We start from the raw sequence: 57,671 nt of genomic DNA, 5'->3' as shown, positions 1-57,671 counted from the left end.
AGCCATTGCCCTGGCGCGATCTTGTCCATTAATGGCATATGACGCCCAGGAGCATCGCTGATTGAGAGGCCGTCAAATGGGGGGGAGCGCGTACCTATTTTCTTTATGACAATTTCGCTTCGTACGGTGCTGCTCACCGCCAGGGTAAGCCACAGGCTAAAACTATTGAGTCCAACACCTTGAGCAACGATCGGAATTTCTGCTGACAAGAAGACTTCTATGCCAACTCATGAAAAGAGTATGGATGCTTCCTCATGAAACCCTTTGTAATGCAATAACCATTGCGATGCGGCGATCATGGACAGCGCCCTGAAAAGCTCTGCCACGCCTCAAGTGCTCGATAATCATCCGAGGCAGTGCGGTGTAGGCGTGCGCAATCAGCTCCGCAGAATGCCCGGTGACAACATCAAGGATAACAGTCAATCTATACGCCACTACGTCACATTACCCCGGACCGCTTTTTGCAACCAATGAACACTAAAACGATAGGAGGCATCGGACGCTGTCATCAGCCGGTGCTACGCCGACATAAGGTGTGCGCCACTCTACGGCGTTGAGGACGTATTCGGATATCGCATGGCGCACTAGCTAAGCTTGCCGGAAAAAATAAGGTGCAGCACAGCCTTGGGGCTGAATAGTTTTGAGGACAGTGGTAGTCAAACAGGACAAGTAAATGAGCAAAGCAGGGATTCAGTCTAATCGAGGAGATGGCTACCAAACGCTGGTTGCTTTTGAATGGGCTTTGAGCGTCCTTTCGGACCCTGATTACCAGTGGCTTGAGGTAGATTCAGTAAGCTGCTCAGTGGACGATTTGGTCATCGGAAAAGTAAATGGCATCAAAATCTACTGCCAATGCAAAAAAAACCAAGCGCTCCATAAGTCCTGGTCTACCGCCGACCTCGCCGATGAGTTGCGCAAAGCAATTAGCTTGTTGGCGAACGATCCGACAGCGGAAATTCGCTTCTATTCTCGCAGCGCATTTGGTGATCTCTCAAGACTGCGAGAATACAGTACCAACTATGCCGACGAAACAACCTACCAAAGCAATCTGGGCAAGGCGCTCCTAGAGTCAGATACCGAACTAGGAAGTTTACTTGTCGAACAGGCGTCAAATCTTTCAACCTACCAATTCCTACGACGCACGACGTTTGAAATTAGCCCAGAACTGGACCGCATGGAGGCGTTTCTACGCGAGCGTTTGTGTCGGTTAGTAAGCAATGGGGCAGCGGCTTACAACACCCTATGGACACGCCTTGACTACCTCGGTATGCGTATTATCGGACATGGCGAAAGCAGCGCGACGCAACATCGACTGTCAAAAGATAACCTCAAAGTCTTGCTGGACGACGCAGGCTCGATGCTGACCCCTCCCATGGACATGGTAAAGGTTCGTACTGCATTCAAGAGCACTTCTGCCATTGGCCGGTCATGGCGCAGGGATATTGGCAGTGAAAGCCTTTCGAATCCATCCGTCAACGAACTCATCGAAGCCATTGAAGCCAAACATGGCTCCATCTTGCTCACCGGTTTGCCTGGATCTGGCAAGACCTGCGTGATGCTTGCCGTGCAAGAAGCACTGGAGCAACGCGCCCAAACCCGCGTTGACCTACTGCCGCTGTTCATTCAATCGCGCGAGTTCGCCGACATTGTCACTGCGCAAGACCGTCAGGCCCTAGGCCTACCTGAACATTGGGTAGAAGGCGCGGCACGTATGGCGGAAGATGCCCACGTGGTCGTAATTATTGACTCGCTAGATGTACTTTCTATTGCACGTGAACACAGTGTACTTGCGTACTTCCTTGCCCAAATTGATCGTTTGCTGCTGGTTCCCAATATTACCGTTGTCACTGCCTGTCGCGACTTTGACTGTCATTACGATCGGCGTATCGCTCAGCGAAGCTGGGGTACAAAAATCACCTGCCGGCCATTGCAATGGGATACCGAGATAGCGCCGCCGCTCGTAAAACTAGGCATTGAAGCATCGGCCATCGATACGACCACGCGTGAATTGATTTGTAATCCACGTGAATTGGCATTGTTTGTTGAATTAGCGCAGCAAGGAGGCATCTTCAATGTAGTGACCAGCCAAGCGCTGGCACAGCGCTACCTTGCTACGACCGTGCAGGCCAATAGCGCACTGGGCGATGCCGCCATGCAAGCCATCGAGGCCATCGCGACTGAAATGCTAACGTTGCGTAGTCTTGCGGTGCCACGTCAGCGATTCACCGCCTCACAAGATATTCAACGTGCACTTCTAAGTAATAATGTGCTGCATGAGACGCAGGATGGGCAACTGACATTCGGGCACCAGACGCTGCTCGACGTGTTGGTGATCAGCGGCGCGGTACGCCAAGCTGTTACTTTGAACGCATTCATACAACGGTTACCGCCCGTGCCTTTTGTGCGCCCCAGCATTCGCAGCTTTGTCACGCAATTGACAACCGGAGATCGGCGCGAATTCCGAAAGCAGCTGCGTACTGTTTTGACAGGCAACAATGCCTTTCATATTCGCCGTCTTGTGGCGGAAACTTTTACAGAACAGCCCCCACACGATGACGACTGGCTTCTAATACTCGACCTGCGCAACCAGCATCGTGATGTGTTTCAGGTGATCTACACCCAGGCAGCTCGGGTGGAATGGCATCACTTCTGGATGAGGCATCTAGTACCGTTTTTGAAAGATACCCGCGATGTTGACGGGTTAACGATGCATGTGCACCGTGTATCTCAATGGAAAAATGACGATGCCGTAGGGGTGTTCGCATTTTGGAGCGAGGTACTGACACTTGACGGGGTGGATAATGCTCAGCTGACAAATTCTATTGCACATGCGGTCACCCAAGTCCATGCAGACCATTCGGCGGTGCTTGTGCCTTTGCTTGTCGAATTGCTTAAGTTACCGAGGCAAGAACATACCTTTCTCGGGCATGCACTCGCGCGTTGCGTAAAAGATGGTGGTATGGATGATACGGTTCTGTGGCGTTATGTCGCTGGCGAAGTCACCGATGAAGATGTGCTTGCCCATAGCTTTGACAAAAAGCTGCACTGTCAACCGCATGAGTTTGGGACAAGCAATAACAGTTTTCTCGCAGATCGAATGCGAAAGTCCACGGCATTGCTTGACCTTGCTATAGCATCGATTGAGCGATGGAGCCAGGTCAAGAACTCACGTTATGGCGAGGCTCCGAAAAGTCTTTGGAGCGGCTTCTTGCACCAAACGTCATACAACGACGCACATACCCAGACCGAACACTGGCACCTTGATAGTGAACGCATACTGCTGGATGCCGTTGAAACTGCCATCGTGCATCACGCAAGCGCGCAATCGAGTTGGTGGAAAAGCAACAGCGAACGTCTGTGCTTCAGCACCGAAGGCGCATTGAGCTATTTCGCCATCCTCGCGTGCATGGCAGCACCAGCCACTAACCTGGATGTGATTGGCCGCATGCTTTGCAACAAAAAGCTGCTCGACTCAGCTTTGTCATATGAACTCGGCACGCTTATACATATCACTTTTCTGCACCTTGATGCGGCTACGCAAGACGCAATACATTCGACTGTTTTAACCCTCCACCGGGAAACTACATCAGACCCGAAGCATCATGCATGGATACTGCGAGATCAAGCGCAACTTATCCTTACCATCCCCTGCCATTTACGTTCAGCCGACGCACAGGGTGTATTGGACGAATGCGAAAAAGAAATATGGCCTCTGATTCGTCAGCCAGACATTCACATGCGTGGAGGAATGGTTAGCGCACCGTTTTCTTTCGAGGTGTTTCTTGGCGCAAGCGATGACTCCGTGCTGGGCCTGCTGGATCATTACAAAGCGTATGCCAGGAGCTCTTTTGATGACTTTCTGATGGGGGGAGAGCGGGAGGTTGGCTCACAGTTGTGTGAGGCGGCTTCGCGCCACCCCACACGCTTTATGGAGCTCTTATCAGCCAACTGGGAACGTATCCCTGACCGCTTTCGAGACTATCTCATGGAGGGCATTGCGACCTACTTGGCTTACCGCTACGGTAACTTGCAGGTAAATGGTACTTGGTTACCCGAAGATGAGCCCAGTGCGACAGCGTTGGCGCAGCACATCCTGAATGAGCTCGAAACGCATCCGAGTCATTGGCACCACAACCGCGTCGCGTCTAAAGCAATCGAGAGCTGCGCACACGTAGTTGAGCTTCCACAGGACGCTACTCGGCTAGTGTCTTTGGCAGCGGATTTTTCGACACTACTGGAAGAGAGCTCTATCTCAGGGGATTCCGTTGATTTGGTGACAGCTGGCATCAATATGGTCAAGGGTAGAGCAGCGGAAGCCTTAATGATCTTAGCCAATCAACTTGAAAAGAACGGTGTACCGTGGCCCCAGTTCCTGCCGAACGCGTTGCGCCTATTTGCCGCAGACCCGCACCCTGCTATTCGCGCCCTACTGCTGAGGCGAATGTCCTATTTGCAAAGCCATCACCCCGAACTTGGCTGGGAGCTATTTGGCCTTACCATGCAAGAAAAATGCCCCGGACTTTGGCCAATAGCCGAATCTAGTCTGTATTACGCTTACTTCCAAAAATTTGAAATTGTCGCTTTGTGGCTAGCACGCATTTATCACGACGGCAGCAATAAGGATTTTGAGACTTGGGGGCGCATATCCGCACTGGCTGCTCTTTCGAAACGATTGGACTTTTCTTCTCTTCTCGTGAAAATCAGTGCAGGGGAAACCGTCGAAGCGTGGTGTGGTGCGGCAAGCGTTTGGACTCACAGCGACAACATTCAGCAGCACCGGGAACAGTGCCTGGCCGGTCTTAAGGCAGGGTTGAATGCAGAGAATCATTATGCTGTTGCAGTTGCCCGTAAATTCTGCAACCTCTTCCAAGGGACAGCGCCGCTGGTTGCTGTACCCATTAAACTAATTCGGCGCTGCTTGTTCTTGCTAGCAACAGAAGCTGATTCTGCACGAAACGACATCTATGGCTTCAATGCATGGCTTAACGCTATGTCACTTCGCGATCCAATGTACGCATTAGAAGCGACCGAGATTTACCTTGATTTTGTTCGACAGGCAACCCCATATCTATACGACCATGAGAGCAACTTTACACAACTGCTAACCCGCCTTTTCGCGCAGGCTGAAGAACAGGAGGAGTCAGACGGTGGTGCGATGCTGCAGCGAGTGATAGCGACGCAGGATTTGCTGCTGACTCTGGGTGTTGACGGCATAAATGACTGGCTTAAAGCCGCGGAGCGTCGATGACCAAAAATTGCGAAATAGGCGCTTAACGAAGGTGTCGCCATAAAGCTCATGAGATTCATGCGCAGCGCCAACCACTAAAATCTTCTGACACCAAAGGGTAATGAAAGACAAAATTAGCCATCATAGCGATACAGCTGTAACCCTCCGGAGAACTGCCTGCGGCTCGACACTTGGTTGATACGGGTGCCCCCCGAATAGTCAGAGCAAGGTCGCCGCAGTCGAAGTAAGCTAATCTCCCGGACTTCTCAATGAGGGCGTTTCTCGAGTCTGCGCTGAAAGAACTGGCGCAGCCAGTCATAAACATCGAAGTGTTCCCGGTCTTCGTCCCGTGCCAAGGACTTGACGTGGTTACGCAGAACCAAAACACCCCACCAGGTCCCGCTCCACAACAGCACGGTAAACGGTAGCGCGATGGTCGGATATATCGACGACCAAGGGAGATTGTCGGTCCAGTCCCCGAACCAGCCACTGACCACCATAAATCGCGAAATCGATGATGTTATCAGTGCCGTCGTGTAGGATCCGGTAATGATCTTGATAAGCAACGCGCAGGCAATTGTGGTCGAGGTGTTTCGTTTCAGGATGGCCCATAAAATAGTAAGACCAACTAACACCAGCATTAGGCTTAGCCGGAATATTATAATCTGCTCTGCAATTTTTGCGAAAAATTTACCTATGTCAAAGAGAGGTGTGTTACTGAACCACACCATAAAAATAGTGAGCAAGCTGAGCGCTAGTGAGAACAGTAAGGCGGTTGCCGTATATCGGACAGTGCTACGCCAAGGGTGTTCTAGACCAGAAAGTAGCTTGTAACAATGTTTCATTATGAATATATGCATGGGTTTCCTATATTTCCAATTTTATGGATTTTAGTTCTCTTGATTTGGCCATACTCTGCCTCCATAGCCCCCGTCATTGATATTGCTCGACCAGCTGAAGCCTTTGAGGCCGAAAATTCATCCGAAGTAATGATGGTTCCAATCTCAACAAGGAAAGATATTGGTGATGCACTATTGATACTGCACCAAGCCAGAGCGCCTCGCTTGCTTGAGATCAAGCTTCCTTTTCTATCCCAGCTGGATTTGACCTGTTGGCGAGCGAAATGTGAGTATGATAGCAAATTGAGGTCGTTGTGTTGTTGGGCGCGCTAGGGCGAAAGTTTGGGGCTGATTTTCTTCTGTTGAGAGGAGCAGAAAACGACCTGTATCCGCCTAAGTCGCAGAAGGTAGTCAACGGATCAATCATGCGTTCCTTGCTGCGGCTCACATGCAACTCGTCCGCTCTGGGTTCACAGCCTCAGGGGAGGTTAAAATTCAGCCTTGTTAGGCGGTTGATCGACTACCTTGGACGTCACAGTGGGCACAGGCTAAGGTCACGAGCAAAGTAGTAATCGTAACTGGTCGTCACGGCCTCCCGATTGATATCAGCAACGTCACACCGGTTTAGTCGGCCTGAAGGTGTTGTAGGATGGGCGTAAAGACAGCGGGTAGGTGATAGTGGTAACGCCAGCAGGTTAAAAAAATTGTCTGGAACGATAAACTCTCCATCGTCAGCCTTCAGCAGCCTCCATGTTATATCGCGCATCTTCATCCTCTCGGTAGAGTTGGACAGTTGTAGCTGAATGGACGGCGCGGCGAGGAAGCGACTGGAAACGGTGAAGTCGGGACGAATGTACCCAATACCCGCCGCTTCAAGCTGCTCTTGCTCATCCTTGGTGTAGTTTCGCCTTAGACCGATTACTTCCGGGGTGCCTACTGAGGGGTCGGCTGTATGGCCAATTTTTTTTCGTTGAGCTCGGATATTCCACAGACAATAGAACTCGTTGATTATAGAGAAGTGCTGTGGTCCCATTTGAAAAGCTGGATCATCTAGCATCGAGGCGAGCGTTTGGAAGGTGTCCTCGATGTCCTTCATAAATCCAGCTTCCGCCCTTTGATCCCAGATGCGCTGAGCGCCAAAGGTCTGATCAGAGGGCTTGGCGTAAAACATTCGCTGGGACGACTTGTGGAATACCTGAACGGCCCCCTCTTTGTTTGCGTAGCGGGCAATACTGGCGCTAGGGAACGTGTGTTGGTTGACCGTCAGCTTGTGTGGATTGGTTTTCTGGGGTGGTTCGAAGGTCATGACGCAGGCTCGTGTGCGAGTGGCAGAAACGGTTGATGCTGCCGGGAGGGCTCGCCGACCAGCCGCCGGTGCATTTAAACGTACTCTAAGGCCGCATCGTCCAAGCCGCGACAGTTTTAATTCTCAAGCGGTTTGCTTTCACAGGGGGTTATAGATCGCTGCGACAGTTTTGTGTTTTCTCATCGCGGGTCTGAAAGCAGCGAAAACTGGGACCTAGGTGCGACAGTTTTAATTCTCAAACTTCAACTTTGGGTTTAGAGAATTAAAGCTGTCGCAGGGGCCAGTGAGATTGTTCATCTTGGCTCCCGCTAGGCGTTTTGGATCTATAAGCCTACCGAGGGAATCCCCTGCAAGCTTCATGGAGCCGCCAAGTGTCAGAAAGAAGGTCCTTCAACATTATGCACGTCTTGAAAACGGCTACTGAAAAACTCACCGGTCTACCTTGGTAGAGAAAATGCGGCCAATCCAGGACGCCGCGCGCCTGGAGCGAAGTTCTTCTACATTTACGAATGTGTATTCTTGATGCTCCCGCGCTTCCTGATCCTTCAACCTACGCAGGGATGAAATACTGGTGCGATGGTAAAACAACATAAAAAGGGCAATCACCATAAATAGAAAGACGAGCAGCAACGCTGGCGATCTATAAGCGTGGAAAACTGGATAAGTCAGTATTCCCAGGCCGCCCCCAACAGCGCCGAGTGCCCACCGATTCTCCTGATGAGGCTCCACGACTTCGACGCGCTGCGAACGCACGACCAGAGACCTTCCAGGGCTCCGCCATACACATAATAAAGAATACACAATTGCGCAGACAACGAGCGGCATACAACTGATCAGTACCGACATGCCAAGCCCTAACTTAAACTGCTTGTAAGTGACGACCAGCGCCATTAAAAATGCGAACCCAGGGGCAACACCCAAATTCGTAAACAGCCTAAGACTGGCGTACTTACTAAACTGTTCAGTCCGGTACGCGCAATCAACGCACCAGTAAGTTATCCACATCACAAATACAGCGGCAGGGATCGTTAACGCACTCGGTACAACACCTGCCGAAAACACGGCCAGCAGGGCGAACAAAAACCAAGCTCCCCCTATGCTGGTTAAATATCGATGCGGTTCAATATTGAACATTACTGCTCTGTTCCCGTCAGCAAATTACCGAAAGACGTACCCAATCGGTGACATCGTCGCTCATGGCAATCTGTATTGCGAGGCCCACCCCTCATCCAATCGCAATTATTAATACAGCCGGCGCACTCACGGTCGCATCAATCACTACCACTTGGCCTTCGCCTCAGAACCTACAGCCTACTCAGTTGGCCATGAAGTGCCCATGCCTAACCCCGCCTCATCATAAAAATAAAAAACACCCCGCCCAGCAGCGCCGTCGCAATACCTATCGGCAGATCCTCGGGCGCGATCAGTGTGCGTGAGATGACATCCACCCAGATCATCAACAACGCCCCGAGCAGTGTGGCGACGGGCAGCAGGCGTCGATGCTCCGAGCCCACCAGGCGTCTGGCCATGTGCGGCACCATCAGGCCGACAAAACCTATCGAGCCGCACAGGGCGACCAGCACGCCGGTCATCAGTGAGGCGATCAGGAAAACCAGCAGGCGCACGTTGCGCACTTGCAGACCAAGGCTGATGGCGGTTTGATCGCCGCCCATCAAGGCGTTCAGGGAACGCCCCAAACCCTGCAACAGAACCCAGCCGGACAGCACCGTGATCAGTGGCACGGTCAGCAGTTCCCAGCGTGCGAGGCCCAGCCCGCCGAGCATCCAGAACAGTACTGATGAGCTGGCGCGATGGTCGCCCAGAAACAACGATAAGTTGGCAATCGCCATCATCACGAAAGACACGGCAACTCCGCCGAGGAGCAGACGATGGCTGTCCAGGCGACCTTTATGGCTGGCCAGCCACAGCACCAGACACAGGCTGACCAGCGAGCCGGCAAATGCGGCCAGTGGCAATGTCAGCATGCCAAGCACTTCCCCCACATGCATGACCACGATAACCGCGCCAAGTGTCGCGCCCGAGGTCGCTCCCAACAGGTGGGGGTCTGCCAGAGGGTTGCGGGTTGCTGCTTGCAGCACGCTGCCAATCAGCGCCAGCCCCGCACCTGCCAGAACGCCGAGTAATACGCGTGGCGTGCGTATCAGCCAGACGATGGTTTCCTGTCCCGCTGTCCAGAGCGGTGGGTTTTCACTGGCCCCGAACAGCTTGAACATCAGGATATCCATCACCCGGCTCAACGGCACAGGGGCCGCGCCGAAGGTGATGCACATCAGGCATGACATCAGCAGCACGAGCGTCAGGGTGATCAAAAGACCGGTGTAACGGCTTCGCCGCTCGGTCAGCCACTGCGCCAGCGTCATTGCTTCACGTCATGAAATGCCGCTGCGAGCGTTTCGATGGCCGTGACGTTATCGATGCCAGGCGTTACCGCCACGTAAGGCAGGACGACATAGCGCCGGTTGCGGATCGCGTCGATGGATTGCAGCGCCGGGTTGCTTTCAAGGAAGTGCTGTTTCTGCACTGCGCTGACTTCGCCGTAGTCGACGATCACGATAACCTCGGGGTTGCTCTGCACAACCGACTCCCAGTTGACGTGGGTCCAGCTGGCCGCCACGTCCCCCATGACATTCTGACCGCCAGCCGCGCTGATCAGTGCCTGAGGGATAGCCAGGCGTCCGGCGGTCATGGGCCGGTCTTCGCCGCTGTCGTAGAGAAAAACCCTGGGCGACGGTTGGCCTGCCACGCTTGCCTGCACGTGGCTCACGGTGCGGCGCATCTGCGCAACCAGTGTTTCTGCCCGGGTCTGCACGTCGAATATCCGACCCAGATTAAGCAGATCGTTGTAGACATCCTCCAGCGTCGCTTCGGCGCGAGGCATGATCTGCGCACAGGACTCGGTCAATTCGTAAGCCTGTATGCCCAGCGGCGCGAGGCTTTGCGGCGTGACATCGCCGCCCACCCGCATGCCGTAGTTCCAGCCGGCAAAATAGAAGTCAGCGTTGGCATTGAGCAGCGTCTCCAAAGACGGGTATTTACTGGCCAGCTCCGGCAAATTGCCAAGATCATGCAGCAGGCCCTGATCAGGTTTGTTCCAGCCAGTGATGCCGCTGTAGCCCACCATGTGCGATTGCAAACCCAACGCAACCATCATTTTGGTGAGGTTCACGTCATTGCTGACGGCGCGCTTCGGTGCCGCAGTGAATGTTACCGAGCGATCGCAGCTTTGCACGGTGACGGGGTAGGCGGTGGATTGCGCATGCACCGTCGGGCTGCACAGCAAGGTGATCAAAGCCAGACGGGTGAGCAGGGCGTTCATCTAAGGTATCCAGGTAATGCGCGGGTAATCACGCAGTGGGTGACTGTCGACCAGCGCTTTGGCGCCGAACACGTGGAGCAGCATTTCAGGGGTCAGTACTTCTCGAGGCGAGCCTTGGGCAATGAGCCGACCGTGATGAATGACACACAGGCGATCACAGAACGCCGCCGCCAGGTTCAGGTCATGAATACTGGCCAGCGTCGCCACGCCGAGTTGTTTGACCAGGCCCAGCAGTTCCAGCTGATGGCGTGGGTCCAGGTGATTGGTCGGCTCGTCCAGCACCATCAACCGGGGCTCTTGCACCAGTGCCCGCGCCAGCAGGCAGCGCTGCTTCTCTCCGCCGGACAGCGTGTCGAAACGGTGCTGCTCATATCCCGCCAGCCCGACGGCTTTGAGGGCGCTCTGCACAATGGCGCGGTCGTGATCACTGTCTGCGGCGAAAAACCCCTGATGAGGTGCGCGGCCCATGCTTGTCACGTCCAGCAGCGTCAGACCGAATGCGTCGGGAAACTCCTGGGCAACCACCGCGACGTGTCGGGCGCACCAGCGGGGGCTGCGGGACCAGATGTCGTGATCGCGGATGACGACCTTGCCGCTGTGCGGACGGCTGTAGCGGAACGCGCAACGCAGCAGGCTGGTCTTGCCGCTGCCATTGGGGCCGATCAGACCGACGAACTCGCCAGCGGCGATCTGCAGGTCGATGTCTTTCAGGGCGAAGTGTTCGTGCGCGCAGACCGACGCCTGTTCCGGTGCCCACGCGAGACGCTCTAGCGCAAGCATCAGAAACTCAGGTCCGCAGTCACGTACAACGAGCGGGGTTCGCCAAGAATCCATTGCTGACCACCGTTGTACTGACTCGCTGCGTATTGGCGATCAAACAGGTTGCGCGCCTGCAAGCCGAGCGTGGTATTGCGCAGTGCTTTCCACGACAGGCTGGCATCGGCCACGGTGTAGGCGGGCAGTCTGCTGGTGTTGGCACTATCGGCGTATCGGCTGTCGACATAGCGCAACCCGCCGCCGATCTGCACAGAACTGCCCAGCTGTTTGTCGAGCCACAGGTTAGCCGTGCGCTTTGGCACATCGACGGGTGTATTGCCGTCACGCGAGACGGCCACGCCCGATACGCTCTGATCAAACTGGTCATAGCGCGCGCGGACGATGGCCGCGTTGGCGGTCAGTGCCCAGTCCTGCGGCAGTTGCAACTTCATGCTGGCTTCAAGCCCGTCTGAAGACTGCTGCCCCACTTGTTGGGTGAGGTCAGGATTGCCGGCATCGGTGGTGAGCAGCTTTTTCTTGACGATATGGTAGGCCGCCAGCGTCCACTCGAGGCGTTGGTCCCATAGGGCCTGTTTGAAGCCCACTTCCGATTGTCTGGCCGTGGCGAGGTCGAATTGTTGCTGCGTGGGATTGAGTGACACGAGGCTGCCAATGCCATCGGTGCTGGTCGAGTATTGAGCGTAGGCAGAACTGTCCGGCGTCAGCGCGTAAACCAGTCCGACCTTCCAGTTGTTGCCGATCAGGTCTTTTTCCGTGCGGCTGTCGTCACGCATGGCATTGCGTTCGATATCCACATAATCACGCCGCACACCTGTGATCACCGAAAGCTGATCGTTCAGCTGGGTGCGGTTCTCCCCGAAGACCGACAGTTGTCGGGTCGTGCTGTTGAACAGTTCCAAATAGGGTGACGCACTCTGAAAACGGCCCGCTGCGGGGTGCTTGAAGTCAATGGGGTCTCCCGCAGGGTTCACATCGTTATAGGGCGAATTGTTGGTCAGCTTGAAGCGGATGCGGTTGACGTCCATTCCCAGCACACTCTGGCTGTCCAGCCCGGCCAGGCTGTGTTTGAAGGTGAACGTCTGGCGATCTCCCACCTGCTCCTGATCGTGCTTGATGCTGAAATACCCACTGCGCGAAAGTTGCTGAGTGGCAACGTCCCAGTTGTAGTTTTCGGCGTTCTGCCAGCGTCGGTGCGAGGTCAGGTAGTAAAGCGTGTTGGATGAGGTCACCTGATCGGAGATCTGCCAGTCGGTGGTCAGCCGTGTCCATTGATCGTCGTAATGCTGTCTGTCGTTCTCGATGTTGTAGTTCTTGTTTCGCAAGCCCTCGTGGTAGCGGCCGTTGATCAGCGGTACGCCAAAGTAATTCATGGGGCGCTGGTTGCCGCCGTCGTGGGCGAGGGTGAACGACAAGTCTTCGCTGGCCTGCCAGTGCAACGCACCGCTGAAGAACGTGCTTTGCGAGTCGCCGTTATCGATCCAGCCGTTACTGCGCAATTGATTAAGGTTCAGGCGATAGCTCAACTGGTCGGACAACGAGCCGCCACTGTCGAGCGCTGTCTGCTGGCTATCGTACGAACCGTAGCCAAGCCGCAGGTGGTTCTCGATATCGCCTTCGAAGGGCTTCTTGGGGATGACATTGATCACGGCGCCGGTGGCACCTTCCCCGTAAAGCACGGAGGCCGGACCGCGCAGTACTTCAATGCGGTCGATTGCCCAAGTGTCGACCGGCATGGTGACGGTGCCCATGGCGCTGTACATGCGGCTGCCGTCATACAACTGCATCACCGATCCCTGACCGGTGAACCCCCTCGCGGACAACGCCGTACCCCCATCGCCGGGCGTACCGATAGCCGTGATGCCAGGGCTGCGGGCCACGGCCTGCTGCACATTGGCATCACCGCGACTGCGCACTTCGTCGCCATCGAGAGAACTGGTGCTCGCCGGGGTCTGCAAGGCCGTTAGCGGCAGGCGAGAACCGGCGCTGTTGATGGAATCGAGGTGTTCTGCATTTTGCGACTGGGCCATAGCCTTGATCGTGGACGGAGCAAGCTCGACCTGTTCAGAGGCGTTTACGTAACCCGCGCTGCAGGCCAGCAGGCAGAGCGTTGTGGCGACACGTCGGGAAGGGCAAAGAGGGATGGTCATGGAGTGGAGGATCGCTTCGGCAGGCTGCGTTTAATGTTCTCCAAGTGTTATAACATAACATTTAGAGGTCGGCATATACGCTGCTGGGTCTGCAGATACGAGCAAGGCTCGCTATTCAATGACCGGTTTTTTAATCTGAAGCGACAGAAAGGCTGCGTTCTCCGGCAAACCACCACAGGGCGGCGGCAAGTTGCAGTCGGCAATCAGCGGGCTGCAATATGGGTCAGTAGCTAGCCCGGAACGCGGCCAGTGTCAGGCTCATCACAAGTCTTACCGAGAGGCTGCTGGCTGACCAATGCCCGGTTCTTATACGCGCTGTATCAGCGAGCTATTGTCAGCAATAACGCCAGCCTCACGCTCGGCGGGTCACGACCAGCTCCACCGCTGCAATACGGTCCACGTCCTCATACCCGTCTTCCAGCAATTCTTCGCCAAACACATCCGGGTCCAGTTCGCGATAGGTCCAGGCCAACGCCGCATGATTGATATCACCACGTACTGCTTCAAGGAACGGATCATGCTCGCCGACCATCGCTACCCCGGTGTACAGCACCAGCGAACCACCGGGTGTAAGGCGATCCAGCGATTCGCGCAGGATACGGACAGACAGGTCTGCGCCCAGTGCGTCACCGCCGTGGCGATAGGCTCGGCGTTTGGCGTCTTTCATGTACGGCGGGTTGGCGACGATCAGGTCAAAAGTGCCGGTTACGCCCGAGAGGATATCGCTCTGGCAGCACTCCACGTTTTCCAGCCCGGCCACCGCCGCGTTGGTCTGCGCGAAGTGCAGTGCCTTGGGGTTGATGTCGACGGCATAAACCTGAGCCTCAGGACGCGCCACCGCGATCAGCAAAGCGCCCGCGCCGGTACCACAGCCGATGTCCACGGCGCGGTTGATGGAGTGCGGCGTGTCGTGAATGTGGCGATTGATGGACTGTGCAAAGCGATAGGTATCAGGCCCGAAGAAGACCGAGTCTTCATCCGAGGTCGGAAACGCAGAATGCATCAGCAGCAAATCGTTCAGGCTTGAAAACCTGATCCGGCTCTTCAAGCCGTCGTCGTTACGCTCCAGAACACCGGCTTCGAGCAAACCTTGAGCCTCTGCCACAGGCAGCATGGACTCCGGTATCAGGCGGCTCCAGCCGAAAACATCTCGCAGCGAAGCGGCAATACGATTTTCCGGACGCTGATTGACGCGCTCGTGAGTGAGCGGCGTGGGTGTGATGAAGCGATAGCCGCTGGCTTTGAGGCGTTGCGCCAAGGCAATCAAGGCGGCGCGGTCAGGTAATGAAGCACTCATGCATGCACTCCTGTCATTCGCTCGGCCATGCTGCTGACAAACAGGCGAGTCGCGTGCAGTCCTGCGGCCGTTGCGTGCCTGGCCGGAGACATACTCTCGATGAGCGTGGACATCTTTTCGGACGCCGCCGCGGCCTCGAGTTTCATGTGCAATTCGCGTACGTCCGGATCAATGTCCGAGGCAGGACGGGTAAGCGCTGGTGCTGGCTGAGCACCGGTTTGAACGTTGCGAAAGCGTGAACGAAACGCCTCTGGCAGGCGTTTGCCAGTGGCTGGCTGGGCGCTGCCGTCCGACAGCCAGTCGCCCGCAATCCAGTCATGCACGAGTTGTTTTTCGTAGCCGTTGAATACCCCGAACATCGGAGCACCTGCGCCTTCGAACAGCTTCCAGAAGCGACTGTGGATGGGGTCTTCGTGGCGCTTGATCCAGCCACGGTTTTCCAGCACGGCCAGAAACTCCGGAATCTGATCGGGCGCTGCGAGCCATTCATTGACGGTCTTGCCGTCCAGACGGCAATAGTCCGAGTGCATGTGCTGACCGAAGGTCCGCTTGCGCTCGAGCATGGACACGACTTCCTGCTCCAGGTCGAACGACTGGATCACGGCGGTGGAGCCCATTCCCAGTTCATTCAGCCGGTAACCGTTGGCGACACGACGATAAAACTCGTCGCGTTCCTGTCCAACGGGCAGCAGTTCGATAACGCTCTGTGCGGCCTTGCGGGCATGACCGGTGCTGGCGTTATCGATGGTGACGTGCAACGTGAAGTAATAAGGGTCGATCCCCAACTCATTCAGTTCAAACGACGTGATCAACAAGTGCAGGGGCAATTGTTCGTAGCCCAGGTTGTAGCCAATGACCTCCGGCAGGTACTGCGCGCTCAGTTGCCCCAGCGACAGCTGGACGGCGCCTTGCAGATAGGCTTCATCGGGCAATGGGGCGCTGGTGTCGCAATCCAGGTCGGCGAGCAGTTTGCGATACAGCGATACGTGATTCTGCGCCTGTTCACCATCGCCCAGCTCTTCCAGATACGTGCGGATCAGGCCATGAAAACGGTAGTCCGCCCAATGTGGCAACAGCCCGTATAGCCATGCGCCGTCGACCAGTTTTGCTGGCGCGACATGCTGGATGAAATACATGGCCTGAGCCTTGTTCTTGAAAAAACGCCTCGGTTGACCTGTCCGACGTTGTTCCAGGTACTGCGCATATTGATCGGCGACGACCGTCACGTTCTGCTCCATCCATTGTTCAAGCGCCTCCGGCTGAGCCGGAAGGTCGCAGTTTTCCCGCTCTGCTCGAGCCAGGCAATGGTTCAGAAACGTGACCGCGTCATGTTGATGTTCTGGAGCTCGCTCGTTCATCCATGATTGATAGATGATTTTTGAACGGACTTCTTCAACGACGGTATTGACGACGGCAGTGCCGTTCATCACTTGAAGAGACGTCATGAAAATCGTACCTCAGCAGTTGAAATCGCGATGGACGCGGTCACGAATAACGTTCTGTTTTTTATAAAGCGCAGGGAAGTGAGTGCTGCGCCCCCCAGAAAATTCAGCGTATTTTGCAGAGGGCCGATAGATGGCGATTGTGCTCATTACAGAAAGGCGAACACAGGAGGCGGAAGGCAGCGTTCTGTTTTTATAGGCGCAGGCGCTGCCCCATGCTGATGGACAAAGGCAAGGCCATGATTCTGGAAATGCGCGGGGAGTCCTTCGACCAGGCGTTTGCAAAAGCGACCTTGCCAACACTTGGAAGAACATTTGGCGCATGCCAAGAAGCTGGCAGCTGCGCACGGTGGCGATGCCGCAAAAAAAGTGACCTGACCGCACTCACGTGACGTGAAGATGCCGCATGACCCAAAACGCTCTTATGAGGGATTGGGCCATGCGATTTTTATGTGCCTGTATATTGATTACTTTTTGGAAGTGGCTGCCTGCGCGCCGCCTTGTTTGGCGATGGCTGTCAGTTTCTCATCAGCGCCTTTTTCTTCTGCCAGTGTTTCACTCAACAACTTCACAGCCTCTTTCATATTCAGATGTGTGGCCATGGCGATGAGTGTGCCGTAAGCGGCGATCTCGTAGTGTTCGACTTTCTGGCAAGCACCGATCAACCCGGCGTCCAGAACTTCGCCTTTCTCGATCTCATCCAGCAACTCTTTGCTTTCTTCAATCAGGCCTTCCATCGCTACACACTTCATGCGCTTGAGTTTCAGGCCCTCAGCTTCTACCAACTGATCAATTCGCTCGATCTGCCCATTGGTTTCTTCCAAGTGTTTCTCGAACGCTTGAGCAAGCAGGGGATTCGTCGAGGCGCGCGCCAGCTTCGGCAGCGCTTTGGTAATTTGCTTCTCGGCGCTGTAAACATCCGACAGTTCGTGGATGAACAGGTCTTCTATCGTTGTACGAGCCATGCAGATAATCCTTTTTCGCAGATGAAGTTATCCACAGGCGAGGCTGAAGTTCAGCCCCGCTTGCAGGTGTTCAAAGGGCGTAACAGTGCAACTGGAGGCGTTGTAATCAGCGCTTGGGCAAATTGTTATCGAGCAGCGTTCCAACGCCGAAGACCTGGATGGCCATGACCACCTGAAAGCCTCTGCGCGCCAGGAGCGCTTGTGCTTCGAAAGCACGAAGCCCGTTGACGAATACTTTGTCTGTCAGTGCATGCTTGAACTCGCCATCAGGCGAGAGGTGCTTGCTGGAACGTGTTTGCTTCATGATCCTTTCTCCTGATCGCGATGTCAGAGTGCTTCTTGAAGGACGGCCCTTAGAAGGGCAATCCCTACAGATAAAAGCAGTTAAATATCTTTGCCCTGAACAAAACCGGAGCCAAGGTCAGCACCGGTAATGGGATTGGACTTCGGATCCGACTTGGTCCGTTCTGCCAACATTTGCAGAGCCTTTTCATCGTCGGCACTCAGCGTCACAGACGCAGAACCATCACCGCCATCGACTGCCGGCTTTGGCGACTCAACGAATTCCCACTCTTCGCCCTCGTTCCACGGGCCACGTATAGTTGGCTCACTTGGTTCACCGTGGGACATGTTGTAAAACTTGTTGGTGAACTCCGGCATGCCGGGCTGTTTTCCCTGCGGGAAGTTGGGCTGAATGGCGTGCAGGGCTTTTTCGAAGGACAACTGGTGAGCGATCTCGCGCGTCATCAGGAAGCCCAGCGCTTCTTTCACGCCCGGATCATCCGTGACGTTCATCAAGCGTTCGTAAACGATCTTGGCCCGTGCCTCGGCCGCGATGTTAGAGCGGAAGTCAGCCGTTGGCTCACCAATAGTGTCGATATAGCACGCGGTCCACGGCACACCGGCCGAATTGGTCAGCGGCGCGCCGGCACCGTAAAGCAGGCTGGTGATGTGTGAGTCGTTGCCGTTGCCATTGATGGCGCGGTACAGATCACCTTCTTTTTCGGTGCCTTCAGCCAACTGGCCTTTGGCACCCTTGTTGAGCATGACGATAATCGAGCCTACGATTTCGAGGTGGCTGAGTTCCTCGGTGGCGATGCTCATCAGCAAATCTTTACGGCCTGGATCATCTTCGCTCAGGCCTTGCGTGAAGTAACGTCCGGCGGCAGCCAGCTCACCTTGCGCGCCACCGAATTGTTCCAGCAGCAGATTGGCAAGCCCTGGATTGGGGCGAGCTACACGAACGGTATATTGAAGGCGTTTGTTATGAATGAACATGTCGTTTCCTCAGGCTTTGTCTCTTGGGAAGCGTTAACCCATATGAATGGGCTTGATTCAACGCAGTCACTGGGTAGGAGAGGGGAAGCCTGTGAACGTTGCTCATAACTTTTATTTAATGGGATGAGCGGTGCGAAAGACTGAGTTCAATAGAATTTCCACATTCGTGTAAAACCACTGTGTTTATAATTTATAACGCAATCGCCCGGAGACAGGCCTTCACAGCCTGTACGGACGCTGATGATAAAAAACTCGAAAAAAGTCGTTATAAACAAAGTCTATTAGTTAGTGTGGATGCTGATCCATCCATTTGAATATGCGTGCAAGGTGGCTACATGCTATCACTTAAATGATGGTGTTAATATTTTGAATTTTTTGAAAACGCTGCGATCTGTTTTTCGAGTCGACAAAGCAGGAGCAGCACAATGGCTGATGAAAAGCACTACCGTATCGATTACCTGCTGCATGGCAGTTACAAAACGTTCTATATAAGAGCGGGTGTCATGGACAATAAAGAGGCCTGGCACTGGGCATCGGTGGATGCGGGATTCGGTGCGATTCCCAAATACCGTTCTGATCCGGTACCCAAGCTGAGCAAACCCCAGGCTGAAAAGCTCGGGCTTTCGAACGTGGAATGGACCAGGGCGTGAAGCGTCCCCGGTTCACCGCGCTGTGACTCTCACCGTCGTGCGTTACGATGTCGCATGACGGTGAATGTAACCGATGCCTGCGGTTAATCGGCAAGCGACAACGCTTCCTCTTGCAGGCTCGCCGATCTGAAAACACTCGTTTGAATCAGCGCTGACGCCCGCGCGGCAACCCGCCTGCCCCCCATTCTGTCCCCCCTCCTTTTTTGCTTTGCTCACGTTTTATAGGGCTTTGCCGATAGCCCCGTTATGGAATGATGAGCTTCATTGAACTTCCCGAAAAGGCTTGGCTCTGAAGTGATGTCACATTGCCTCCATCTGAACGGGTGTGCCTGTTCGGCTTGGTAAAAACGACCCGGCACCTGTCGCGATGCGAAGAAAGGAGTTCTTTTTACCGTACCAGGCTCCCCTATCAAAAAGAGAACAGCATGAACATTCTTTCGCCTGGTATTTACCTCACCAATCGCCTGCGCTTCCCTGCCAAATTCGCTGTCCTGGCGATCATCATTGCCATACCGCTAATCGTTCTCGGGCTGCGAGTCTTCAATAGCCTGAACGCAAGCATCGATTCCATCTCGCAGGAACGCGTTGGCCGTGAGTACCTTCAGAGTGTGACGCCTGTTCTGCGGTTCTCCATGCTGCAGCGCGCGCTCACCAACCGCCTGCTCTCCGGCGACGCCTCTGCCGCTCAAGACCTGGCCAACAACCGTACGCAACTTGACGCTGCTTTTAATAGCCTGGCTGATATGGATGCTCGCCAAGGCGCCGCGCTGGAAACGGAAAGTCGCGTACAGCGCCTCCGCGAAAGCGCCCGTTCACTGATGGACAGCATCAAACCAGGCGGTTCAGCGGACGACGCGTTCATTCAATGGAATGACCAGTTAGCCCAGACGCTCAATTTTATTTACTACGTCTCGGCCACCTCGGGCCTGGTGCTGGACGAAGACTACGCATCGTTGTTCCTGATCGATCTGAGCACCATTCGCATGCCCAGAGAAATCAACGTCTCTGGCCAGATTCGCGGGATTACGGCTGGCCTGAGTACCGGTCAGGGCCTCAGCGCAACCATGCGCGGCTCACTGGAAGGGCTGCTGAAGATCGAACTGCAATTTCGTAGCGAGCTGGAGCAAAGCATTCGTCTGCTGAAGCGCCGCGCTCCTGAGCTCGCGGGCCATATTGGTGAGTCTATCGGCACTGCCACCACGGCAATGGACGGTTTTCGCAGCGACCTGCAAGCCTACGTCAAGGGCACCAACTTCTCAGCGGAGCAAGGCCAGGCATTGAGCGCTCGAGGTAACGCAGTGGTATCAGGCCTTTATAAAGCTCAGGACGATATCCAGACTGCACTGCAAAATGAATTGAATGCTCGCTATGACGCACTGTTGATACAGCGCGAAGTGGTGATAGGCATGTGTGTGATCATGGGGCTGTTGCTGCTGTACGCGTTCTTCAGCATCTACCGCGCTTTGCGCATGGCCATCGACAGCCTGCTGGGTGTCACTCGCCGTCTGGCTGAAGGTGATCTGGGCGCTCGCGTGCAAGTAATCAGCAAGGACGAAATAGCCGATATCGGTAACGGTCTGAACCTGATGGCGGAGGCTTTTGCCAGTTCCATCTCGCACATGGACCGTACATCCTACGAACTGTCCGACGTGGCGGCACGATTGGGGACGTCCATCGGTCTGGCCAAACAGTCGATGAACGCCCAGCAGGCCGAAACCGAGCAAGTGGCCACGGCCATCAACGAGATGACCGCCAGCGTCGCCGACGTGGCGCAAAACACCGAAGGTGCTGCATCGGCTGCGGATGAGGCGAATACGGCCTCGCGTAATGGCCTGCGCATCATGCATCAGGCGCACTCGACGATTCAGGCACTGGCCGAAGAAGTTGAAGTCAGTGCTCAGAAGGTTCAGGCGCTGGCCTTGCACAGCCAGTCGATTGGTGGCGTTATCCAGGTGATCAGCACCATTGCCGACCAGACCAACCTGTTGGCGCTCAACGCAGCCATTGAAGCCGCGCGCGCCGGTGAACAGGGCCGCGGCTTCGCGGTGGTGGCTGATGAGGTTCGCACGCTGGCTTCGCGTACTCAGGCGTCTACCGAAGAAATCCGCACCATCATTCAACAGTTGCAAAGTGCAACCGACGCTGCCGTTCAACAGATGCAAGCCGGGCAGCACAAGGCTCAAGCCTGTATCAGTGCCGCCAGCGAGGCATCGGGCAGCCTGTCGAGCATCAGTCAGGGCGTGGAGCGCATCGTTGAAATGAACACTCAGATCGCCAGCGCCGCGGTGCAGCAGCACGCAGTCTCCGAGGACATCAACCGTAACGTGATGGAGATCCGCAACAGTTCCGGAACCTTGATGCTGGGTATCGATAACAACGCAGTGACCGCCGAAGAACTGGCGCGGGTCGCGAACGACATGCGCAACGTCGTGGCGCGTTTCAAGTTGACTGCCTGACATGATCGGGGGCTCATGGCCCCCGATTTTCCACCCGGATCAGCGGCCGAATGTTGATTCGCATTTTTTGATCAAGTTTTGCTCATCCCCTGCCGATAGCTCTAGCGCGCGGGTTTGCTGTCCATAAAAACAAATCTTCAGCTCCTACAGTGCGCATAAAAAAGCATATTCAGGAGATTTTATGAACAGCAGTTTTGCGAATATCAGCGTCAACATGAAGTTGACACTGGGCTTTGGGACCGTTCTTTTCTTTACTGCCATCCTTGCCTTTGTTGGCTGGACGAGCCTCGACAAACTCATCAACCGTACCGACAGAATCGGCGATATCGCCCAACTCAGCAGCAACCTGACCAACCTGCGGGTCGCACGCTTGCAGTACATGCTCACCGATGGCGATGAAACCGCTGCGCAAACCATGCAGAGCAAACTGGACGTCTTCAAGGCACATCAGCAGTCGTTGCTGAGCCGCTTCACCAACCCGGTCAACCTGAAACCGATGAGTGATCTGGGTGAAGTGACCCAAGACTACGAAGCATCGCTGAACAGCATGCGTGCGGTTTACCGGGACAGCATCAAGGCACGTGCCGGGGTCACTTCCAGTGCTGCCGCTGCGACTCAGGCGGTTGATGCGCTGAGCGAGTCTGTCACGCGCATGGACCCTTCGGACCCGACCCGTTTCGATCTCGCGCAGTTGGTCAATACGGCCCGGCAGAACGTGTTGCTCGTGGGCAATGAAGTTCGAGGCTATACCAACACGCCTGATGAGAAGAGCGAGAAAGCCGCGTTCCAGCAACTGGACGCTGCCCTGAGCCAGCTCGACATGCTCAAATCCGCTTTGGGTGCCAGCAATGGCGCGCAGGTTGCCCAGCTTGAAACGGCACTTCGCAGCTACCGTACTTCCCTCGACGCTTTCAAGGCAACGGCACAGACAGCGGGCGATGTTCGCAAGGACCTGACCAGTCAGGGCGCGACCATCGTCAAGCTGGGAGAGCGGCTTTACGGGCTGCAGATGCAACTGGCCAAGGCTGATACCGACAGGGCACGTGAGCTGCAGATGGGCTGCGTGGTGTTGGTCATGCTGCTGGGCATCCTTGCTGCTGTCGTCATCACCCGTCAGATCACCCGTCCGTTGCGTGACACGATGGCAATCGTCGAGCGCATTGCTTCCGGTGACCTGACGCACACCGACGCCATCACCCGACGTGACGAGCTGGGCGTGTTGCAGCAAGGTATCCAGCGAATGGGCACCACCTTGCGCGAGCTGATTTCCGGTATTCGCGACGGCGTCACGCAGATCGCCAGCGCGGCTGAAGAGCTGTCGGCGGTCACCGAACAGACCAGCGCCGGGGTCAACAGCCAGAAAGTCGAGACCGATCAGGTCGCCACGGCGATGCAGGAAATGTCCGCCACTGTTCATGAAGTGGCGCGCAATGCCGAACAGGCATCCGTTGCGGCCTCCGATGCCGACCAGCAGGCTCGCGATGGCGACAAGGTCGTAGGCGAAGCCATTGATCAGATCGAAAAACTGGCGGCCGAAGTGGTTCGTTCGTCCGATGCGATGAGTGTACTGGAGCAGGAAAGCGACAAGATCGGCAAAGTCATGGACGTGATCAAAGCGGTTGCCGAACAGACCAACCTGCTTGCGCTCAACGCCGCCATTGAAGCGGCGCGAGCCGGAGAGGCGGGACGCGGTTTTGCCGTGGTCGCCGACGAAGTTCGTGGTCTGGCTCAACGTACCCAGCAGTCCACTGAAGAAATCGAAGGCCTGGTCGCTGCGTTGCAGAACGGTACTCGTCAGGTGTCGGGCATCATGCTGGGCAGCCGTGCGTTGACCGACAACAGTGTCGAGCTGACCCGCAAGGCCGGCACCTCACTGGAAAACATCACCAAGACCGTGTCGAACATTCAGGCGATGAACCAGCAGATCGCCGCAGCCGCCGAGCAACAAAGCTCGGTCGCGGATGAAATCAGCCGCAGTATCGTCAACGTTCGCGACGTGTCCGAGCAAACAGCAGAAGCCAGCGAAGAAACCGCAGCGTCCAGCGTCGAACTGGCCCGCCTGGGTGGCCAGCTGCAAATGATGGTCAGCCACTTCCGGGTGTGATGAGGGCTGCACACCAACGCAAAGTCCTGAACAGCCCGGAAAATGGGGCTTTCAGGCTTCTGCCCGTAGGGCGTGGGAGGGAGCTTGCTCGCGAAGAGGCCGTTACAGCCCCCGGAAATAGCGAGCTTGGACTAACGTTTTCGTGAGCAATGCGTATCGCCCTCCTGGTCCCTCAGGAATCTATACTTCGCCTGATGTGACAGTTTTAGCCCCGTTTTTCGGGGTCTTCCAGACGTGTGTATAACGCTGAGGCTCCAGCGTCGCACAACAGTTATAACGATACCTTGGTATATATAACCCATACTGACAGATAAACATGACCTACTTTTGCAGGTTATATCTATTGTTCAAATCCCTATAAGCTTTACCTCATTATCCGGCAGCCCTTCGTGCCCTTTATTTGTATTCGCTGAACGCCCGTCTGCTTATCAAGCCGGCTGGGCTGTGCCTGTGCAGCCGATTCGAGGTGAGCAATGCATTCTATATTTGAATTCGGTAAAAGCCTGCGGGCGCCCCGTTTTGTAAAACACGGCGCGCGTAATACCTATTGGGCCGATGCTCTGTGTCTGGCGCTGCTGGCGTTGTTCATCGGTCTGGTGCTGTATGGCGCGGGCCAGATGATGCAGCCCATTGATGTGCTGACTTCAAACCCGGTGAGTCTCGACCCCGCGCACTTGCCCGAGTACGCATTGCGCACCACGCTGCGCATGTTCATCGCACTGGCTGCGTCGTTGATCTTCACGTTTGTTGTGGCCACGCTGGCGGCCAAAAGTCGCAAGGCCGAACAGGTGATTATTCCTGCGCTGGATATTCTTCAGTCGGTGCCGGTACTGGGGTTTCTGACGTTCACGGTCACGTTCTTCATGGGCCTGTTTCCCGGTCGGCAACTGGGTGTCGAATGCGCAGCCATCTTTGCCATTTTCACCAGCCAGGCGTGGAACATTGCTTTCAGTTTCTATCAGTCGTTGCGCACAGTGCCGAGCGACCTGAGCGAAGTCAGCCGTCAGTTCGGCCTCTCGTCCGTGCTCCGTTTTACCCGGCTGGAACTGCCGTTCGCCATTCCCGGGCTGGTCTGGAACATGATGATGTCGATGTCCGGTGGCTGGTTTTTCGTGGTGGCCTGCGAGGCGATTTCCGTGGGTGACACCACTGTCAATCTGCCGGGCATCGGTTCGTGGCTGGCGCTGGCCATCGAGCAGAAAAACCTGATGGCCATCGCTTGGGCTGTGGGTGCAATGGCGCTGGTGATTCTGGCCTACGACCAATTGTTGTTCCGCCCGATTGTCGCGTGGGCGGACAAATTCCGCTTCGAGCAAACCGCTTCGTCGAAGCGTCCGCGCTCCTGGGTGTACAGCTTGCTGCGACGCTCTCGTGTGGCGCCTATGCTCGGCGCACTGCTGGCTGCTCCGTGGAAGGGGCTGATGCTGATTGACTGGCGTGTGCTGTCGACCGTCTGGAAGGTCAAGCCCACCCCAGGCGTTGCACGAGTGATCGACTACCTGTGGCTGGGGCTGGTCATGGCCGGATGCCTGGCCGGCAGCGTCTACCTGTTCCGGTTTATCGAGGCATCGCTGGGTTTGAGCGACATGGCCACGGCCTTTGGCCTGGGCCTGGCGACCATGTTGCGGGTGATCGTGTTGATTGTGATCGCCAGCCTGATCTGGGTGCCGATAGGGGTCTGGATCGGCTTGCGTCCGGTGTGGGCCGAGCGGTTGCAACCGGTTGCGCAATTCATGGCCGCCTTTCCTGCCAACGTGCTGTTTCCGTTTGCAGTGATCGCCATTGCCGGTCTGCACCTGAATCCGGACATCTGGCTCTCGCCGCTGATGGTCCTCGGAACCCAGTGGTACATCCTGTTCAACGTGATCGCCGGGGCCAGTGCATTGCCGACTGATCTGCGTGAGGCCGCCTCGATGTTCAACATGCGCGGCTGGCAATGGTGGCGTCGCGTGGCCTTGCCGGGGGTGTTCCCTTACTACGTCACCGGGGCGCTGACAGCCTCGGGTGGCTCGTGGAACGCCAGTATCGTCGCTGAAGCGGTGTCCTGGGGCGATCAGCATTTGCAGGCCGCAGGTCTGGGTTCGTACATCGCCAACGCGACACAGGCAGGGGATTTTCCACGCGTCGCATTGGGCATCGTCGTCATGTCGATCTTCGTGATCGCGTTCAACCGGTTGCTGTGGCGCCCGCTGTACGGGTTTGCCGAGCGACGTCTGAGCCTTGTGTGATTTTGTGTAAGGGAGGGCGGCATCATGATGGCTGTCGAAACGCGTTGCCTGGTGGATGTTCAGAAAGTTCGACACGTGTATGGCACAGGCAGCAAAGAGCGCCTGGTGCTGGAAGACGTGACGCTGCAACTCAACGAGAACGAAATCGTCGGCCTGCTGGGCCGGTCAGGCTCGGGCAAGTCCACGCTGCTGCGCTCCATCGCCGGGCTGGTGGTGCCGACCGAGGGCGAAGTGAATTTTCCTCGTCGCTCGCAAGGGCGGGCGATGTCCGTGGGCATGGTGTTTCAGAGTTTCGCCCTGTTCCCGTGGCTGACGGTGCTGGAGAACGTCGAAGTCGGGCTTGAGGCGCAGCGCGTTCCGGCGGCCGTACGTCGCAAGCGCGCACTGGCGGCCATCGACCTGATCGGCCTTGACGGCTTCGAGAGCGCCTACCCCAAAGAACTTTCCGGGGGCATGCGCCAGCGAGTGGGCATGGCGCGTGCGCTGGTGATCGACCCTGACGTGCTGCTGATGGACGAGCCCTTTTCCGCGCTCGATGTGCTGACCGCTGAAACCCTGCGCACCGACCTGCTGGACATGTGGAGCGAAGGGCGCATGCCCATCAAGTCGATCCTGATGGTGACGCACAACATTGCCGAGGCCGTGTTGATGTGTGATCGCATCCTGCTGTTCTCCTCCAATCCGGGACGGGTGATCAGCGAGATCAAGGTCGACCTGCCGCAGCCGCGCAATCGCCAGGACCCGATCTTCCGGGCGCTGGTAGAAGAAATCTATGTGCTGATGACCCAGGACCACGATGCAGGCGAAATCCGTCAGGGCGTATTCCCCGGAACAGGCCTGGGCATGGTCTTGCCACAGGTCTCCACCAACGCGCTGGCCGGTTTGATCGAGGCGATTCATGCGCCGCCTTACAGCCTCAAAGCCGACCTGCCGGAGCTGGCCAGTGCGCTGCATTACAACGCCGACGAGCTGTTCCCGATTGCCGAGGTCCTGCAATTGTTGCGCTTTGCGGAACTGAAAGGGGGTGACATCCGCCTGTTGCCGGCGGCGAATCGCTATGCGTTGGCGGATGTGGATGAGCGCAAGCAGCTATTCGCCCAGCACTTGCTGAGCTTCGTGCCGCTGGTGGCGCATATTCGACGGGTGCTGGATGATCGTCCCACGCACACGGCGCCCGCACGGCGTTTCAGGGATCAACTGGAAGACTTCATGTCTGAAAGCGATGCCATGCAAACCCTGAACGCCGTGACGCAATGGGGCCGTTACGCCGAGCTGTTCGCCTACGACGAACTGGCCGATCAGTTCAGTCTGGATAACCCGTCGTAAGGTTTGTACGACATACTCTGCGGGCCTTTTGAAGAGCGAGATGGTGCAGATGGACGAGCCGGAATCCTGCAGCAAGGCTGCGATGGCAGTCAGGTGGATCGCGTTGCTGGCGCTGGCGCTGGTCATCGCGATTGCCGACACGTTGACCGATCTGGAAATCGCGGTGGGGGTGTTCCAGATCGCGGTGGTGCTGCTGGCCGTCAGGCTTTTGCCGGTCAGGGGCGTTATCGCTGTCGCGTCGGTGTGCATGGTGCTGACGGTGGTCAGTTACGAGATGACCACTTCCAGAGGCAGTGAAGCGTCCGGGCTGATCAATTGCATTATCAGCCTGGCCGCCATCGCCATCACGACCTGGCTGGCGCTGCGCATGGCGCGGGCGATCCGAACCGTGCATGAAGCGCGCTCGCAACTGGCCCGGATCGCACGGGTCAACCAGTTGGGCGAGCTTACGGCGTCTATCGCCCATGAGGTCAATCAACCGCTGTCCGCCATCGTCATCAGCGGCAATGCCTGCCAACGCTGGCTGGCCGCCGACCCTGTGAATCTGGACAAGGCACGGCAGGCCGTCGAGCGCATGATGAGTGATGCGAACCGCGCCGGCGATATCATCGTGCGTGTTCGCGCTCTGGCGAAGCGCTCCTCGACCCACAAAGAGTGGATCAGCGTGGCTGACACGGTGGCTGAAATCGTGGCGCTGGCGCACAGCGAGATAGACGGGCAGGGCGTGGCGCTGACGGTGGACGTTCCGGAAGGCCTGCCGCCGCTGCTCGCGGACCGGGTACAGATCCAGCAAGTGCTGCTGAACCTGATGCTCAACGGTGTGGATGCGATGAAGAAAGTCGAGCCGGATCAGGCGCAACTGGAGGTTCGGGTCGACTGGCGTGAGGGCGGCGATATCGGGTTTGCGGTGCGCGATAACGGCATCGGTGTACAGCCGGAACATGTTCACCAGCTTTTCGATGCGTTCTACACCACCAAGGACGAGGGCATGGGGATTGGTCTGGCGATCAGCCGGTCGATCATCGAATCTCACGGCGGACGCATCTGGGTCACACCCAACCCGTCAATGGGTGCTACGTTTCATTTCACGCTGCCCACCGGAAAGATGGAAACCTGATGAAGACACACACCGCAGAGCCGCAGGCCGAAGAGCCGATCATCTACGTGATTGATGATGATCTGTCGGTCCGTTCTTCACTGGAAGACCTGTTGGCCTCGGTCGGGTTGCGCAGCCTGCTGTTCGGCTCGACCCGGGAGTTTCTGGACGCTTCTCGCCCTGATGCGCCGGGTTGCCTGATTCTGGACATCCGCATGCCGGGCATGAGCGGCCTGGACTTTCAGGAACATATGGCCCGGTCAGGCATTTTTCTGCCGGTCATTTTCATCACCGGGCACGGCGACATCCCCATGTCGGTAAGGGCGATGAAAGCCGGCGCCGTGGAGTTTCTGACCAAACCTTTCCGTGAGCAGGATCTGCTGGATGCCATTCAGCAAGGGCTGGCTCAGGATCGCAACCGTCGTCAGAACGCCGCCGTCGAGAGTGAATTACAGCGCCGTTACGCCAGCCTCAATCAGGGCGAGCAGCAGGTGATGGACCTGGTGGTCAGCGGTCTGCTGAACAAACAGATTGCCGCTCGACTGAACGTGAGTGAAATCACCGTCAAGGTCCGACGCGGCTCGGTCATGCGCAAGATGGAAGCCGACTCGCTGGCCGATCTGGTCAAGTTCGCCGAGCGGCTTAAAGAGCTTCATTGATCAACTGCGTGCCGACACCGCTCTTTCCGTATGCTCCCGTTGGTAAAGCCCTGCGTCAAAACTTTACGCCGCGCGGTGTGTTCGACTCATTCACCCACTGCGGCAGCACATAGTTGCGTACGACATACAGCGAACCCTCTTCGCTCAGGTGCCCTGAATCGATCTGCAGCAGTGATTGGCTGTCTGCCAGGCGCACCCGACAGGCATCGGCGATGCACAGTTTGTCGATCAGCGACACGTACTGGATACCGGCCGACGCCGCCAGTTCGCGGGCGACCTGATCGGTTGTCATGAGGCTGCGGTCCAGCGCCGGGTCGCTGATGTGCGACCCGGTCAATCCCCAATGGCGGTTGGCGATCACGCTGGGCAATGACGGGTTCCACTGCGGCACCGGGCCGATCAGCACGATATGTCTGACGCCAAAGCCTTTGAGGCGGAGCGCGATCCGCTGCCAGTCAGTCTTGTCGTGCCCGTCCTTCTGCGCGATGACGACAATGTCGGGGCGCAATCGCTCAATGCCTTGCAGTGCGATCCTGTTGGAGTAGTCACAGGTTTTGCTGACCGCCGACGCCCGTCCTTCATGATCGCTGAGGCCGGGACGGCAACTGGCAGAGGCCACCTGATAGAACGGCGTGCCGCTGGCCAGCCCTGTGCGCAGGCCGAGCGACAGCGCCTGCGCGTGGGAGTCACCCCACAGGAACACACCGCCAACACCCCGCTGACGGGTGCAGGTCTCGTCAATGCCGGTCTGCCCGCGCTGGGTCATGGCGGAAAACGCATCACACTTCAGCCAATAGGGTTCGTACAGGTTGTGCTGGCGATCAACGTACTCCTGAATGAAATGCGCTTTGTCCGAAACGCTGATCGGACGCAGTGGCGACACCACGCCACGGCTCGTGCCTATCCAGGTTCCACTCACGAACACCAGAGCGATCAACGTGGCAAATCTCCAGCTACCCGCGCGCGTACGCGTACACATAGGTTGCTCGATCAGTCGCCACGAGATCAGACCCAGTGTCAGCGCCACCACCATGCCCGCCAGCACGTTATGCATCTCTCCCAGCCAGCCGGCATAACTCATCCACACCACCACCGGCCAGTGCCAGAGGTACAGCGAATACGACAGCTTGCCGAGCCACTGCGACAGCGGGTTGCCGGTCAGCAGCGAGTCGTTGCGTGCGGCGGTGATCACCGCGAAAGTCCCCAGCACCGGTAACAGCACCAGATACCCCGGCCACGTGTCCTGCACCGACAGCAGAAAAAAACCGGCCACGATCATCGCCAGCCCGGTATTTTCCAGCACGCGCTGCTGTAACGGCCTGAGTTGCAACGGGAACAGGCACGCCACGCCGCCCGCCAGCAATTCCCATGCGCGTGCCGGCAGCAGATAAAACGCGGCCTCCGGCACCTGCGACGAGGCAACGACGCACAGCACACACCCCGTCAGGCATCCGCCCAGCACCCACCAGCGCAGGTTATGCAGCGCGATAAAGCGGCTGAGGATCAACAGCGAAATCGGGTACAGCAGGTAAAACTGCCATTCGACCGACAGCGACCACGTGTGCAACAGCCATTTTTCATGGGCGCTGGCGGTGAAGTAACCGGCTTCGCGCCAGTAAACGATATTGGAAACGAACCCCAGGCTGCTGGCCACATGGGTGCCCAACGCGCTGTAGTCCAGCGGCAGCAGGTAAAACCAGCCCAGCAGCAAAAGGCTGAAACACAGCGCCGCGAGTGCCGGAACGATGCGTCTGGCCCTGGAGCCGTAAAACGTCGCCAGTCTGAACTGGCCACTCCTCAAACCGCGCATGATGATCCCGGTGATCAGGTACCCCGAAATCACGAAGAACACGTCCACACCCGCGAAACCGCCGGGCAGCCAGGCGGGGTGGAAGTGGAACAGCAATACGGCAATCACCGCGATGGCGCGCAGTCCGTTGATGTCTTTTCTGAAGTCCATGAGAGCGCCGGTTGTCGGAGAAACGATGGGAGAAGGGCGGATGTCCGATGCTGCTAGACCACGTGGCCTGAAACGGGCTTTCGGGCGGTCATCGCATAGCCGATGGCCAGGCCGGCAAACAGGTTCGCGACCGCGACCTCGAACATGTCGGTGGTCCAGCTGATCAGGCACCAGCAAAAAACGACTGTCAGCAGCATTCGACCGGTGCGGGTCGGGTCATCGATCAATGTGAACAGCAGCAGAATCTGCAGCGCATACAGCAGCAGCCCAAGCACGCCCAGCATCGCCCACAGGTACAGGGCAGAGCTGTCCATACCGAGCAATACGTCGGCACCCTCAACCGGGAATATTCCCATGGTGCTGCCGACCATTCCGAAGCCTGCGCCTGTGATCATCCAGCCTTCCCGGCGCATGGCGTTGATCAAATTGGGCCAGGTGTTGATCTGCCGGTCATACAGCGAGGCCATCGAGCCGCCGTTACTGATCGCGTACGCATCAAGGTTGGAAACCTGCCCCCACATCGGCAGCAACAAGCCGACAAACACCACCACCACGCTGATAATCCGACAGGTCCAGCTCATCCGCCTGAGCCACAGCAGGCCGATGGTTGCGGCAAAGGCAGCGGCGGGCGCTTTGCTGGTGGTCAGCACGATGGCGTAAAGCGCCACGGCAACTGACAACGTGATGAGCAGGCGTGAACGCAGGAACATGAACAGGTACAACGTGTAAAAGGCGATCATGATCGACAGCACATTGGACACGCGGGCAAAACCGGCGATGCGGTCCGATTCGTCGGCGCTCCATGTGGTATTGGCGCTCAATTCGGTTCCACCCATGTTGTAGCTGTAACCCTTCCACGGCACCGAGATGAACGTGTCCAGCGCAATCCCCAGCAATGACGCCAGCAGGCAGAACACGATGGCCTGGCACAACAGCGTTCGGCGATGCAGCAGGTGTTTCCCGCAAACAAGGCCAAACAGCAACGGGCTCAAAGCGAACAGGCTGAACGCCAGGTTTTGGACACTGGCGCGATGAAGCATGGCCAGCAGGCCGGAAATCAGCCACAGGATCACGAATGTCCAGAACAGCGGCCCGGCCTTGAACGTGCGCAACTCAAGCACGGCCAGCAGAATGCAGGCCACCTTGGGCAGGTAGAGCAGAGGGCCTATGCCTGCCTGATCGAAATAAAAGCGCAAGGCCCCGGAAAAGGTCTCGACCAGAATCAGGCTGATCGCGACCCACACCACGACCGTCGACGTGTCGATGGACAGGATGGAAGGGCCGGCATCGGCACTGCGCGCGGGGTTGAACGCCATGAGGGTTGCCTTCTGAAACGCATCGGGGGGAATTGCGCGGACAAAGCTACCGCCCGACGCGAAAACGGGCGCGTCGATTCAGTGAGGCTTTAGGAGGTGAAGACAGGTCTGGAGCGAATGCTCGCAACGGCATGACAGGGTGTATATCAGTCGTTGTCAGGCGAACTGTCAATTAATGAGTCGAGATTGTTTGGAGTATCCAGCAGACACGCCCGGGCCGCTAACGCGCCCTTTGGGCAGAAGCCCTGGTTATGGGCTTCTCGAGGCTTGCGTACAGCGATGAGCGCAGAGCGTGGGAACGAGCGTCCGACGCTCGGACATCTCTCGACCCACGCTCCAGATTTCATCCCGTCACGGGTACTTGCGCTTGTCTGGCGCTGGCGGGAAGTACTGGTACAGCCAGGTCTCGCTCAGCGTGCGGTCCGCCGTACGGATGAACATGCGCATTTCAACCGGCTCGACCGAGTCGCTGTCCGGCACCCAGTCAAAGGTGATGCGATAACCCTTGATGTCCGGCAGCACAAGGATATTGAAGTCCTGCACCTTGCCGTGGGTGACGGTGACGATAGGCTCGATGCCCGTGCCTTCCGGCAGACGATCCAGACCGCCGCCGTTGAAGTCCACCGCAAAGCGGCGCGCCCAGGTTTTCGGGTAGTGCTCGCCCGGTGCCCAGCCTTCCAGGAAACCGCCCATGCCCGAACGCGTGGCGTGGACCTGAGCCAATGGCGTACTGACCGGTGGCAGCGGGCTCCAGAACAGCTTGTAGCCGTAGTTCATCGAGTCACCGGCCTTGACCGGTGTCTTTGGCGTCCAGAACACCACGATGTTATCCATCGTCTCGCCGGTGGTCGGCAGTTCCAGCAGGCTGACTTCGCCTTCGCCCCACGACGTAATGGGTTCGACCCACAGGCTTGGGCGTCGGCTGTACCAGACCACGGTGTCCTGATAGCTGGAGAACTCGTGGTCGCTCTGCACCAGGCCGAAGCCTTTCGGGTCCTTGTCGGAGAACGCGCTGAATTGCGGTTTGACCGGGTTGTTCAACGGACGGCAGATCCACTCGCCGTTGCCGCGCCACATGGACAGGCGATCCGAGTCATGAATCTGCGGGTGAATGGTGTCGCACATGCGGCGCTCGTGAGTGCCGCAGCTAAACATGCTGGTCATCGGCGAGATGCCCAGTTGCTGGATATCGGTACGGGCGTTGACGTGCGCGTCGATTTCCATGACCACCTGGCCGGCCTGGCAGTCGATGTCGAAACGGTAGGCGCCGGTCGCGCTGGGTGAGTCGAGCAGCGCGTACACCACGAAGCGGGTCGCGTTCTTGTCCGGCGTTTCAAACCAGAACTTGGTGAAGTCGGGAAACTCTTCCTGACGCTTGGCGTAACTGTCGATCGCCAGACCACGGGCCGACAACCCGTACTGCTTGTTGCTGTCCACAGCCCGGAAATAGCTGGCGCCGAGGAACGAGACGACGTCATTGATGGCGATTTCAGGCGCCTTGAACAGCTTGAAGCCGGCAAAGCCCAGGTCGCCCTTGACCAGGTTCTTGTCGATGCCGCTGCTTTCGTAATTGAACAGGTCATGACGGAAATGCACTTCCCGCGCCTGCTTGTTTTTCGGGTCGACGCTGTACATCCGCACCGGGGTCTTGAAACCCATGCCGACGTGGAAGAAATGCACGTCCAGCTGGCCGTTGACGTCTTTCCACAGCGAATGGTTCGGGTCGTAGCGAATGGCATTGAATTGCAGCGGCGTCATGTTTGCCAGCACAGGTGGCAACACTTGCTTGTTGCTCACATAGCCTTTACTCGCGAGCTTCTTGGCATGGGCTTGCAACTCTGCAAAATCGAAATGCTCGATCTCGCCATCGGCCGCTGCAGCCAGTGCTCGAGCAGCGAAAAGCCCTGAAGCCGACACGCTGCTGTAAGCGGCCAACGCCATGGACGCTTTCAGGAGATTTCTGCGATTCATAAGGGTGAAGCCTCTGAGTAATTCTGTGCGTCCTGCACAAAAAATGGCGCGCCAACGACTCCTTGCCGAACGCAAACTACCCACAACAGATAACAAAGACGAGATCCGGTTCGGAAATCGGCCGAAAAAAAATGCCTTTCACGCGCAATGATTACGGCGCAACGCTGCAAAAAAGGGCGAATTTCAGGCAGTTGGCGGCTGGCCGGATTCGTCCATCGCCGCGCCGCTCAAGGCTTCCAGACGAGCCGGGGGCGAATGGCTGATTGAGGCGGAATCTCCTACGGGCATCGAGAATTAATTCCGCTACGCAATATTCAGCAACCATTTTGCTGGCGTTCGTGCCGAGGGAGTTTGTCCGTTTTCGGGTTTATTCGGGTGCCGATGCACAATTGCGGCCCGAGCGTCCGCTTACAGCAGGCTGCGTTATTACCGCTATATTGCATTCGTTCAGCGAATAGTCCTGACGAAAGTTTCACTCTGCGTGTTATATCGTAACGCTATGATGCGCTGGCGTTCTCATGCCAAAGCAGGGCTCTGTCACAGGGTAATAATCAGTGGGTTCCGGGGTAGTTGATGCGGGTTGATCTGGATGAGCATGCAGGCCTGGAAGGCCTGCCGCGTTTTCAAATGGCGATGCAGCAGGTCAAACGCCTTGGGCGGTTGATGTACCTGACCGGTGGCGCAGGCGCCTTCGGGCTGTTGCTGGCGCTGTCCATCGATCTGTTTTCTCCTGGCTCCCTGTGGATGGCCGTGTTGGGCAATGCGGCGGCCGCGCTGCTGTTGCTGACCGCAGCGTTGCAGTCGGCCAGGCACGTGGCCATGTGGCGGGCGCGTGCGTTGAGCGCATTCGTCAACGGTGAACCGGCTGAGGCCGCGCAGCTTCCTGATGAAGGCGGCTGGTACGAGCGCCTGCTGACCCGGCTGAGCGATTCGGGTGAGGCGCTGATCAGGCACATCGGCTCATCGACGCTGTGGCTTGCGGGCTGGGCGGTGCTGGCATTGATCGTCATTCGTGCCTTCTGGAACCTGGTGCTGCTCGGCACGGAGCTCTCGGCGATGAGCAGCCTGGCGGGTAGCGTGATGTTGCTGCTGGCGTTCGGACTGCTGGTCATCGAGCGGCAATTGAGTAGCGAGCCGGCGGGCCAGTCGCCGGAAGCCGGACCGCTGGCGCAACTGTTCCGCATGACCATTGCCGTGATGTTGATCGGCGCGCTGTGTCTGTTCTTCGCCAGCGCCGACAGAGTCTGGCCTGTGCGACTGGCCGTTCTGACCGGCCTGCTGCCTATGGGCGTCGCACTCGAGTTCCTGTTGCGTGCGGCCTTGTCGGTCTTCAGCCCGCGTAATCCTCGTATCGAGCCGCGTCTGCTGGCCAGCAGTTTTATCGCTGACCTGTTGCGCTGGCCGCCACGTCCGCTCATGGCCTTGCAGCACGAACTGCACAATCGCTTTGGCATTGATCTGCGTCAGATCTGGGCCTTTACCTACATGCGCCGCGCCTTTTTGCCGGTGCTGGCTGTCGTGGCCGCATTGGGCTGGGCGTTGAGCGGGGTGCATGAAATACCGATGCAGGGGCGAGGCATCTATGAGCGCTTCGGCAAGCCGGTCGAGGTCTTCGGGCCTGGGCTGCATGCAGGCCTGCCGTGGCCGTTCGGGCGTGTTCTGGCGGTGGAAAACGGCGTGATTCACGAGCTGGCGACCAGTGTCTCCGCAGCCGACGCTGCGGAGCAGATACTGGACCCGGCTGAAGGGCCGCCACCGAACAGCGCCAACCGTTTGTGGGATGCCAGCCATATCAACGAAAAATCCCAAGTCATTGCCAGCAGTGCCGGCGACAAGCAGAGCTTTCAGATCGTCAACATGGACGTGCGTTTCGTCTATCGCATCGGCCTGACGGACTCGGCAGCGATGGCCTCGACCTACAACAGCGCCGATATTCCAGCCCTGATTCGCAGCACGGCCAGTCGGGTTCTTGTGCATGACTTTGCATCGCGCACGCTCGATGAACTGCTCGGCGAGCAGCGCAGCGGCTTGGCCGATGACATTGGCAAGGCCGTGCAGGCTGACTTGAAGCGTCTGGACAGCGGCGTCGAGCTGCTCGCCACGGTGGTCGAGGCGATTCACCCGCCAGCCGGCGCAGCCAATGCTTATCACGGCGTGCAGGCTGCGCAGATCGGCGCGCAGGCGTTGATAGCCCGCGAGCGCGGAGCGGCCAGCGACAAGGCCAATCAGGCTCAGCTCAATGCCAGCGTCGCCCGCGATCAGGCCACAGCCGGTGCGCGTGAGGTGATGGCTACGGCGCAAGGCGCAGACCTGCGTTTCAGCGCCGAGCGCCAGGCCTACGCCAAGGCCGGGCAGGCCTTCCTGCTTGAGCAATACCTGGCGCAACTCACCGAAGGGCTGGGCAACGCCAAGCTGTTGATACTGGATCACCGTCTGGGCGGCGATAACGCGCCGACCATCGACCTGCGTTCTTTCACCCCACCGGCAGACCCAACGGCGCCGCGTAAAGCCGTTCAGTAAGGAGTCGTCCCTTGAGTCTGTTTCATCATCATCACGATCACAGCGACCACGAAGGCCACGACAGTCACGGGCATGGCGGTCATGGGCATCACCATCATCATCACGAAGCCGCCGGACCGGCGAGCTTCCCATGGCGACGGGCAAGTCTGGCCGCCGTGCTGATCGCCTTTGCCATCGCCGCCGCCAGCCTCGTACAGGTACGTTCGGGCGAGGCCACGGTGGTGACACGCTTCGGTAATCCGTCCCGCGTTCTGCTGGAGCCGGGCTTGAACTGGCGCTGGCCTGCGCCGTTCGAGGCGACCATCCCGGTGGATCTGCGCCTGCGCACCACGTCCAGTGGCTTGCAGGATGTCGGCACCCGCGACGGTCTGCGCATCATCGTTCAGGCCTATGTGGCGTGGCAGGTGCAGGGCGATGCGGCCAATGTGCAGCGCTTCATGCGCGCCGTGCAGAACCAGCCTGACGAGGCCGCCAGGCAGATCCGTACTTTTGTCGGCTCGGCGCTGGAGACCACGGCGAGCAGCTTCGACCTGTCCAGCCTGGTGAATACCGACGCCAGCAAAGTAAACATCACGGCTTTTGAAAACCAGCTGCGCCAGCAGATCGATCAGCAGCTGCTGGCGACCTACGGTGTGCGCGTGCTGCAAGTCGGCGTCGAGCGTCTGACCCTGCCGTCGGTGACCCTCAACGCCACGGTGGACCGCATGCGCGCCGAGCGAGAAACCATCGCCACCGAGCGCACAGCCGTGGGCAAGCGCGAGGCGGCGCAGATACGCTCGGCGGCTGAGCGCGATGCGCGCATCGTTGAAGCGGATGCCACGGTCAAGGCCGCCGATATCGAGGCGCAATCACGCGTCGAGGCCGCGCAGATTTATGGCCGTGCTTACGCCGGTTCGCCACAGTTGTATAACCTGCTGCGCTCGCTGGACACACTCGGCACCATCGTCACGCCGGGCACTCGCCTGATTCTGCGGACCGACGCCGCGCCGTTCCGCGTGCTGGTCGACGGCCCGCCGACGCTGGACGGCAAGAGCGGAACACAGCCATGAGCGAGCCAGTGGCGCAACGGCCGACGGTGAATAGCCCGTGGTTGCAGGCCAGTCGTCTGGCGTTTATCGGGTTGTACGGCGTGACCTTGCTGGCGGCGCTTGGCTGGGTGACGTCAAACGTACGAGAAATCGATCCGCAAAACCGTGCAGTGGTCATGCGTTTCGGTGCGCTTGAGCGGGTGCAGAACGCCGGCCTGCTGACCGCCTGGCCGCAACCGTTTGAACAGGTGGTGTTGCTGCCCTCGGCTGACCGCGTGATCGAGCGTCGGGTGGAAACCTTGCTGCGCTCGCCTGCTGCGTTGAAAGCAGATGAGATTGCGACCCTGTCGGCTCCGATGAGCGATGCACTGGCGGGGTCGGGTTTTCTGTTGACCGGCGATGCGGGCGTCGTGCAACTGGATGTAACCGTGTTCTACAAAGTGACTGACCCAAGGGCCTTTGTCTTGCAGGGCGATCACGTGCTGCCCGCGCTGGACCGACTGGTCAATCGCAGCGCCGTGTCGCTGACTGCCGCGCGGGACCTGGACACCATTCTGGTGGCCCGGCCCGAGCTGATCAGCGCTGACAGTCAGGCCGCCGAACGCCGTGAACGGCTGCGCGGCGATCTGGTTCGCGGTATCAATCAGCGCCTGGCGGAACTCGATGCAACCGGCATGGGCATCGGCCTTGAGGTCGCACGGGTCGACGTGCAGTCGAGCCTGCCGACCTCGGCGGTCAACGCATTCAATGCCGTGTTGACGGCCAGTCAGCAGGCGGATCAGGCCGTGGCCAACGCCCGCACTGACGCCGAAAAACTGACCCAGACGGCCAATCAGCAAGCGGATCGAACCCTGCAAGTGGCTCACGCTCAGGCGTCGGAGCGGCTGGCCAAGGCTCAGGCCGACACGGCCACCGTAGTCAGTTTGTCGGAGTCGGCCCAGAACCGCAGCGACCCGGGCCTGATGCAGCGCCTGTACCGAGAACGCGTGCCGGGCATTCTGCGCCAGGCCGGTTCGGTCACCACCGTCGATCCCAAAGACGATTCCCGCCTGATCATTCAGGGAGCACCGCAATGAGTGGCGAAGCCGTTCACACCCATGACGCCGCCAGACCCGAGGCGGCTGTCAGCCTGTTGAGCAACGCGGAGCAGCGCAGCGCAGCCCGGCAACTGACCCTGGCGATGTTGGCGTTGGGGTTGTTGGGGCTGGGTCTGATCTGGCGTTTCTTTTCCCCGGAACAGACCGGTGTTAGCCAGTTGCTGCTGGGCGCTGCGTCACTGCTGGTGGCAATTCCGGTGATCAGCGCCGGTTGGCACAGCCTGCGGCATCCGAGCCTGCACGGCATCACCGATCAACTCATCGCACTGGCAATGCTGGGCGCCTGGGCCACGGGCGATCTGATGACCGCTGCGTTGCTGCCCATCATCATGATCTTCGGGCATGTGCTGGAAGAACGCAGCGTGATCGGTTCTCAAGAGGCCATCGAAGCCTTGGGCCGCCTGACACGCAGCCAGGCTCGTTTACTGAGTGCAGATGGCAGCATTCGCGAGGTCGATAACGCCACGCTCAAGGCCGGCGATCAGGTTGAAGTCCGTGCGGGCGACCGGGTCCCGGCAGATGGTCGGGTGTTGTCCGGTCAGGCGAGCCTCGATACCTCTTCCATTACCGGAGAGTCGGTGCCGCTGGAAGCCAGCATCGGGGTCGAGGTGTTTGGTGGTGCGATCAACCTGGATGGCCTGCTGCGTATCGAAGTCACCCGCATCGGCGATCAGTCCACGCTGGGCAAGGTGATCGCGCTGATGCAGAGTGCCGAACGCTCCAAGCCGCCGATCACGCGTCTTCTGGAGCGCTACGCAGGCAGCTACATGGTGCTGGTATTGCTGATTGCGGCGCTGACATGGTTCATCACCCAGGACGCGCAGGCGATGCTTGCCGTGCTGGTAGCGGCGTGCCCGTGTGCGCTGGTGCTCTCGGCGCCGGCTACCGCCATCGCAGGCATTGCCGTGGCGGCGCGGCACGGGATTCTGATCCGTAGCTCGGCGTTTCTTGAAGAGCTGGCCGACCTGACGTCGCTGGTGGTGGACAAGACCGGCACCCTGACATTCGGTCGCCTGCGTTTGCAGTCGGTGCAGGCAGACGGCCCGGAGCATCCCCAATGGCTGGCGCTGGCGGCAAGCCTGGGTTCGGCCAGCAGTCACCCGGTCAGCCGGGCACTGGCCGGGCTTGTGGAGAGCCACCAATTGCTGCCATTGACCGATACCCGTGAGCGCCAGGGGTTGGGTGTCGTGGCGTTGACCGACCACGGTGAAGCTGCCTTGGGCCGACCGGAGCTTTTTGAACAGCTCGGTATAGCCACGCCTGCCGTGCCCGCACATGACGGCCCGTTGGCCGGGTTATCCCTGGACGGTGTTTTTCTGGCCTGGTTGCTGCTGGCCGACAGCGTCAAGCCGGAAGCGCAAGCCGCGCTGCTCGAGCTGCGTGAGTTGGGTCTGGGCCGACAATTGCTGCTGACCGGTGATCGGCAAAGCGTGGCCGATAATCTGGCTCGTGAAATCGGCATCGCCGACATTCAGGCGCAGGCGTTGCCGGAAGACAAACTCAACCGTGTCATGGGGGAAATCGCCAGTGGTTTCCGGCCTATGGTGGTGGGCGACGGCGTCAACGATTCGCTGGCCCTCAAGGCCGGTGTGGTGGGCGTTGCGATGGGGGCGGGCGGGGCGGACATCGCCTTGGCATCTGCCGACATCGTGCTGATTGGCAGTGACTTGCGTCGACTGGGCACGTGCGTGCGACTCAGCCGTCAGTGCCGTCAGACGTTGCAGGTCAACGTCATCATCGGGCTGGGCTGGACGCTGGCGATCGTCGCACTGGCTGCCTTCGGTCTGCTCGGCGCAGCGGGTGCGATGGTCGCAGCTATTCTGCACAATCTCAGCACGTTACTGGTGTTGGGTAATGCCGGGCGGTTGCTGCGCTTTCAAGAGCCATTGCTCAAGCTTTGAGCGTTTTAGGTGTTGCACCGGGGCTCAAGCCAGCGATCCTGATCCAGGTGGAAAATGGCTTGAGCTTTGAAGCGTTCTGTTACAGATTAAGCGCTACTTTTCAGTGTGTGATCCAAATTCTGGCTATTACCCGGCTCGAATCAGTGGGCACAGGGCTGTTCCCCCGAAGTCGATTCATCGCAGTTCTGCCGTCGCCAATAGCCTTTCTCGGCCCTCTAGCAGAGGGCTTTGCTGGATAACTCTTTATGAGTTTCTGGATAAGGGGGTGATTTTGAATGCTTACGCAACTTCCAACGGCCTTTCAGAACCTGCATTTACCGCTTCGGCTCAAGCTCTGGGACGGGCATCAGATGGACCTCGGCCCTGCGCCCAGCGTCACCATCATCATAAAAGACCCGCAACTGGTGGCCGACTTCACTCAGCCCAGCCTCGGTCTGCTGGGCAGCGCCTTTGTTGAAGGACGGCTGGAGCTGGAAGGCTCGATCAGCGAAGTCGTTCGCGTCTGCGATGAACTGACTCATGCGCTGGTAGAGGATGACGACAGCGCAGGTTCTCCTGAACGGGCCCGGCACGACAAAGACACCGACGCTGCGTCGATTGCCTACCATTACGATGTTTCCAACGACTTCTATCAGCTCTGGCTCGACCAAGAGATGGTCTATTCCTGTGCGTATTTCAAGACCGGCCGCGAGTCGCTGGAGCAGGCACAGCAGGACAAATTTCATCATCTATGCCGCAAGCTTCGCCTCAAGCCCGGCGACTACCTGCTGGACGTCGGCTGTGGCTGGGGCGGGCTGGCACGCTTTGCCGCCCGGCAATACGGCGTGAAGGTGTTCGGCATTACCCTCAGTCAGCAGCAACTGACGTTTGCCCGTGAAAGAGTGCGTGCCGAGGGGTTGCAGGACAAGGTTGACCTGCAACTGCTCGATTACCGCGACCTGCCGCAGGATGCGCGCTTCGACAAGGTTGTCAGTGTCGGCATGTTCGAACATGTCGGGCATGCCAACCTGCCGCTGTACACGCACTACCTGTTCGGCGCGGTGAAGGAGGGCGGACTGGTCATGAACCACGGGATTACAGCGCTGCACACCGACGGTCGTCCGGTGGGGCGCGGTGCCGGAGAATTTATTGATCGCTACGTCTTCCCCAACGGCGAACTGCCCCATCTGGCGATGATCAGCGCCCACCTCAGCGACGCCGGGCTGGAAGTGGTCGACATTGAGAGCCTGCGTCCGCACTACGCCAAAACGCTGGAACACTGGAGCGCCCGCCTTGAAGCCCGGCTCAGTGAAGCCGCCGCTATCGTTCCCGAACACACCTTGCGCATCTGGCGTCTGTACCTGGCAGGCTGTGCCTATGGTTTCGCCAAGGGCTGGATCAACCTGCATCAGATCCTGGCCGTGAAACCCTCCGCCGATGGCTCGACAGGGTTGCCATTGACGCGTGAGGATATTTATCGGTGATGCCTGATAGATGAAGCCGGCGACCTCTCTTTCCTTCGCACGAGCGAGAGAATCAGTCAGGGCTGAATATCACTCTCAGCGGTCTTACAAAATCGGTGAAATCAGCCGGGCCACGCGCATGCCCAGTTGATGCAGGCGTCGGGTTTCGTGGCTTTCCTGCAGGGAGATTTCTCGTGCTACGGCAAAGTCGGCGGTGAGCATGGCTTCGACCTGGCTGGAGAAGTCGCTGTCCACGGTCAGCAACATCAGCTCGAAGTTGAGCCGGAACGAGCGGTTGTCGAGGTTGGCGCTGCCGATTGCGGTGATCTCGTTGTCCACCAGCACCACCTTCTGGTGCAGAAACCCCGGGCCGTAGCGAAACACTCTTACGCCGGCGCGCACGGCATCGAATGCGTAGAGGCTGGAGGCGGCGTACACCACGTAATGGTCTGGACGCGACGGCAGCAGCAGTCGCACATCGACACCGCGCAGCACCGCCAGGGTCAGCGCCGCAGTAACTGCTTCGTCAGGGATGAAGTAAGGGCTGGTGATCCACACGCGCTCTTCAGCAGCGTGGATGGCTTCGACGAAGAACAGCGAGCAGGTTTCCTGGGCATCGGCCGGCCCGGTGGTCAGCAATTGGCAGAGCACACCGTCCTCCGGAAACTCGTCGGGCAGGCTCAGTGGCGGTAACTCGCGGGTTGCCCAGAACCAGTCTTCGGCGAAGGACTCTTGCAGGCAGGCAACCACCGGGCCGATGGCTTCCACATGTGTGTCCCGCCACGGCGCCAGCGGCGGTTTAAGGCCCATGTACTCGTCGCCGACGTTATGCCCGCCCATATAGCCCTTGAGGCCGTCGACGACCACGATCTTGCGGTGATTGCGGAAGTTGATCTGGAAGCGGTTGAGCCAGCCGCCTCGCGTGGCAAACGCCTTCACCTGCACGCCTCCGTTGCGCAGTTTCTCGATGTACGACCACGGCAATGCGTGGCTGCCGATACGGTCATAGAGCACGAAGATCGCTACCCCCTGAGCTGCTTTTTCAAGCAGCAGCGTTTGCAGCTCACGACCCAGCTTATCGTCGTGAATGATGAAGAACTGAACCAGAATCGTCTGCTTCGCCTCACGGATCGCCTGAAAAATCGCGCCGAACGTTTCGTCACCATTGATCAGCAGCCTGACCTTGTTGTTGGCCAGCGCTGGCATGTTCCCCAGTTTGGGCATCGCGCGCAGCGTGGCGTAGGCATCTGAGCGACGTGCCGCCACCGCTTCCTCGATCCAGGGCCGCCAGTTTAGGTTACCGATGGCCGCGCGCATCTCCTTGTTGGCTTCACGGCGCGCCTTGATATACGCGTCGAATGAGCTGCGGCCGAAGATCAGGTAAGGCAGCAAGGTAAAGTAGGGGATGAACAGCAGCGGCATCGCCCAGGCGATGGCGCCTTGCGAAGTGCGTACGGTCAACAAGGCATGAATGGCGGCGATTGTGCCCAACAGGTGTATGAAGCCGATGACATAACCGAAAAAGTACGGGTCGTGATAATCCATGTGGAACAATGCTCCTCGCCTTGAACGCCTAACAGACCACAGCTGGGCGGGAATGTCGCTATTTTATTACCGGTGCAACTGGGCGACGCTTGTGTCGTCTAAGCCTTATCTTTCGGCCGGATTGCTCCGGTCCTGTCTGTATTGCTTCTGCCTGATCAGGAATCTTGAAATGAACAAACGCATGTTGGCTTGGATGTTTTGCCTCGCGACTCCTTTGGCTCAGGCGCAGATGCTGCAGCCGGGCCTTTGGGAGCTGACCTCGAGCAATATGAAGGTGGATGGTCAGCAGTTGCCGGACATGCAGTTGATGCTCGGGCAGTTACAAAACCTGCCGCCGGAGCAGCGCGCCATGATGGAACAGATGATGAAAAAGCAGGGCGTCACGCTGGGCGGCAAAGGCGTACGGGCTTGCCTGACTCAGGCTCAGGTGCAGTCGGACGACATTCCGCTGACCGACCCGGCGTCGGGGTGTACGCAGAAAATCACCGCTCGCAATGGCAAGACCTGGAACTTCCAGTTCTCGTGCCCCAAAGCGCAGGGCACCGGGCAGGCACAATTCCTCAGCGACCGAGAGTTCACTACCAAAGTGGTCGGTACATTCAACGCAACCGGCCAGCAGCAGAACGGCAGCATGGACACCCGTGCGGTCTGGTTGGGGCCGCAGTGCGGTAACGTGGCGCCACGTACCTGATCAAATTCATGGAGTTATGTTCCACGTGGAACACTGAAGATGAAAACGATGAATTTTTGTCGTTTTCGACCTCGCGCTTCATGACGGAATCTTCATGAAGGGCCTCATCTTTCGTCTGTAACTGCATGTTATATTGTTACTATTGATGTGGATGAACCCTTCGTGAGCCGGGATGCTCGATTTGCTCTTTGAGACATTCCATGCACCGACGCCAAATGCTGCTCAACATGCTACTGGCCAGCGCGGCCCTGACTCTGCCGCTGGGCAGTTACGCCGCGCAGATGCAGATTCGTAATGCTCGCTTGTGGCGTGCCAACGACAAGCTGCGGCTTGTCCTTGATCTGAGCGGTCCGGTGCAATACAAAACGTTCACGCTCACCGCGCCTGATCGGTTGATCATCGATGTCAGCGGTTCACGGCTGACAGGCGATTTCAGTCAGTTGGCGCTTGATCGCACCGTCATCAAATCGATTCGCTCCGGGCACTACGGTACGGGCGATGACACGCGCATCGTTCTGGACCTGACCGCTCCTGTGCAACTCAACAGCTTTCTGCTTGGCCCCGAGGGCGCGCAGGGCCATCGGCTGGTGCTGGACATGAGCGCCACGGCCCGCGTACCGGTGCAGATGGCAGAACTCCCGCCACCTGTCCCGGTTCCGATCCAGAGCAAAGCGCACACCGGACGCGACATTATGGTGGTGGTCGACGCCGGTCACGGTGGCAAAGACCCAGGCGCAGTCGGCTCTCGTGGCGAGCGCGAGAAAGACGTGGTGCTCTCCATTGCCCAATTGCTGGCCAGACGCTTGAAGCGCGAGAAGGGCTTTGATGTGCGCCTGGTGCGTAACGATGATTTCTTCGTGCCGCTGCGTAAGCGTGTCGAGTTCGCGCACAAATCCAACGCCGACATGTTCATCTCTGTGCATGCAGATGCTGCGCCTCGGCTGACGGCTTCCGGTGCTTCGGTGTTTGCGCTGTCCGAAGGCGGTGCAACCTCGGCGACGGCGCGCTTCATGGCGCAACGGGAGAATGGCGCGGACCTGTTGGGGGCGACGTCGCTGCTCAATCTCAAGGATAAAGACCCGATGCTGGCCGGCGTCATTCTCGACATGTCGATGAACGCTACTATCGCGGCCAGCCTGCAATTGGGCCACACGGTATTAGGCAGCCTGGAAGGCATTACCACGCTGCATCAGAAACGCGTGGAACAGGCCGGGTTTGCGGTGCTGAAATCGCCGGACGTGCCGTCGATTCTGGTCGAAACCGGATTCATCTCCAACAGCCGCGACAGCCAGCGGCTCGTCACGGCGCGCCATCAACAGGCCGTTGCAGACGGATTGTTCGATGGCCTGCAACGCTATTTCCAGCGCAACCCGCCAGTGGATTCGCACATGGCCTGGGTGCAGGCGCAGAAGCGTGAACAGCAGGTTTGATCCATCAGTGGCAGCCGTTCAGTCGGCTGCAGGTGATCTTGCTGCGCGTACCGCTTGAACTCGATACCCGCGTGATCGTCGTCCAGCCCACGCGCTGAACGGTGCCCACCCACGCTTCGCCGTTCGAGGCCAGCCCGGTAAAAAACGTCAGTTGGCCATAGCGGCTATTGGTCTGAGCCCAACGCCGGTTGTCGATTCGTTCGTACCCTCTCAACCAGGTCGTCGGCCCGGCGGTCACCACGCTGTAGCTATTGCCCAGCGCGTCGTTGCACGCCAGTACCGTTGCGCTGCGTGTGCAGCGTGCGAGATCCGGAGCAACGGCCATTGCGTCTGCACTGGCCAGCGCCAGCAGCATGATCACGCCCGTTATCAGTCCTTTCATGAAAAACCCGTCATCGAGGTCAGTAGCTATTTTTGCTTGTTATACTATAACATCATGTAGTGATTAGAGTCGGCTGCCTGAAGGGTTCGTTGCAGCCGACATGAACAAGGCCCAAGCCTTGCACCGCCTGGAGAATCCTGATGTCGAACCGTCTACCTGTCACCGTACTGTCCGGCTTTCTCGGTGCCGGTAAAAGCACTCTACTCAATTACATACTGCGTAATCGTGAAAATTTGCGCGTGGCCGTTATCGTCAATGATATGAGCGAGATCAACATTGATGGCAGCGAAGTTCAGCGTGATGTCAGCCTGAATCGTGCCGAAGAAAAGCTGATTGAAATGAGCAACGGCTGCATCTGCTGCACGTTGCGCGAGGACTTGCTCGAAGAAGTCAGCCGTCTCGCTCAGGACGGGCGCTTTGACTACCTGTTGATCGAATCCACAGGCATTTCCGAACCGCTGCCCGTGGCCGAGACCTTCACCTTCCGTGATGAAGCGGGCAAGAGTCTGACCGACCTCGCGCGGCTGGACACGATGGTGACCGTGGTCGACGGGGTGAATTTCCTGCTTGATTACGAAGCAGCCGATGGCCTGGCCACACGCGGCGAAACCCTCGGTGAAGACGATGACCGTTCAATTACTGACCTGCTGATCGAGCAGATCGAGTTTGCGGACGTCATTCTGCTCAGCAAGATCGACCTGATCAGCTCCAGCGAGCGAGCGGAGCTGATGGCGATTCTGAAACGCCTGAATCCCGATGCCGACATCGTGCCGATGGTCATGGGCCAGGTGCCCTTGGCGAAGATCCTCAACACCGGGCGTTTCGACTTCGAGCGTGCTTCCCAGGCCCCAGGCTGGCTGAAAGAGATGCGCGGTGAACACGTGCCCGAAACCGAAGAATACGGCATCGCTTCGACGGCCTATCGCGCTCGTCGTCCCTTTCATCCGCAACGCTTCTTCGATTTCATCAATCAACCCTGGACCAACGGCAAACTGCTGCGCTCCAAGGGTTTCTTCTGGCTGGCCAGCAAATACAAGGATGCGGGGAGCTGGTCGCAGGCGGGCGGCTTGATGCGCCATGGTTTCGCCGGACGCTGGTGGCGTTTTGTAGGCCGTGACAGTTGGCCTGAGGACAAGGAAAGCGTGGCCTCGATTCTTGAAAACTGGTCCACCGAAACCGGAGACTGTCGTCAGGAGCTGGTGTTTATCGGGCAGAACATCGATTTTGCACGGCTGACGTCCGAGCTGGACGGCTGCCTGCTTACCGACGCCGAGATGGCAGAGAGTGTTGAATCCTGGCGCAAACTGGATGATCCGTTCGGGTCCTGGCATATGGAAGAGGTGGCTGCCTGATGCTTGCTCCTCTTCTGAAATACCCTTCATCGGTGCGTCAGGTTCAAGACGACATGCCCGCAGTCTTGAGCCAGGTGCTGGAAGACGACGTCAATCTTGCGGTCTGGCAGCGCCGTTTACCCGCGCACATCGAAGACTTCAGCACCTTGCTGCTGTCGATGAACGAGCCGCTCGCCGAATCGATGACCCTTGAGGTGAAGGGCGGCGATGTCGAGCCGAATCTGAGCATGCTGGCGTCGGGCTATGCCGATCTGCAGGGTTACCAAGGCTTCGTTGCCGACGTTTCGTGGCTGGTGAGCGCCTACGCCTGCCTGCTGGGTGCCGACTGCGTCGGTCTGCGCCTGAGGGTGCTGGACAAGGCCATGTGCCCGCGCTTCCATGTGGATCACGTGCCGGTGCGCCTGATTACCACCTATGGCGGAGTCGGCAGCCAGTGGCTGCACGAAGACGTGATGGACCGCAAGCAGCTCGGTCGCCCTGACGCCGAACCGTGTGACGCTGCGCAGATCCAGCAGATCGGCAGCGGCGATGTGGCGCTGCTCAAGGGCGAGCGCTGGAAGGGTAACGAGGGGTTCGGCCTGATCCATCGCTCGCCGCCGTTGGCGCATAACGAGCGCAGGCTGATTCTGACCCTGGACTGGCTTGCATAGGCTGATTACGGCGTTATCCACTGACCTTTGCTCTGGCCCTCGCAAAACGGCTTGAGGTACAACGCGTCACCGGCGACGCCGTAATAGTGGATGTTCTCGCGGTAAGGCATATTGGCAACCTGCGCATTGCTGCAGACGCCAAACGCGCCGGTCGGGCATTGCGCCGAATAGGTGGTTTCGGTCTTTTGCCCGGCCAGTTCTGGCTGGCAGAACCCGTCCTTGAACAGGTCCGTCGGGATGTTGATATTTTCCTGGCAGACTTTGACGTCGAGCCGCTCTGCCTGGCTGTGTACCAGGCACGCCTCGGCCCATGCCAGACCTGAAGACATCGCCAGCGAGATCAGCGCCAGGCGAGCAGTCAGCCGTATTGCTTGCATCGTTACCTTCCCTTGCTCTTCAATGACCCACGCTTTCGTCAAAAGTGATCCCATGCTGCAGAACATCCCCACGCACGTCATCGGTGGCCCGCTGGGCGCCGGCAAGACCAGCCTGATCAAACGCCTGCTGGCGCAGAAACCCGACAACGAACGTTGGGCTGTGTTGATCAACGAGTTTGGTCAGATCGGCCTGGACGCCGCGCTACTGAACACGGCTGCCGATGGTATCGCACTTGGTGAAGTGGCTGGCGGCTGCCTGTGTTGCGTCAATGGTGTGCCGTTCCAGATCGGCCTGGGACGATTGTTGCGCAAGGCCCGACCTGATCGTTTATTGATCGAACCCTCGGGCCTTGGGCATCCTGCGCAACTGATGGCGCAGTTGCGTGAAGCACCCTGGCGCGGCGTGCTGTCTGTCCAGCCCAGCGTGATGGTGCTGGACTCGGCAGCAATGGCCGCAGGCTTTCCGTTGCCCGATACCCAGCAGGAGGCGCTGGCGGACGCAGGTCTGGTGGTCATGAACAAATCCGAACAACTGGACCCGCCGTCGCGTTACGCACTGGCTGCACGGTTGAAGTCGCACACGTTGCTCTGGACCCGCCACGGAGAGCTGTCGCTGCAGAGCCTGCCGGGTTTTGTCGGCGGACCGGCTGTGGATAAACAGGCTGTGGATAACCTGACATTACCCGCCGGCATCGGCCAGTTGCCTGCGCTCTGGACGGACCCACGTGTGCCGATCTGCCTTAGTCAAAGCAGTCCTGACGGCTGGAGTATCGGCTGGCGCTGGCACGCGTCGCAGCAATTTGACCTGCAACGGGTGCTGCAATGGCTGGAGAGCATGACGTGGCAACGGGCGAAAATGGTTATCCACAGCAACGGCGGCTGGTATTCGGGCAACGTCTCACATGGCGCACCGATTGCTTGGCAAATCAGCGAGTGGCGGCAGGATTCGCGCCTGGAATTGATCTTTTCCACACCGCAGGATGTGGATAAGTTGCAGGCGCAGATGGCCGACTGCCGGATGTGACGCCTTGCTCAAGATCGGACGCAGCGCAATGTCATCACACCGAAGCGTCGCAACGAGCGTTATGCGCGACTACTGCTTCCACTTCTGGTGCGATTGACGCCATTCGCTCATCTGAATGATTTCTGCGCTGGGCGGTGGTGTCTTGATTTCGAACGGGTAGGGCGCCAGTTCAATGTGCGCGGTGTGGGCGCCAAACATTGTGATCGTACCGGGGTGGCGCTGTTCGCCGGTGACGGTGAACTCGAAGCCATACACCCGGGCCAGACGCTTGCGGCCTTGGGCGTCGAGGGCGAATGTCAGGCGACGCAGGGCGACGGCGTCGTCCAGCAGTTGGAGTTCGAGCCGCGCGCAGTGCTGTTTGACACGCGCCAGCGCTTTTTCACGCAAACCATGGGCGTGCCACCACCAGGCCGCGGCGCTCGCGAACAGCATCAGCACGAAGATGTTTCCCAGGGTCAGCATGACGGAGTGCTCCAACGTAGGAGTGACCAGCTTAACTGTCCTGAGTGATTTACAGCCATACTGCGGCACTTATATTTCTCATAATTGCATTTGCATCGTGTTCAGGATTCTACCCGTCATGAAACGTACGCCTCACTTGCTCGCCATTCAGTCCCATGTGGTGTTCGGCCACGCCGGCAACAGCGCAGCGGTGTTCCCGATGCAGCGTATCGGGGTCAATGTCTGGCCGCTCAACACGGTTCAGTTCTCCAACCACACTCAGTACAAGCAATGGACGGGTGAAGTGCTGGCTCCGCAGCAGATTCCGGCATTGATCGACGGCATTGCGGCGATTGGCGAGCTGGGCAACTGTGATGCCGTTTTGTCCGGATACCTGGGCAGTGCGGCGCAGGGCCGGGCGATTCTGACCGGTGTAGCACGCATCAAGGCCGCCAACCCCAAGGCGTTGTACCTGTGCGACCCGGTGATGGGCCATCCGGAAAAAGGCTGCATTGTCGCACCGGAGGTCGGTGATTTTCTGTTGGAAGAGGCGGCCGCGATGGCGGACTTCATGTGCCCCAATCAGCTGGAACTGGACAGCTTCTCGGGTCGCAAGCCCGATTCATTGCTCGATTGCCTCGCAATGGCCCGAGCGCTGTTGGCACGAGGCCCGAAAGCCGTGGTGGTCAAACACCTGGATTATCCCGGCAAGGCTGCCGAGGGTTTCGAAATGCTGCTGGTGACCGCCGATGCAAGCTGGCATCTGCGTCGTCCGCTGCTGGCGTTCCCGCGTCAGCCGGTGGGTGTGGGCGACCTCACGTCCGGTCTGTTCCTGGCGCGGGTGCTTTTGGGCGACGACCTGGTGGCCGCATTCGAATTCACCGCCGCCGCTGTCCACGAAGTATTGCTGGAAACCCAGGCCTGCGGCAGCTATGAACTTGAGCTGGTCCGTGCTCAGGATCGTATCGCGCACCCACGGGTGAAGTTCGAAGCGGTACGGCTCTGAGACAGGTGTGTCATCAGCGGCTCGGGCGTCCTTGCCTGAGCCTGATGGATTACACCGCTTCTTCTTTGATGTCCTGATAACGCTTTTCCAGTTCCTGACGCAGCTGGCGGCGTTGCTGTGCCTGGATATAACGGCGCTTGGCATCGGCAGATTCCGGTTCCAGAGGCGGGACGCTGGCGGGCTTGCGGTTGTCGTCGACGGCAACCATCGTGAAGAAGCAGCTGTTGGAATGACGAACCGAGCGCTCGCGGATGTTTTCGGTCACCACTTTGATGCCGACTTCCATCGAGGTATTGCCGGTGTAATTGACCGATGCCAGAAAGGTCACCAGCTCGCCGACATGCACAGGCTCGCGAAAAATCACCTGATCCACCGACAGTGTCACCACGTAGCGCCCGGCGTAACGGCTTGCGCACGCATAGGCCACTTCGTCCAGGTACTTGAGCAAGGTACCGCCGTGTACGTTGCCAGAGAAATTGGCCATGTCCGGGGTCATCAATACAGTCATCGACAGCTGGGCGTTTCCGGGTTCCATAGCGTACTCACACGGTCAAGGTGTTCAAGGGACGCCTATGCTGGCGCTCAGAAGGGCTTGCGACAGTTATCGGGACGCTGGCCAGCGGGCGACCGTCACGCCTCATAACTATCTGTTTCCATATATTGCACCGGCTTTATGTCGAAGGGGGCAGTGATAACCTGCAAAAACCTGTGGATCGGGTTTTTTCTTACGTTTTAATCGGATTTTGATGACGAAGCGGGTGGCTGACGCCTTACGAGGCGTGGCGATATCGGTTCAGGACGTCATCATCAAAAGGAGCTTTGCCACCATGCATGCCATCAATTTCATTCAGGACCTGGCAGTGATCATGCTGGTGGCCGGTGTGGTGACCATCCTCTTTCATCGCCTCAGGCAACCGGTGGTGTTGGGTTATATCGTCGCGGGTTTCATCATCGGCCCGCACACGCCGCCGGTCAGCCTGATCCATGATGAGGAGACCATCAAGATTCTGGCCGAACTCGGGGTGATTTTCCTGATGTTCTGCCTGGGGCTGGAGTTCAGCCTGCGCAAGCTGTTCAAGGTCGGTGCTACCGCGTTCATCGCGGCTTTTCTCGAAATTGCGCTGATGATCTGGATCGGCTACGAGATCGGTCAGTTCTTCGGCTGGAAAACCATGGACTCGCTGTTTCTCGGCGCCATTCTGGCGATTTCCTCGACCACCATCATCGTCAAGGCGCTCAACGACCTGAAGATGAAGAACCAGCATTTTGCCCAATTGATCTTCGGCGTGTTGATCGTCGAAGACATCTTGGGCATCGGCATTATTGCGCTGCTGTCCGGCATCGCCGTCAGCGGTTCGGTCAGTTCGGGCGAAGTGTTTTCCACCGTGGGCAAGCTGTCGCTGTTCATGATCGTGGCGCTGGTGGTCGGCATCCTGTTGGTCCCGCGCTTGCTGTCTTACGTGGCCAGATTCGAAAGCAACGAGATGCTGCTGATCACCGTGCTGGGCTTGTGCTTCGGCTTCTGCCTGCTGGTGGTCAAGCTGGAATACAGCATGGTGCTGGGCGCGTTTCTGATCGGCGCGATCATGGCCGAGTCCCGTGAGCTGCTGAAGATCGAACGATTGATCGAGCCGATTCGTGACCTGTTCAGCGCCATCTTCTTTGTCGCCATCGGGTTGATGATCGACCCGAAAATCCTGCTGGAATACGCTTTGCCCATCGCTGTCATCACCGTTGCCGTGGTGTTGGGCAAGATGATTTCCTGCGGGCTTGGGGCCTTTATCGCAGGCAACGATGGCCGCACCTCACTGCGCGTGGGCATGGGGCTGTCACAGATTGGCGAGTTTTCCTTTATCATCGCGGCATTGGGCATGACCTTGCAGGTCACCAGCGATTTTCTGTATCCGGTGGCTGTCGCCGTCTCGGCCATCACCACGTTGCTGACCCCGTACCTCATTCGCGGCGCTGACCCGCTCTCGCTCAAGCTCGCAGCGATCATGCCCCGGCGCGTTGCGCGGGTGTTCGGCATGTACGGTGAGTGGCTGCGCAGTATTCAGCCGCAAGGGCAAAGCGCGGTGCTTGCCGGGATGATTCGGCGGATTCTGCTGCAGGTCGGGGTCAACCTGGCGCTGGTGATGGCGATCTTCTTCAGCGGCGGCTATTTCGCTGAACGTCTTGGCGGGTATATGAACGAGTGGGTGGCCGATGTCAGCCACCAGAAAGCCTGGATCTGCGGCGCGGCATTGCTGTTGTCGCTGCCCTTTTTGATCGCGGCGTACCGCAAGCTCAAGGCGCTGTCGATGTTGCTGGCAGAGATGGGCGTGAAGCCCGAGATGGCGGGTCGACATACCGTGCGCGTGCGCAAGGTGGTGGCGGAAGTGATTCCGCTGTTGTCGTTGGTGGTGATCTTCGTGATGCTGGCGGCGCTGTCGGCAAGCATCCTGCCGGCCAACGAGTTGCTGCTGGTCGTTGCCCTGGTTGCCGCTCTGGTCGCTGCGCTGCTGTGGCGCTGGCTGATTCGCGTACACACACGGATGCAGATCGCGCTGCTGGAGACGCTGGGGAACAATCAGGAATCGTCCGGGCATTGAGCCCGGCGATCCCCTTGCAGCCTTTGCGGTGGGGGTGTCTCAGCTTTCCAGCCAGACATCCCGAGCCCAGTGCCAGACCGACTCCCAGCTTTCTTCGGTGACCAGTTCTTCTTCGGCGGACCACAGCACTACCGTGCCGTCTTCCTCGACGCAGTAATAGTCGTCACCGTCCTGACAGATCGGGATCAGCTCGCGCGGCACGCCCAGGTCCCAGGCAGTCGCACACACTTCCGGCAGATAGGTGCGTGACTGCGGATCGGTCACAGTGACCGGCTCAAGGCTGCCATACACCACATCGCTGACCGTCAGGAGAAACTCCTTGAAGACGAACGGGATGTTGATGAACAGCTGTTCCTCGATCTCGACCAGTTGGTCCTCGTCGGGCAGTTCAAGCGGAACCGGGACCGGCTCGTTAGCTTCACGCAATTGTTCGATGACTTCTTCCACGACACGGATCCTCTCACTTGATGGCGCGGGTTATACAGTAGCGTAAAGCCTTTCTCAAAATAACTATCCGAACGGATAAACAAAAAACCCCGGACATGTCCGGGGTTCTGAACGCGAGAACGTAATCTGGTTCAACCGTTCTGGCGAATTCCTGCTACCAGCCAAGGCTGATTGTCACCTTGCGGTCGCTCCATGTTCCAGCTTTCACTGAACACTTCGCCCTGATCAAAGCGCGAGGTCTTGGAAACGCCGGAGAAGGTCAGGGTCGCGATGGTCTTGTCGGCACGATCATCCACACCGTCCAGTTGAACATTGAGGTTCTCAATGTAAGTCGACTGGAAACCGTCGCCCAGATCCGCACGTTCCTTTTTCAGGAACTGGAGCATTTGCGGAGTGACGAACTCGGCGATCTTGTCCATCTCGTTGGCGTCCCAGTGCTGTTGCAGCGACTGAAAGTGGCCGCGAGCGGCTTCCAGAAAGCGCTCCTCATTGAACCAGGCCGGTGCGTTGATCACGGGCGCAGCGGAAGCGGGTGCTGAACTGCCGAAAATCGGGTTCTGTACCGGCTGGCTGGTTTCACGCTGATAAGGGGCACCGGCAGGGGCCATTTTAGGCTGTTGCTGCTGACGACGGCGCGCGATAAAGCGGAAGATCAGGAAGGCTATAAGGCCCATGATCAGGATGTCGAACAGTTGCAGGCCGTTGAAGCCGTCACCCATGAACATCGACGCAAGCAGGCCACCGGCAGCGATACCGGCCAACGGGCCTAGCCAGCGGGAGGCACCGCTTGCAGCAGGGGCAGGGCGGCCAGCGGCGTTAGGCGCAGCTGCTGGAGCGGCCGGCGCAGTCTGGCGGGCCTGATGCGTAGGCGCCGAGCCCATGCTCTTGCCGCCACCGAAGCGCGCGGCGTTCACATCCAGACTCATGGTGAGCCCGATGCAAAGCGCCATCGCGATGCTAAGAAAACGTTGCATATGGGTATTCCCGTTTTGTGATTGCATGCGCGCCATGTTGCACAGCGTAGGCCTGTGTGACCAGCGCGTTAGTGTTTCGGACTTTTACACAAACAGCGTAGGACTTTTCAGCGCGCTTCGTAAGACCGGGTAATCCAATCTGACAGCGGACCGGGCGCCGTTTCGCTTTTGCAGAAGTGGATTTGTCCGAGATCTGCCGGGTACCGGCAGCAAAACGGACTCCAGAGTGCTACAACGGCACTAGTTTCGCGTAGCCCATCATCAGCCACTTGCTGCCATCGGCGAAGTTGACCTGCACGCGTGCCTGAGCGCCAGCGCCTTCGAAGTTGAGGATCACGCCTTCGCCGAACACCGCATGCTGCACGCGCTGGCCCATCGTGAACTCGGTTTCCGGAATGCCGGTGCCGTTGAACAGGCTGCTGCTGTTGAATTTCGGCGTGCCACCGAACGGACGGTTGACGCTATTGGACAGGCGGACCTCCTGAATCAGCGCAGGCGGTATTTCGCGGACGAAGCGCGACACCTTGTTGTAGGTTTCGCTGCCATACAGACGACGCGTCTCGGCGTAGGTCATCACCAGTTGTTTCATGGCGCGGGTGATGCCGACGTAGGCCAGACGGCGCTCTTCTTCCAGACGGCCAGGCTCTTCCAGGCTCATCTTGTGCGGGAACAGCCCTTCTTCCATGCCCACCAGAAACACGTGCGGGAATTCCAGGCCCTTGGCGCTGTGCAAGGTCATCAGCTGAATGCTGTCCTCATGCTCCTGCGCCTGGGTATCGCCAGCTTCCAGTGAAGCGTGACCCAGAAAGGCCGCTAATGGCGTCAGGTCCTCTTCACTTTCGTGGTTTTCGAAAGCCCGTGCGGCGCTGACCAGTTCCTCAAGGTTTTCTACCCGAGCCTGGCCTTTCTCGCCTTTTTCCTGTTCGTGATAAGCGATCAGCCCGGATTGCTCGATGACGGTCTGGGTCATCAGGTGCAGCGGCATTTCCATTACCTTGGCCGACAGGTTCTCGATCAGCTCGATAAACCCGCCCAGGGCCGTGGCCGCACGGCCGGTCAGGCCCTTGTTGGCGACCAGCAGGCGCATGGCTTCCCACATTGAAACGTCGGCATGACGCGCATGCTCACGAATGGCTTCGACGGTTTTTTCACCGATGCCGCGTGCCGGAACGTTGATGACCCGCTCCAGCGCTGCATCGTTGCCACGACCTTCCAGCAGGCGCATATACGCCATCGCGTTCTTGATTTCGGCGCGCTCGAAGAATCGCTGCCCGCCATAGATACGGTAAGGAATGCGTTCGCGCAACAGTGCTTCTTCCAGCACCCGCGATTGGGCGTTGGAGCGGTAGAGAATGGCGATGTCGTTACGCGAGATACCGGTTTTCAACGCGCTCTCGATGGTCTCGACCACGTAGCGTGCTTCGTCGTGTTCGTTGAAGGCTGCGTACAGGTTGATCAGTTCGCCGTCGCCGACATCGGTCCACAATTCCTTGCCCAAGCGACCGCTGTTGTTGACGATCAAGCCGTTGGCAGCCTTGAGGATGCTCGCCGTCGAGCGGTAGTTCTGCTCCAGGCGGATCACTTCGGTGTCCGGGAAGTCGGACGAATACTGGTGAATGTTCTCGATTTTCGCGCCGCGCCAGCCGTAGATGGACTGATCGTCGTCGCCGACCACCATCAGGCTGTCGCCGCCCTGGGCCAGCAGACGCAACCAGGCGTACTGCACGGCGTTGGTGTCCTGGAACTCGTCGACCAGTACGTGACGGAAACGTCGCTGATAATGCGCGAGCAGGCCCGGATTATCGCGCCACAGGTCCAGCGCCCTGAGCAGCAGCTCGGAGAAGTCGATGACGCCTGCACGTTGGCAGGCTGCCTCATAGGCTTCGTAGACGCTTTTCATGGTGGTCAGGAACAGGTCGCCGCTGGCCTGAATATGCTTAGGGCGCAGGCCTTCGTCCTTCTGACCGTTGATGAACCACTGAGCCTGACGCGCAGGCCAGCGTTGCTCGTCCAGGCCCAGCTCGCGCATCACACGCTTGACCAGACGCTGCTGGTCATCGCTGTCGAGAATCTGGAAGGTCTGCACCAGGCCGGCTTCCTGCCAGTGCGCACGCAACAGGCGGTGCGCCAGGCCGTGGAAAGTGCCTACCCACATGCCCGCCGGGCTGATGCCCATCAGCTGTTCGATGCGGTGGCGCATCTCGGCAGCCGCCTTGTTGGTGAACGTCACCGACAGGACTGAATGCGGGGAGGCTTGCTCGACCTGCATCAGCCATGCGATGCGATGCACCAGCACACGGGTTTTGCCCGAGCCGGCACCGGCCAGGACCAATTGACGCCCCAGTGAGGCCGCTACGGCCTGACGCTGGGCATCGTTAAGGGAATTCAGAAG

General features: G+C 58.3%; 43 protein-coding genes and 3 pseudogenes (1 of these 46 running past the window's edge). 23 read left to right on the top strand and 23 right to left on the bottom strand.

The window, feature by feature from the left end; all coding sequences use genetic code 11:
* Positions 1–673 precede the first annotated feature (673 nt).
* Entirely contained in the window at positions 674–5,248 is a 4,575-nt protein-coding gene (locus BW686_RS09190) for an AAA family ATPase (RefSeq protein ID WP_084916016.1), read from the top strand.
* Positions 5,249–5,493: 245 nt separating this feature from the next.
* On the opposite strand, the gene BW686_RS26440 is transcribed toward BW686_RS09190, so the two are convergent.
* From BW686_RS26440 to BW686_RS09145, 9 genes are all read right to left on the bottom strand, one after another.
* Complete coding sequence (locus BW686_RS26440; protein WP_143514172.1) at positions 5,494–5,868, bottom strand: hypothetical protein; 375 nt, start codon at positions 5,866–5,868, stop codon at positions 5,494–5,496.
* 730 nt (positions 5,869–6,598) lie between these two features.
* Entirely contained in the window at positions 6,599–7,372 is a 774-nt protein-coding gene (locus tag BW686_RS09180) for a hypothetical protein (RefSeq protein WP_084916014.1), read from the bottom strand.
* A 429-nt stretch (positions 7,373–7,801) separates the two neighbouring features.
* A complete protein-coding gene (locus BW686_RS09175) occupies positions 7,802–8,506 on the bottom strand; it encodes a hypothetical protein (protein ID WP_084916013.1) in 705 nt (234 codons plus the stop codon).
* 206 nt (positions 8,507–8,712) lie between these two features.
* Complete coding sequence (locus tag BW686_RS09170) at positions 8,713–9,753, bottom strand: FecCD family ABC transporter permease (protein WP_084916012.1); 1,041 nt, start codon at positions 9,751–9,753, stop codon at positions 8,713–8,715.
* On the bottom strand, positions 9,750–10,709 hold the full coding sequence (locus BW686_RS09165; protein WP_084916011.1) for an ABC transporter substrate-binding protein: 960 nt from the start codon (positions 10,707–10,709) through the stop codon (positions 9,750–9,752). Before BW686_RS09165 ends, BW686_RS09170 begins: the two co-directional genes overlap by 4 nt.
* The gene (locus tag BW686_RS09160) at positions 10,710–11,489 is read right to left on the bottom strand and encodes an ABC transporter ATP-binding protein (protein WP_084916010.1); all 780 of its coding nucleotides are present in this window, start codon (positions 11,487–11,489) and stop codon (positions 10,710–10,712) included. It lies immediately after the preceding gene.
* On the bottom strand, positions 11,489–13,633 hold the full coding sequence (locus tag BW686_RS09155) for a TonB-dependent receptor (RefSeq protein ID WP_256898360.1): 2,145 nt from the start codon (positions 13,631–13,633) through the stop codon (positions 11,489–11,491). The genes BW686_RS09160 and BW686_RS09155 overlap by 1 nt, the downstream gene beginning before the upstream one ends.
* Positions 13,634–13,985: 352 nt before the next feature.
* The gene (locus tag BW686_RS09150) at positions 13,986–14,930 is read right to left on the bottom strand and encodes a methyltransferase (RefSeq protein ID WP_084916009.1); all 945 of its coding nucleotides are present in this window, start codon (positions 14,928–14,930) and stop codon (positions 13,986–13,988) included.
* Positions 14,927–16,375: an iron-containing redox enzyme family protein gene (locus BW686_RS09145; protein WP_084916008.1), complete on the bottom strand. Its 1,449-nt coding sequence runs from the start codon at positions 16,373–16,375 to the stop codon at positions 14,927–14,929. Before BW686_RS09145 ends, BW686_RS09150 begins: the two co-directional genes overlap by 4 nt.
* A gap of 209 nt (positions 16,376–16,584) precedes the next feature.
* Here BW686_RS09145 and BW686_RS26435 point away from each other — a divergent pair.
* Positions 16,585–16,750 (top strand): annotated as a pseudogene (locus BW686_RS26435) (DUF4142 domain-containing protein); the annotation flags it as partial.
* Between the two features lie 89 nt (positions 16,751–16,839).
* Here BW686_RS26435 and BW686_RS09135 read toward each other — a convergent pair.
* The 3 genes from BW686_RS09135 to BW686_RS09125 form a co-directional block, all read right to left on the bottom strand.
* Complete coding sequence (locus BW686_RS09135) at positions 16,840–17,337, bottom strand: YciE/YciF ferroxidase family protein (RefSeq protein WP_084916007.1); 498 nt, start codon at positions 17,335–17,337, stop codon at positions 16,840–16,842.
* 106 nt (positions 17,338–17,443) lie between these two features.
* Positions 17,444–17,641, bottom strand: a complete 198-nt coding sequence (locus tag BW686_RS09130; protein ID WP_084916006.1) for a hypothetical protein — start codon at positions 17,639–17,641, stop codon at positions 17,444–17,446.
* A gap of 80 nt (positions 17,642–17,721) precedes the next feature.
* Positions 17,722–18,615, bottom strand: a complete 894-nt coding sequence (locus BW686_RS09125) for a manganese catalase family protein (protein WP_084916005.1) — start codon at positions 18,613–18,615, stop codon at positions 17,722–17,724.
* A 425-nt stretch (positions 18,616–19,040) separates the two neighbouring features.
* Here BW686_RS09125 and BW686_RS09120 point away from each other — a divergent pair, with 425 nt between their 5' ends.
* The 9 genes and pseudogenes from BW686_RS09120 (at position 19,041) to BW686_RS09090 (ending at position 29,134) form a co-directional block, all read left to right on the top strand.
* On the top strand, positions 19,041–19,265 hold the full coding sequence (locus BW686_RS09120; protein ID WP_007244962.1) for a DUF6555 family protein: 225 nt from the start codon (positions 19,041–19,043) through the stop codon (positions 19,263–19,265).
* Positions 19,266–19,690: 425 nt separating this feature from the next.
* A pseudogene (locus BW686_RS27445) lies at positions 19,691–20,851 on the top strand (methyl-accepting chemotaxis protein); the annotation flags it as partial.
* Entirely contained in the window at positions 20,852–21,721 is an 870-nt protein-coding gene (locus tag BW686_RS27440; protein ID WP_373270995.1) for a methyl-accepting chemotaxis protein, read from the top strand.
* A 181-nt stretch (positions 21,722–21,902) separates the two neighbouring features.
* Positions 21,903–22,922: pseudogene (locus BW686_RS27665) on the top strand (methyl-accepting chemotaxis protein); the annotation flags it as partial.
* Positions 22,923–22,961: 39 nt separating this feature from the next.
* Entirely contained in the window at positions 22,962–23,825 is an 864-nt protein-coding gene (locus BW686_RS27660) for a methyl-accepting chemotaxis protein (RefSeq protein WP_444860435.1), read from the top strand.
* A 473-nt stretch (positions 23,826–24,298) separates the two neighbouring features.
* Positions 24,299–26,053: an ABC transporter permease gene (locus BW686_RS09105; protein WP_084916002.1), complete on the top strand. Its 1,755-nt coding sequence runs from the start codon at positions 24,299–24,301 to the stop codon at positions 26,051–26,053.
* A gap of 21 nt (positions 26,054–26,074) precedes the next feature.
* Complete coding sequence (locus tag BW686_RS09100) at positions 26,075–27,379, top strand: ABC transporter ATP-binding protein (RefSeq protein ID WP_179149227.1); 1,305 nt, start codon at positions 26,075–26,077, stop codon at positions 27,377–27,379.
* 49 nt (positions 27,380–27,428) lie between these two features.
* On the top strand, positions 27,429–28,496 hold the full coding sequence (locus BW686_RS09095) for a sensor histidine kinase (protein ID WP_084916161.1): 1,068 nt from the start codon (positions 27,429–27,431) through the stop codon (positions 28,494–28,496).
* A complete protein-coding gene (locus BW686_RS09090; protein WP_084916000.1) occupies positions 28,496–29,134 on the top strand; it encodes a response regulator transcription factor in 639 nt (212 codons plus the stop codon). The genes BW686_RS09095 and BW686_RS09090 overlap by 1 nt, the downstream gene beginning before the upstream one ends.
* Positions 29,135–29,189: 55 nt before the next feature.
* Here the strand turns inward: BW686_RS09090 and BW686_RS09085 are convergent, their stop codons facing one another.
* The 3 genes from BW686_RS09085 to BW686_RS09075 form a co-directional block, all read right to left on the bottom strand.
* Complete coding sequence (locus tag BW686_RS09085; protein WP_084915999.1) at positions 29,190–31,094, bottom strand: acyltransferase family protein; 1,905 nt, start codon at positions 31,092–31,094, stop codon at positions 29,190–29,192.
* A 53-nt stretch (positions 31,095–31,147) separates the two neighbouring features.
* Positions 31,148–32,410, bottom strand: coding sequence for a hypothetical protein (locus tag BW686_RS09080; RefSeq protein WP_084915998.1), 1,263 nt, complete (start codon positions 32,408–32,410; stop codon positions 31,148–31,150).
* A 351-nt stretch (positions 32,411–32,761) separates the two neighbouring features.
* Positions 32,762–34,381: a glucan biosynthesis protein D gene (locus tag BW686_RS09075; RefSeq protein WP_084915997.1), complete on the bottom strand. Its 1,620-nt coding sequence runs from the start codon at positions 34,379–34,381 to the stop codon at positions 32,762–32,764.
* Between the two features lie 573 nt (positions 34,382–34,954).
* On the opposite strand from BW686_RS09075, the gene hflK (BW686_RS09070) reads away from it, so the two are divergent.
* From hflK (BW686_RS09070) to cfaB, 5 genes are all read left to right on the top strand, one after another.
* Entirely contained in the window at positions 34,955–36,901 is a 1,947-nt protein-coding gene (gene hflK / locus BW686_RS09070) for a protease modulator HflK (RefSeq protein WP_084915996.1), read from the top strand.
* Between the two features lie 11 nt (positions 36,902–36,912).
* Positions 36,913–37,950: a protease modulator HflC gene (gene hflC, locus BW686_RS09065; protein WP_084915995.1), complete on the top strand. Its 1,038-nt coding sequence runs from the start codon at positions 36,913–36,915 to the stop codon at positions 37,948–37,950.
* Positions 37,947–39,005: a protease modulator HflK gene (gene hflK, locus BW686_RS09060; protein WP_084915994.1), complete on the top strand. Its 1,059-nt coding sequence runs from the start codon at positions 37,947–37,949 to the stop codon at positions 39,003–39,005. The genes hflC and hflK (BW686_RS09060) overlap by 4 nt, the downstream gene beginning before the upstream one ends.
* Positions 39,002–40,927 carry a heavy metal translocating P-type ATPase gene (locus tag BW686_RS09055; protein ID WP_084915993.1) on the top strand — a complete coding sequence of 642 codons (1,926 nt, stop codon included), beginning with the start codon at positions 39,002–39,004 and terminating at the stop codon, positions 40,925–40,927. The genes hflK (BW686_RS09060) and BW686_RS09055 overlap by 4 nt, the downstream gene beginning before the upstream one ends.
* A 275-nt stretch (positions 40,928–41,202) precedes the next feature.
* The gene (cfaB, locus tag BW686_RS09050) at positions 41,203–42,390 is read left to right on the top strand and encodes a C17 cyclopropane fatty acid synthase CfaB (protein WP_084915992.1); all 1,188 of its coding nucleotides are present in this window, start codon (positions 41,203–41,205) and stop codon (positions 42,388–42,390) included.
* Positions 42,391–42,474: 84 nt separating this feature from the next.
* On the opposite strand, the gene cls is transcribed toward cfaB, so the two are convergent.
* Positions 42,475–43,914: a cardiolipin synthase gene (gene cls / locus BW686_RS09045; RefSeq protein WP_084915991.1), complete on the bottom strand. Its 1,440-nt coding sequence runs from the start codon at positions 43,912–43,914 to the stop codon at positions 42,475–42,477.
* A gap of 169 nt (positions 43,915–44,083) precedes the next feature.
* On the opposite strand from cls, the gene BW686_RS09040 reads away from it, so the two are divergent.
* Both BW686_RS09040 and BW686_RS09035 read left to right on the top strand, forming a co-directional pair.
* A complete protein-coding gene (locus BW686_RS09040) occupies positions 44,084–44,605 on the top strand; it encodes a DUF3617 domain-containing protein (RefSeq protein ID WP_024690214.1) in 522 nt (173 codons plus the stop codon).
* Between the two features lie 200 nt (positions 44,606–44,805).
* Positions 44,806–46,035 carry an N-acetylmuramoyl-L-alanine amidase gene (locus tag BW686_RS09035; protein ID WP_084915990.1) on the top strand — a complete coding sequence of 410 codons (1,230 nt, stop codon included), beginning with the start codon at positions 44,806–44,808 and terminating at the stop codon, positions 46,033–46,035.
* Between the two features lie 4 nt (positions 46,036–46,039).
* Here BW686_RS09035 and BW686_RS09030 read toward each other — a convergent pair whose 3' ends face one another.
* On the bottom strand, positions 46,040–46,417 hold the full coding sequence (locus tag BW686_RS09030) for a glutamine synthetase (RefSeq protein WP_084915989.1): 378 nt from the start codon (positions 46,415–46,417) through the stop codon (positions 46,040–46,042).
* Between the two features lie 140 nt (positions 46,418–46,557).
* On the opposite strand from BW686_RS09030, the gene zigA reads away from it, so the two are divergent.
* Entirely contained in the window at positions 46,558–47,769 is a 1,212-nt protein-coding gene (zigA, locus tag BW686_RS09025) for a zinc metallochaperone GTPase ZigA (RefSeq protein WP_084915988.1), read from the top strand.
* Positions 47,769–48,419: a DUF1826 domain-containing protein gene (locus tag BW686_RS09020; protein ID WP_084915987.1), complete on the top strand. Its 651-nt coding sequence runs from the start codon at positions 47,769–47,771 to the stop codon at positions 48,417–48,419. The genes zigA and BW686_RS09020 overlap by 1 nt, the downstream gene beginning before the upstream one ends.
* Positions 48,420–48,424: 5 nt before the next feature.
* Here BW686_RS09020 and BW686_RS09015 read toward each other — a convergent pair whose 3' ends face one another.
* Complete coding sequence (locus BW686_RS09015) at positions 48,425–48,796, bottom strand: NADH:ubiquinone oxidoreductase (protein WP_084915986.1); 372 nt, start codon at positions 48,794–48,796, stop codon at positions 48,425–48,427.
* A 52-nt stretch (positions 48,797–48,848) separates the two neighbouring features.
* On the opposite strand from BW686_RS09015, the gene BW686_RS09010 reads away from it, so the two are divergent.
* On the top strand, positions 48,849–49,820 hold the full coding sequence (locus BW686_RS09010) for a CobW family GTP-binding protein (RefSeq protein ID WP_084916160.1): 972 nt from the start codon (positions 48,849–48,851) through the stop codon (positions 49,818–49,820).
* A gap of 69 nt (positions 49,821–49,889) precedes the next feature.
* On the opposite strand, the gene BW686_RS09005 is transcribed toward BW686_RS09010, so the two are convergent.
* A complete protein-coding gene (locus tag BW686_RS09005; RefSeq protein ID WP_084915985.1) occupies positions 49,890–50,282 on the bottom strand; it encodes a DUF3301 domain-containing protein in 393 nt (130 codons plus the stop codon).
* Between the two features lie 118 nt (positions 50,283–50,400).
* Here BW686_RS09005 and pdxY point away from each other — a divergent pair, with 118 nt between their 5' ends.
* A complete protein-coding gene (gene pdxY / locus BW686_RS09000) occupies positions 50,401–51,267 on the top strand; it encodes a pyridoxal kinase PdxY (protein ID WP_084915984.1) in 867 nt (288 codons plus the stop codon).
* A 49-nt stretch (positions 51,268–51,316) separates the two neighbouring features.
* On the opposite strand, the gene BW686_RS08995 is transcribed toward pdxY, so the two are convergent.
* Entirely contained in the window at positions 51,317–51,802 is a 486-nt protein-coding gene (locus tag BW686_RS08995; protein ID WP_084915983.1) for an acyl-CoA thioesterase, read from the bottom strand.
* 292 nt (positions 51,803–52,094) lie between these two features.
* Between BW686_RS08995 and BW686_RS08985 the strand changes: the two genes are divergently transcribed.
* Entirely contained in the window at positions 52,095–53,858 is a 1,764-nt protein-coding gene (locus BW686_RS08985; RefSeq protein WP_084915982.1) for a cation:proton antiporter, read from the top strand.
* A 39-nt stretch (positions 53,859–53,897) separates the two neighbouring features.
* Here the strand turns inward: BW686_RS08985 and BW686_RS08980 are convergent, their stop codons facing one another.
* From BW686_RS08980 to uvrD, 3 genes are all read right to left on the bottom strand, one after another.
* Complete coding sequence (locus BW686_RS08980; RefSeq protein WP_084915981.1) at positions 53,898–54,305, bottom strand: SMI1/KNR4 family protein; 408 nt, start codon at positions 54,303–54,305, stop codon at positions 53,898–53,900.
* 131 nt (positions 54,306–54,436) lie between these two features.
* Positions 54,437–55,279 carry a Tim44 domain-containing protein gene (locus BW686_RS08975; RefSeq protein WP_084915980.1) on the bottom strand — a complete coding sequence of 281 codons (843 nt, stop codon included), beginning with the start codon at positions 55,277–55,279 and terminating at the stop codon, positions 54,437–54,439.
* Positions 55,280–55,508: 229 nt separating this feature from the next.
* Positions 55,509–57,671 carry the 3' portion of a DNA helicase II gene (gene uvrD, locus BW686_RS08970; RefSeq protein ID WP_084915979.1) on the bottom strand. Its footprint extends 21 nt past the window's final position, so the window shows 2,163 of its 2,184 coding nt (coding positions 22–2,184); its start codon lies beyond the right edge, outside the window — the gene reads right to left on this strand; its stop codon occupies positions 55,509–55,511.

The sequence above is a fragment of the Pseudomonas syringae genome, assembly GCF_002157375.1.
Taxonomy (GTDB): Bacteria; Pseudomonadota; Gammaproteobacteria; order Pseudomonadales; family Pseudomonadaceae; genus Aquipseudomonas; species Aquipseudomonas syringae_T.
This window is presented reverse-complemented; position numbering and strand designations above follow the sequence as displayed.

Excerpts from the sequence above, each read along its gene's own strand:
- BW686_RS09170 (WP_084916012.1), bottom strand. The coding sequence starts at position 9,753 with ATGACGCTGGCGCAGTGGCTGACCGAGCGGCGAAGCCGTTACACCGGT.
- cls (WP_084915991.1), bottom strand. The coding sequence starts at position 43,914 with ATGGATTATCACGACCCGTACTTTTTCGGTTATGTCATCGGCTTCATA.
- BW686_RS09095 (WP_084916161.1), top strand. The coding sequence starts at position 27,429 with ATGGACGAGCCGGAATCCTGCAGCAAGGCTGCGATGGCAGTCAGGTGG.
- BW686_RS09150 (WP_084916009.1), bottom strand. The coding sequence starts at position 14,930 with ATGAGTGCTTCATTACCTGACCGCGCCGCCTTGATTGCCTTGGCGCAA.
- cfaB (WP_084915992.1), top strand. The coding sequence starts at position 41,203 with ATGCTTACGCAACTTCCAACGGCCTTTCAGAACCTGCATTTACCGCTT.
- BW686_RS09105 (WP_084916002.1), top strand. The coding sequence starts at position 24,299 with ATGCATTCTATATTTGAATTCGGTAAAAGCCTGCGGGCGCCCCGTTTT.
- BW686_RS09175 (WP_084916013.1), bottom strand. The coding sequence starts at position 8,506 with ATGTTCAATATTGAACCGCATCGATATTTAACCAGCATAGGGGGAGCT.
- BW686_RS09015 (WP_084915986.1), bottom strand. The coding sequence starts at position 48,796 with ATGCAAGCAATACGGCTGACTGCTCGCCTGGCGCTGATCTCGCTGGCG.
- BW686_RS09165 (WP_084916011.1), bottom strand. The coding sequence starts at position 10,709 with ATGAACGCCCTGCTCACCCGTCTGGCTTTGATCACCTTGCTGTGCAGC.
- BW686_RS09085 (WP_084915999.1), bottom strand. The coding sequence starts at position 31,094 with ATGGACTTCAGAAAAGACATCAACGGACTGCGCGCCATCGCGGTGATT.
- BW686_RS09180 (WP_084916014.1), bottom strand. The coding sequence starts at position 7,372 with ATGACCTTCGAACCACCCCAGAAAACCAATCCACACAAGCTGACGGTC.
- BW686_RS09005 (WP_084915985.1), bottom strand. The coding sequence starts at position 50,282 with ATGCTGACCCTGGGAAACATCTTCGTGCTGATGCTGTTCGCGAGCGCC.
- BW686_RS09155 (WP_256898360.1), bottom strand. The coding sequence starts at position 13,633 with ATGACCATCCCTCTTTGCCCTTCCCGACGTGTCGCCACAACGCTCTGC.
- pdxY (WP_084915984.1), top strand. The coding sequence starts at position 50,401 with ATGAAACGTACGCCTCACTTGCTCGCCATTCAGTCCCATGTGGTGTTC.
- BW686_RS09125 (WP_084916005.1), bottom strand. The coding sequence starts at position 18,615 with ATGTTCATTCATAACAAACGCCTTCAATATACCGTTCGTGTAGCTCGC.
- BW686_RS09020 (WP_084915987.1), top strand. The coding sequence starts at position 47,769 with ATGCTTGCTCCTCTTCTGAAATACCCTTCATCGGTGCGTCAGGTTCAA.
- BW686_RS09080 (WP_084915998.1), bottom strand. The coding sequence starts at position 32,410 with ATGGCGTTCAACCCCGCGCGCAGTGCCGATGCCGGCCCTTCCATCCTG.
- BW686_RS09040 (WP_024690214.1), top strand. The coding sequence starts at position 44,084 with ATGAACAAACGCATGTTGGCTTGGATGTTTTGCCTCGCGACTCCTTTG.
- BW686_RS09190 (WP_084916016.1), top strand. The coding sequence starts at position 674 with ATGAGCAAAGCAGGGATTCAGTCTAATCGAGGAGATGGCTACCAAACG.
- BW686_RS09120 (WP_007244962.1), top strand. The coding sequence starts at position 19,041 with ATGGCTGATGAAAAGCACTACCGTATCGATTACCTGCTGCATGGCAGT.
- BW686_RS09010 (WP_084916160.1), top strand. The coding sequence starts at position 48,849 with ATGCTGCAGAACATCCCCACGCACGTCATCGGTGGCCCGCTGGGCGCC.
- zigA (WP_084915988.1), top strand. The coding sequence starts at position 46,558 with ATGTCGAACCGTCTACCTGTCACCGTACTGTCCGGCTTTCTCGGTGCC.
- BW686_RS09130 (WP_084916006.1), bottom strand. The coding sequence starts at position 17,641 with ATGAAGCAAACACGTTCCAGCAAGCACCTCTCGCCTGATGGCGAGTTC.
- BW686_RS09035 (WP_084915990.1), top strand. The coding sequence starts at position 44,806 with ATGCACCGACGCCAAATGCTGCTCAACATGCTACTGGCCAGCGCGGCC.
- BW686_RS09160 (WP_084916010.1), bottom strand. The coding sequence starts at position 11,489 with ATGCTTGCGCTAGAGCGTCTCGCGTGGGCACCGGAACAGGCGTCGGTC.
- BW686_RS26440 (WP_143514172.1), bottom strand. The coding sequence starts at position 5,868 with ATGCTGGTGTTAGTTGGTCTTACTATTTTATGGGCCATCCTGAAACGA.
- BW686_RS27660 (WP_444860435.1), top strand. The coding sequence starts at position 22,962 with ATGGGCACCACCTTGCGCGAGCTGATTTCCGGTATTCGCGACGGCGTC.
- BW686_RS08975 (WP_084915980.1), bottom strand. The coding sequence starts at position 55,279 with ATGCAACGTTTTCTTAGCATCGCGATGGCGCTTTGCATCGGGCTCACC.
- BW686_RS27440 (WP_373270995.1), top strand. The coding sequence starts at position 20,852 with ATGGCGGAGGCTTTTGCCAGTTCCATCTCGCACATGGACCGTACATCC.
- BW686_RS09145 (WP_084916008.1), bottom strand. The coding sequence starts at position 16,375 with ATGACGTCTCTTCAAGTGATGAACGGCACTGCCGTCGTCAATACCGTC.
- BW686_RS08985 (WP_084915982.1), top strand. The coding sequence starts at position 52,095 with ATGCATGCCATCAATTTCATTCAGGACCTGGCAGTGATCATGCTGGTG.
- hflK (WP_084915994.1), top strand. The coding sequence starts at position 37,947 with ATGAGCGAGCCAGTGGCGCAACGGCCGACGGTGAATAGCCCGTGGTTG.
- BW686_RS09030 (WP_084915989.1), bottom strand. The coding sequence starts at position 46,417 with ATGAAAGGACTGATAACGGGCGTGATCATGCTGCTGGCGCTGGCCAGT.
- hflK (WP_084915996.1), top strand. The coding sequence starts at position 34,955 with ATGCGGGTTGATCTGGATGAGCATGCAGGCCTGGAAGGCCTGCCGCGT.
- BW686_RS09090 (WP_084916000.1), top strand. The coding sequence starts at position 28,496 with ATGAAGACACACACCGCAGAGCCGCAGGCCGAAGAGCCGATCATCTAC.
- BW686_RS09135 (WP_084916007.1), bottom strand. The coding sequence starts at position 17,337 with ATGGCTCGTACAACGATAGAAGACCTGTTCATCCACGAACTGTCGGAT.
- BW686_RS08995 (WP_084915983.1), bottom strand. The coding sequence starts at position 51,802 with ATGGAACCCGGAAACGCCCAGCTGTCGATGACTGTATTGATGACCCCG.
- BW686_RS09055 (WP_084915993.1), top strand. The coding sequence starts at position 39,002 with ATGAGTGGCGAAGCCGTTCACACCCATGACGCCGCCAGACCCGAGGCG.
- BW686_RS09075 (WP_084915997.1), bottom strand. The coding sequence starts at position 34,381 with ATGAATCGCAGAAATCTCCTGAAAGCGTCCATGGCGTTGGCCGCTTAC.